Here is a 57671-nt window from a genome sequence, read left to right on the forward strand (position 1 = left end):
ATGAATGAACACTTATTTTAAATATTATAAAATTATCCTTTGTGACATTGCAATCCAATTTACTGCTAATTTGATTAAATTAAAGAAATTAAGTAAACCAGGGGATAGGATTAATGGGAAATGGTGGCACCAATCGTGCGGTAGTATTATTCAGTTTGATCGTGCTGATTGGCATATTCCTGCTACCTTCCCCGGATGGTCTATCCACGGAAGCAAAAAATGCACTGGGTATCTTTCTTCTTGCCATAATTCTCTGGACTACCAATGCTCTCCCTCTGTCTGTCACCGGTCTTTTTGTAATCGTCCTCCTGCCCCTTCTGAATGTGATGAGCAGTAAGGCCGCTTTTGCTCTATTCGGTAACAAGGCAGTATTCTTTATTCTGGGTGCCTTTATTCTGGCAGCAGCTATGATGAAGACCGGTCTGAGTAAAAGGGTGGCCCTTTTGATGCTCGGCAGGTTTGACCGAACTCCACGTAGGCTGCTCTGCAGCATTATGTGTACCTCCGCCCTTCTTTCCTTCATTATGCCAGAACATGCGGTAGCTGCGATCATGTTCCCTGTGGTAGGGTCCATTGCAGACAGTTTGGAACTGGAACCCTTAAACAGTAAATACGGAACCCTGCTTTTCCTGTCAATGGCATGGGGCACAATTATCGGCGGTGTGGGTACCCTGCTGGGAGGGGCACGTAATCCTCTTGCCATCGGTCTGCTGGAAGAGAGTGCTGGGATGAGCATCTCCTTTTTTGAATGGTGTGTGGCAGCAATTCCCATAGTTTTTGTGATGCTGGCTGCAGGTTTTGTGGTTTTGAACCTTTTTTTCCGTATAGATGTGAAGGACGTGAAGGCTGCAAAGGATGTGCTTGCCAGGGAACTTGATAATATAGGCCAGATGAGTATCATAGAGAAGAAGACTGCAATAATTATAACCATTACAATCCTTGCATGGATCTTTTTCGGTACAGATATGGGGCTGGCTGTAATAGCCATACTGGCCGCAGTTGCTCTTTTCATGCTGGACATCCTGTCCTGGGATGACGTGGAATCCAATGTGAACTGGGGAATCATCCTGATGTATGGCGGGGCCATTGCAATGGGTTCGGCCCTGGCAAAAACAGGGGCTGCGCTCTGGATTTCCAATCTGGTGCTGGACAATGGTTACCTGACCCCCCTGCTTTTGTTGATTATCGTCAGTCTGGTATCGATCTTCCTGACAGAAGGGATCAGTAATTCGGCTGCAGTTGCAATTCTGCTGCCCATTGGTTTCAGTATCGGGGATGTACTGGGCATCAATCCCATCGCCATGGTATACATGATAGCAATCCCCGCGGGCCTGGCTTTCATCCTGCCCATGGGCACGCCTCCCAATGCCATAGCTTATTCTTCGGGGTATTATGAGATAAAGGAAGTTATCCTGCCCGGCCTTATCCTCAATTTAATTGCCTGGATAGTTTTCATTATAATGGCGCTTGTCTACTGGCCATTGGTAGGAATTAATATAACATGATTTCTTTATAGGATGAATGATATGGCAGAGATCAATACAGTGCTCGTGGCCTTTTCGGCAACCTCGATCCACCGCAATCTGGCAAAGGCAGCCCTTGATATGGCAGAAGAGAAGGATGCCAGGCTTATCATACTGAATGTGCGCGACAAGAATATGGCTGAAAAGGTGGCCAGGGTTACGAAGGACCAGGGTTTCATGGGCAGGGGTGTTGTGGAGAAACTGGCGGCTGATATCAAGAGAGATCGGGATGAGTTGATCGCCCAGAGACTCGGGATGGTGGAAGAAGAGGCTGGAAAGCGTGGGATTGAGTTTGAGACGGTGAAGGTCAAGGGAGATTTTGTGAAGCAGGTAATTGAGACTGCGGGGATGTATGGTGCTGATGTGGTGATGGTTGCTTCCAGTTCCGTTGTAAATGATATTGAAAAGAAAATAGACGCAGAAGTTTATTCATTTGAGTGACATTTTGCAGAACTATTTTATTTTTTCATAACTTGAAACCACAAAGTTTTTACTTTAATATTTCAATTCCCTTAAAATCCTGAGTATCCAGTATTCTGTCTAAGTGTTATTCTAATTAATTTGGTCCAACAATGAAAGAATACAAACTTTTTGCCCAAAGGGTGGGATTGGTAGGGTTGACAAAATTCGTAAACCGATTCCAGGGAGTTATACTGCTGCCAATCCTTACAAAGAATATGTCTGTTGGAGATTACGGTATATGGGCACAGATCATGGTTACCATCGGACTTATCCCCAGTTTGATGAGTCTGGGGCTTTCACAATCAATGGTTCGCTTTATGCCTTCTGTAAAGAATAAGGTAAACTTTCAGGATATGTTCTATTCATTTCTTTCCGTCATAACCCTGACAGGTATATTTGCCTCTCTTGGAATATATTTAATGTCAGAACAAATTGCAGATTTACTTTTTGATGGTGATAGATTAATAGTTGAAGTTCTGGCATTGGTGGTTTTTTTTGAAGGGATTTTGAAATTACTTTTAAATTATTTCAGGGCTACACAACAGATAAAGAGGCATTCTATGCTAACTGTAGCAAAGAATGTACTCACGGTTGTTATTGTGGCATTTTTCGTTTTGCAGGGAGAAGGAATCTTTGGAGCTGTAAAAGGGTTACTTATTACAATAGTGATAATGTTATTGATTGCCCTACTCTTCATAATCAGGGATCTGGGACTGAAAGTTCCAAAATTTAATGATCTTAGGCAACATCTGGCTTTTGGCATACCTACAGAATCCAGCACCATGTCAAAATGGATTTTAAACTCCAGTGATCGCTATGTCATAAGTGGCTTTCTGGGAACATCTGCTGTGGGTTATTACTCCCCTGGCTATACTTTAGGGACCGTTTTACAAATGTTTGTGGCACCTCTCAATTTCATGCTGCCAATGATCCTGTCAAAACATTACGATGGGAATAATCTGGAGGAGGTCAAAAGGTATCTGAGTTATTCACTGAAATATTTCCTGGCCATTGCCATTCCTGCAGCATTTGGATTATCCCTGCTTTCAAGACAATTGCTGGAGATCCTCTCAACACCGGAAATAGCAGAGCAGGGTTATTTCATCACGCCTTTTGTGGCAATTGGGGCGATTTTTTTCGGTATATTTTCTGTCTTTGAAAAGGTTGCGATGCTTGTGAAGAAGACAAAGGTTATTGGTACGATCTGGGTAATTGCAGCAGCCCTGAACTTGGGGCTGAATATGCTACTAATTCCTCATATCGGAATCATAGCTGCGGCAGCAACTACACTCCTGTCTTTCACGGCTGCCCTTGGACTTATGGCTCGCTATTCGTTGAGATATTTGCAATTTGACATGGATTTTGCATTTATATTAAAAAGTGTGTTTGCCTCTGTTTTGATGTCAGGGATAATTTTGTTATGGAATCCTTCAGGATTGTTTGCTGTTTTAGGGGTTATTGGGGCATGTGTAGTGTTCTATTTTGTGATACTGATTTTGTTGAAAGGATTTAATAAAGAAGAATTTAAATTCTTTAAGGAATGTATAAGTAGCAGTTAATCTTTATTTATTGGAAATTGGGATACTATAAAAACAGTCACATATTTATTTTATCTACACTCAAAAAATTCATATTTGAATACATCAAAAAGGATTGGGATATCATTTACAATAAATAATTTATGTAATTATAACTATGTGGCAATAACGATTTTTATAGGAGGCACATTCTTTTGGGAACAAAAACAAAATTTGAAATTCAAGATAATCAATATACATTTCCTTACCATCACATACCCCATCTGGATAAAAGAGGCTACCCTTTAAGGCATCGTTTTTTGAATTTTGAGTATATCTGCAATATATATCACATCAAGGAAATTGTAGAGAATTTAAATCCTGATTCTGTGCTAGATGTTGGATGTGGAGATGGAAGATTTCTATGTGAATTGTCTGATAGAATCAAAAGAACTGGTTGTGATATCTCATACCGAGGTATTCAGTTAGCAAAGGGCGTTGAACCAAAAATAGAATTTTATAATAAAGATGTAAAAGACATTAATAGGACTTATGATGTAGTTACCTGTATAGAGACATTGGAACATATACCAGATGATGAAGTTAATGGGTTTATAAGTAAATTGGCTACAAAAACAAAAAAATCGGGGCACATAGTAATATCCGTACCATCTAAAGTGAAAACATTACAAAGTAAACATTATCGTCATTATGATATAGATACATTTATTAATGAACTTGAAAATTCAAAGGCCCCACTAAAGATAAAGAACTGGGAATATATTCTTAAAACCAGTAGACTGCAAAAATTATACAAGTTGACAAATAACCGACTTTTTTTTATCGAATTCCACCCATTTAGAAGATTTATCTGGAAGCATATTTGGAACAAAAATAGACGTGCAGAAGAGCATAATGGATTACACCTTATAGTGCTAATGGAGAAAATTTGATTTTGACATTTATAACAAAATGTAATAGAGGTAAAGAGATGAACGATCCAGATTTTATTATATGTGGGGCCCAAAAAGCAGGGACGACTTCTCTTTTGAGATATTTAAGATCACACCCAGAAATTTTTATGCCAAATAAAGAAGTACATTTTTTTGATAGAAATTATCTCAAAGGCCTTGAATGGTATAAATCACAATTTGCTGATAATTCTGTAAGCATCAAAGTATATGGTGAGAAGTGTCCTGAATATATGTATTTGGAAAATGTTCCTGAACGTATATACCAAAACTTTCCAAACATTAAACTAATTTTTATACTTAGAAACCCCCTTGAGAGGGCATATTCAGGTTATTGGCATGAGGTGAAAAATGGTAGAGAAAATCTTCCATTTGAAAAGGCGATTAAAAAAGAAGAAGAACGGTTAAAATCTGAAGAGGCCTATTGTAAGATACATTGTTCCTATATAGATAGGGGAAAATATATTGAGCAGTTAAAACGATTTGAATATTATTTTTCAAAAGATTAGATGTTGGTATTAATCTATGACGAACTTAAAAAAGACCCTACGACGGTACTATCAAAGATATATGATTTTCTAGGTGTTACCAATGTTCAAATCAATTTGGATAAAGTTCACAATACAGGAACTTCACCACGTAGCATAAAGCTACAACAATTAAACACTAAAATCCCTGTTAATTTCATCAATAAATGTATCAGCAAGATAAATCTCAAGAGTGGATACTCTCCGATGGCATCAAAAACAAAGAAAGAGTTAAAGAATTATTTCGAACCTTATAATCAGGAATTACAACTGTATCTAAATAAAAGATTGGGGTGGTAACATTAAACCATTGAAAAATATCTTAAAAACTTCTTCTATAAATACTGGGTACATCAAGATTATGAAAGTATTTGACTCTCTACGTATACTAATAAGTAGGGGGATTTTTCATAGAGGTAAATAACAAGTTAAAGGTAATCTACATTATGGGGCTGGTCATAGCGGTTCTACTTTATTGGATACTGTACTAGGGAACCATCCAGATATCCAAAGTTGTGGTGAGTTAAAAAATACATTCTTTGATAATTTACAAAATAATAGGACTTGCTCGTGTGGAGTAGAAGGTCGAAATTGCTCCTTTTGGTATCAGGTCATAAATGATTTTACGAATAAAAAGCAACTTGATATGACCAATTATAGATATTTACAAAATATATTTGAGAATAATAATAAAAAAAATCAGAGAGCAATAAATTATAAAGCTTATATGAATTACACTTTGGGTTTTTTTAAAAGTATTAGTAATGTAAGTAACAAAACCATAATTGTTGATTCATCAAAAAATCCTCAACGTGCGTTAAACCTCTCATTAAATCCCAATATTGAATTGGTTCTTATACATCTTGTTAGAGATAGTAGGGGTGTAGTTTGGTCTAATATGAAAAAGGAAAGAAAAAGTTTGGGAAGTATCAAAGCCTATATACTAACAAATTTAAGGTCAGAAATCGTTTATAAAAAAACAATATCTAAAAAGATTAGGATAAGATATGAAGATTTCGTGTCTGATAGTACAAAAATCTTTGAAAAAATTGGAGAGGCATCTGGTATCGAATTACAATCTTTATCAGAAAAAGCTATCAATGACGACTTAAAAGTAAATGGACATATTTTAGCTGGTAATCGCATGGCTTATAATTCTGATATCAAAATAAAACAGGATCAAAATTGGAAACATCGAATGCCATACAATGATAGATTTTTAACAACTATACTAACTTATCCTTTTTTGAAAAAATATGGATATATTTAAAATTTAATAATATTAGTTTATTGCATTTTTCTTCCATTGGTAAGAAACTAAAAAATCAATCTGTTGGTGTATGAATGGACATACAGAGGAAAATAATATCATATCTATATTTTGGATATTTACCTATTGCAGATCAAACTATAGATATTGGAATCGATAAATTAGATATTAATAAGAAAGATACGTATAAGCTATTTAATGAAAAAGAACTGGTGCAAAAAGGTGTTGAGTCATTAAAAAATGGATTCGCTGATTGTCTGAATAATATCGATGACTACCAAAACAGGAAACATATTGTACCTATAAGCGGTGGTTTAGACTCAAGAGCTATTTTAGCGGGATTGATTGATTTAGGGTTAAAAGACAATATAGTTACAGTCACGTATGGAACACCCGGCACATTAGATTACGAATTGGGAAACCTTGTAGCTAAACATGCAGGAACAAAGCATATCTCACTTGATTTAAGTAATATCAATATCACCCAGCAATCTTTAGGATGGACCTATAAATCAGGTGCTGAGTGGACCCAGTTGTTTACCTCTTACTATAACCACCGTATAACCCATAAATTTGGATATGAAGCGGTATATTGGAGTGGTTTTATGGGTGATCCTTTAGCAGGATCGCATCTTCAAGCTCAGGAGAGTAGTACATGGGATTTGGCTGTTTTTGAATTTGCAAAAAGGAATCAATTTTCTAAAAACTTTAATTTGCTTCCTCCTCAATTCAATCCCTGTGATGTGTTACCACAAGAGCCAATATATGATACAAATCTCTTAAATTTTGATGAGCAATTGGATTTTGCGATTCGCCAGCACAGCTTTATTAAACCAACAGTTATGGCTAAAGGTTACAATTATATTGCACCATTCACTAACCAGAATTGGATTAATTTCATTTTAAATGTCCCATATGAGTATAGGTATAATGAATACATCTATAAAAAAATCTTACAGGAAGCATACCCGGATTTTTTTAAATTACCCGTTAAAAATAGAATGGGATTAACCTTGGATGATTCTGGATGGAAGTTGTATTATATATATATATATATAATAAATTGAAGTTGTTGTTAACAGGTTCGTCTAAGCCGAACTTAAACTATATAGATTTCAATAATGCAATCAGAGATAGACAGGATATCAGGAATATTGTGTACAATAATATCATAGACCTCAAAAATCGAAATGTAGTGGATTGGCTTGATATAGATGGAATTTGGGATGCTCACCAAAATAAAAAGAAAGATTTATCCAATGCACTGTTACTATTATCTTCATTAGAAATAAATTTAAAGTTTGAGGAAAACGGATGAAAATTGCATATCTGGCAAATTCTATAATACCTTCAAGAACTGCAAACAGCATACATGTAATGAAAATGTGTCAGGCTTTTGCAAAAAACGGACATGATGTTGTTTTATTGGTGCCCAATAGATATAGTGAAGAGGAAAGTGTAGATAATGTTTATTCATTTTACGGGGTAGACGATTGTTTTGAAATCAAAAAAATGCCCTTTAAAAAAATAAAATATGCAGGCATGGTTTATAAATCTCTACACATTTTGAATGTATTGGGTAGTATAAAGCCAGATTTTGTTTACTCAAGAGATTTGCCATCTTGCACTTTTGTGGCGATGAAAAATTATGATACTTTTTTAGAATTACATCAACCTCTAATATCCAAAGTCAATTCCATGTTTTTTAAGCTCCTCATCAAACAAAAAAACTTCAAAAAACTTATAGTTATATCGAATCCTTTAAAAGATATATTTAGTAACAATTATTCACTAGCTGATAACTATATACGAATCTTACCCGATGGTGCCGATGAAGTCTATGATTTTAGTCCAATTATTGATTGGCCTGGCAAAAATGACAATTTACAGGTAGGGTATGTTGGGCATTTATATAAAGGAAAGGGAATAGAAGTTATAGAAAATATTTGTCATATGAGTTCAGATGTTGATTTTCACATAATAGGTGGTTTGGATGAGGACATTAAATACTGGAAAAACAGGATTAATTCAAATAATGTAACATTTCACGGTTTTGTGCCACAAAGCAAACTCAGCTACTATATAAATTCACTGGATGTTTGCCTTCTTCCAAATCAAAAAACGATTCTCCCTCATGGGGCAAAAAGTAATAAAAGTAATATATCCGATTTCACATCTCCTCTGAAGATGTTTGATTACATGGCTCATAAAAAAGCAATTGTAGCATCAGATTTACCGGTCTTAAAAGAAGTTTTAAATCACAATAATGCAGTTTTGGTGGACCCTGAAAAGCCTGATGAATGGATTGATGCCATTGAGAAATTAAAAGATAAACATTTGAGAGAGAGAATTGGCAAATATGCATATGATGATTTAAGAAAAAATTATACTTGGTCCATGCGAGCACAACAAATTTTAAAAATTTATAATGGACATTATAGTCAATAATTTTTATTTTATGGGGTATGTTAATGAAACTACTAGTAACAGGCACAGCAGGATTCATCGGTTTTCATCTTGTCAAGAGTTTGGTTAATTCAGGACATGAGATCATTGGAATGGATAGTATCAACGATTATTATGATGTCGACCTGAAATTTGGGCGGTTGCAAGAAACAGGAATTGAATCAGATGAAATTGAATACAATAAACTCATTGTAAGCAATAAATTTCCAAACTACAGATTTATAAAACTGGATTTGGAAGACCATGACAATATTAATTCGCTTTTTGAAAGTGAAAATTTTGACGTAGTATGTCACCTTGCAGCCCAGGCCGGCGTTCGATACAGCATAACCAATCCGCACTCATATATCCAGAGCAATATTGTGGGATTTCTGAATATCCTTGAAGGCTGCAGATATAATGATATCAAACATCTGATTTATGCCAGCAGTTCAAGTGTTTATGGCCTCAACAAGAAAATGCCATTTTCGACACAGGATAATGTGGATCATCCTGTAAGTCTGTATGCTGCAAGTAAAAAGTCCAATGAACTGATGGCACATACATACAGCCACTTATATGGAATACCCACTACAGGACTTCGTTTTTTCACGGTATATGGTCCATGGGGACGTCCGGATATGGCTTATTTCAAGTTTACAAAGGCTATTATTGAAGACAAACCAATTGATGTCTACAATTATGGCAATATGGAAAGGGATTTTACCTATGTGGATGATGTTGTGGATGGCATCATGAAAATTGTAGACAGTGAACCCCCAGAAGGAAATAATGAATGGTCCTGCGATGGCCCGAATCCATCCAGTTCAAAGGCTCCCTATAGAATTTACAACATCGGGAACAACAGTCCTGTAAATTTGCTTAAATTCATTGAAATCCTCGAATCAAAATTAGACAAAAGAGCAAATAAAATATATTTGCCCATGCAGCTGGGTGACTTAAAGACAACATATGCAGATGTTGAAGACTTAATTAGGGATTTTGGTTATAAGCCTACAACGTCACTTGAGCAAGGGATTGGTGAATTTGTAGCTTGGTACCAGAGGGTTTATAATGTTTAAAGAATTTTACTATTTACTATAAGTATTATCTTTTGATTACTATGGCAAAGAAAAATGTAGCAATTTTAATACATTCGCTTAGCAACGGCGGGGCTGAAAGAGCTGTATCGAATCTATTGCAAAACATCCAAGACATAGATAAAAAATATCTTTTTGTATATACAAATAAAGTTGAATATGATATAAAAGCTGAGATAATAGATTTAGATATAAAGCAATTAAACTCTTCAAAAGTAAGTATAATGAATATATTTAAAAAGATATTGATTTTATTTAGGGCCGTATATAAGCTAAAAAAATATAAAAGAAAATACAATATCGGAACAACAATAAGCTTTCTACAGGACCCTAATATATTAAATGTCTTATCTCGAAAAAACGATAAAATTATTTTATCGGCTCGTGTTTATAGATCAAAGGCTAAACGAACTACAAAAGATAAAATATATGATACTCTTATCAGGCTTTTTTATAATAAAGCAGATTTAATTATAGCCGTATCAGAAGGTATAAAAATTGAATTAATGGATAATTATGGAATAAAAGAAGAAAAAATTAAAGTAATATATAACTTGGTAGAAAAAAACAAAATTAATAATTTACTTGATGATGAAATAGAGGACGAATTTAAACATATATTTGCAAATCCAGTTATAATCAATGTAGGCAGATTAAATCATCAAAAGGGGCAATGGCACTTAATACGCTCGTTTAGTATGGTAAAAAAAGAAGTAAGAAATGCAAAATTGGTTATTCTGGGCAGAGGTCCATATGAACACAACCTCAAAGAATTATCAAAAAAGCTGAGCCTTGAGGATGATATATTTTTCTTAGGATTTCAGCCAAATCCATTTAAATTTATTAACAAATCAAAAATATTTGCTTTTTCTTCATTGTATGAAGGATTTAGCAATGCATTATTGGAATCTATGGCTTGTGGGGTGCCTGTTATATCAACTGACTGTAAAACTGGACCAAGGGAACTTATAGTAGATGGTTCGACGAACGAATACCAATATTCAAGAATAGAACATGGTTCATATGGTCTTTTAACCCCTACTTTTGATGGAAAATTTTATAGTGCAAATATCCCATTAACAAATGAAGAAAAAATTTTTGCTGATGGGCTTATATCATTGCTGACCAATGATTCTTTGCGTGAATATTATAGCAAAAAGGCTGGAGAGAGGTCCGATGATTTTAGTGTAGATAATATAATTTCACAGTGGGAAAAAGCGATATACTAATTGAGAAACGAAGCGAATAAAAATCAATTCGGATTTTCTCATATTAATATGTATTCTGTAAAATTTCTCACAGCCCCTTCTCCCCCGGATTTATCTAGTATAATTATATTTTCCAAATATTTCACTTCGTTCTGGGAATTCATGGGACAAGCAGCTTTGCCAACATTGCTAAGCAATTCAATATCGTTTATATCATCACCAATATATGCGACTTCATCCAGTGTTATTCCTTCCTGCTGACAAATTTCTTTGGCTATTTTCAACTTATCCTTTACTCCCTGGTATAAATAGTCAACTTTAAGTTTTTTAGCTCTGCACGTCACGATCTCGGTATTTTCACTTGTTATGATACCTGTTTTCATTCCAGCCTTCCTGAGTAGTTCAATTCCTTTGCCATCATGGGTATTGAACTTTTTTAGCTCATCACCACTTTCGCTGTAGTACATTCCGGCATCAGTTAAGACTCCATCTACATCCATCAAGAAAAGTTTTATTTGATTGTTCTGCGATGGTTTAAGGATATACTTTCTCATCAAATTTTCTGCAATATTCCAATCATCGGGCTCATCCAGTTCTATACTGGTGTATTCAGGCATTTCATAAATCGCAATATTTCCAGATAAACGGTTTTGGTTTTCCAATATGTTTTTTATCTGGTTTATGTAAAAAGCTCCGTTTTCCACTAGTGTACCCTTGAAATCTTGCCTCCTTGGACGGTGCAGGTAATCATAATTCAGTGGATCACCCTCTTCATCCCAGATAAACCGTCTCAAACGTGCACATGTGAGCAGAGAATCCCTTTTGTTGTTCCATAATAGGCTAAAAGCATCATCGAAATCTTCGGGTTTTGTCATTGGAGAAGTTGCCTGGACAAGTACAAAAAAATCTTTTTCATTATAGTCGCTATTATTCAGGTATTCAAGCATAACGGATTCTGTGGAAGCTTCATCCCTTGCATTCGCAGGATTGCGCCAATAAATTTCTACTTTAGAAAAATTAAATGAATTCACTGTATCGGCTACTTCATGGCAGTCTGTTGCAACAACCGCTTTATCGATTGATTTTGAATCTTCAAGGGCTTTAAGTGACCAATAAATTAATGGTTGGCCACAAAAAGGCTTTATATTTTTTAATGGAATTGATTTACTGCCACAACGAGCAGGGATAAAAGCTATATTCATAGTCATCTCCTGTGGAATAATCAAAATTGATGTTTCAATTTTTCTCTTTGTACTTTTTCGATATCTAATATATCTTCACATTTGTAACGCAATGCCTTGTAGGTATTATTTAGATCTGTTACTAGGGTACTAAGATCACGTGGTTCAAGAGATGCACTGTGGTCAGTACCTTTCCAGGTTCTATCTTTGGTAAAGTGGCGTTCTATCCATCTTGCACCCAATGTATAACAGGCTATATCTACAGCAGTACCCAGATGGTGGCCAGAAAATCCAATCTCTTTGACTCTATCCTCATACTCTTCATAAAGTCTGTTAATTTCCAGAATACACAAATCTTCATATGGAACGGGGTATCCTGAAGTACAGGCATATATTACCAGTCTGCTCTTTGCAGATCCATTTTCTTCAAAGAAAGCGATTAAATTTTCTTCTTCTTGCTTTTCGGTCATTCCAAATGAAACATGGACTTCTCCTCTGTATTCGTCTCTCAACACCTTAAGCATTTCAAAATTATTGTTGCTGGCAGAAGGCACCTTTATTATCTTTGGGTTAAGTGAAACAATCTCTTTAGCAGAAGTTATGTCCCATACAGAAGTAGAATATTCAATTCCTTTTTTTTCGCAATACTTTTTCAGCTGCGCATGTTGTTCTTTGGTGAATTCCAAATATTCTCTATGTTCTCCGTATGTATCACCATATGAATTTATTGGGTTGGGGTGCGGGGCATTATATTGTTCAGGGGTTAGGAGTTCTGATGGATTTCTTTTTTGGAATTTGGCCACGTCTGCTCCACATTCTTTAGCTAAATCAATAAGTTCCAGAGCAATATCGAAATTACCCTTGTGGTTACAACCGATTTCTGCTATTACTTTTGGTTTTTGGTAGTTAAATCCATTCATATTTATCATCCAGAGAATTAATGTATATTTTATTTTTCAGACTGAGAATTATGTATCAACCAAGTTATACTCTGCCATATATGTCTTTATATCGTATTATGTCATCTTCCCCAAAATATTCTCCAAGTTGCACCTCTGATACCATCAATGTCTCATCTGGTGACTCATTTGATATTTTATGTTTGCACCCCTTTGGGATGAATACATAGTCTCCAGCATATACTTTTTTTATAGACTCTCCAATAGTTGCTTCTCCTGAGCCTTTAATTATAACCCAGTGTTCTTCTCTCTTTTTGTGTTCCTGTAGGCTTAATTCTCCTTTTGGGAGGATTTTTATAATTTTTGCTCTTGTCTTATTATTTAAAAAAGTTGTTTTGTAATATCCCCAGGGCCGATTATATATTTCATGGTCCAATTTCTTTTCATTCAGAGAAAAGAAATTATATTTGACATTATACTCAATATCTTCCAAAAGCAACACATGGAATTGTTTTTTTGTTATTATATTTATTAATCTATGTTTGTCATCTAATATTGGTAAGAAATTTATCTTTTGAGATTTGAATTTTTCAGTAACTTCTTCAAATGATGCACTGGTATATATGTATTCAAAGGTAGCATTTGTTACTGACCCAACTTTGTCATTGGTTTTCTTTCCTTTTAGAATCCCTCTTCTAATATCACCATCACTGAGTGTACCAAAGGTTTTATTCGTGTTATCCACTACAATCAAAAATCCATAATGGTTCCTATCTATCTTCTCCATGGATTTTTTTATAGTTTGTTCTGGTTTTATGATATATGGATTCAGATTCATTTTGTTCACATTTTGTTTAATTGGTAGCAAGATTTAAATTAACAAAAGTTATGAATATAATTTTCGTTTATATTAAGGAATGGCGGCACTTTTCATGTCTCATGTTTATATGAAAATGCCCTTATTTCTCTGGAGCATAAATTCTCTATCCTAGAAAGGTCTTTATCATCCAATAATTCAGTATAGTGCCTTCTATCTTTTCGATATTTATTCTTTGTTTTTGGTAACTTTATGTCCTCTGGTAGCCCTAATTTTTGTTTAATATATCTCAAATCATCTTCCATATTTTCATATTTTCCTACAAAATCGACTGCAATTTCATTATTTATTGAATATATATACCAACTGGAAAGTGGTCTGTTGAAAGGTCTGTCTTTTAGATTCTCTATATAATCTGAAATATGTGGAGGATTTTCCAGGTCTTTAGTATTCCAATAGTAACTGCTAATTGCCTTATCATAGGGGTTACGCTCAAAACTAAATTTGAAATACTCATTCCATAACTTTTGTCCAAGGTGCTTTTTTACAAAGAATGCTGGTATATGTTCATAATACATGCAAAATGGTTTAATGGACATATATAAAGGGTATAATTTGTTATGAGACTTAAAAAAATCTCCTATTTTTTTTAAATGATTATTTATAATATAATTTTGTGGACCTGTATGTCCCAATTCCTCACGTACCATTTCGTCTTCATTACCAATTGTTGTAATAACATCTTGAGATCCACAAAATTTGGATAAAGCAATTTCTAAACTTGTTCCTGCTGTTTTTTTTGTTTTCAAAAATATAAACTTGTATTTATGGTTTATTATCATTGTCTACTCTCTCTTCATCAGTAAAATATATCATCGATTTGATAATAATGTGCAGCCATTATTTAGAATTATATACAATTGTCTTTTATAAATCAATTATATATAGCATTTTGTGAAAAGTGGTTATATTTGTATTTGCTCTTCATTATCTAATATAAAATTTGTGGAATTTTTCATGAAAGAATATTTATTGATCGGATCATTTAATACATTGGAGGAATTTATTGAACTCCACCTTTACAATCAAAGATATATGTGAAAAAATCTGGCAACTTGAAGATAGATACAATCTTCTGGATTATGAAATAGAAAGGGTAAAGATCTGGCAGTATCTTCGATACAAGATTTACGTAGAAATATCAAAAGAACTTGAAATATTCAATCAGCCGCATACAGAAAAATATAGTCTCTTGGATTTGGCTCGTGCATTCCCCAAATATCTCTATTATTCTATAACTAAAAATCCATTATTAGGAAGCTACAAAAAAGACATACTTATATTTGATCACAATCGGAAAATAATCCTGAACAATGAATATGTGGATATCTATACTAAATATTTAATTGATGAACTTAATGATAACGAATATGAGGTAATTGAAAATCCTTATCTGCATAGTCATTTTATGAAAAATGATCCTCTGCGTAAGTATTTGGACTATGCATATTTGTCTTATTATCCAAAATCGCTCTTTTCTTTTAAATTTACACCGGAACAAAAATATCTCATAAATAAAATAACATATGAATTCAATACGCACTTCGGTATAAATCTGGATCTGGCAGATTTATTTAACAAATATTTGAAAATATTCCTTCATTTTTATGGTTTCTATGATCGATTAATTAAGAAAAGAGGATATAAAAAAGTATATGTAGTTGTCTCTTATGGGCCAGTTATAGTTCCACTGATTGCTGCGGCTAAAAATAACAATGTTCAGGTTATAGAATTACAACATGGAGTAATCGGCCCATATCATCTGGGTTACAATTTTCCAAACTATAGTGGTAAATTAGACTATTTCCCGGATATACTCTACAGTTTTGGGGATTATTGGAATGAAACGGTTAATTTGCCTATCTCTAAAGAAAACATCGTTACTTATGGTTATCCTTACATGCGAGAGATGATTGAAAAATACAAGCATCTTCCAAAAAAGACAAATCAGATATTGTTTATTTCTCAGGGTGCAATTGGACTGGAATTATCTAAATTTGCGTATCATTTAGCTGAAAAATTGGATAATTACAAAATAATATACAAACTCCATCCTGGAGAATATGACCGCTGGAAGGCTGAATATGCCGAACTCGTCTCTGCAAGCAATTTGGATAATGTGGAAGTGATTGATAATAATGATAAAAATCTATATGAATACTTAGCTGAATCGCCTTTGTTGGTTGGGGTATTTTCCACAGCAGTTTATGAGGGTTTAAGTTTCAAATGTAAAACTTTTTTAGTTGATTTGCCGGGTATTGAGCATATGGAATATCTATTCAGTAAAGGTATAGTTAAAAAGGTAACTAACCCTGATGAATTATTGGATTCACTGGAAACATTTGAACCATCACCTTATGACGAAGAATATTTTTTCAGGTCGGTTTGATTATATCTTAAAAAAATGTCGCCAGATTACATGAATACATATATTTATTATCTATCTCTGTTCGTCATCTCTTTCAATCTTCTCAAAACTTTTAAATTGGATTGAACAATACAATTGCAGCAATTATTTTAGTAACAATTTCAAGAAGTGTGGGCCATGAAAACAAATTATCCGGATAAATTGAAATATTCGATTTTGCCATTCACAGGTATACTCCTGTGTTTTATTATAGCATTCTACATAAGAACAATCCCTGCAGAAAGCGTATTCATCTCTGAAAACTTCGTGCGTTTTGGAGGCAACGATCCCTGGTATCACCTGAGAAACGTGGAATCCATCCTGCATAATTTCCCTTCAATGCTCTGGTTTGATGCTCATACCAATTACCCTCACGGTACAAGTCAGGTCTTTGCCCCCCTGTTTGATCTGGTGCTTGCCAGTATTATATGGATAATCGGAATGGGCAATCCCTCCACTGAACTTACTCATACAATCTGTGCTTATTACCCGGCCTTTCTGGGTGCTGTGATAGTGATCCCTGCATATTTTGTAGCCAAATGGGTTTTTGATGACAGGCGTATTGGACTACTTGCAGCTTTTCTCATCGCTATTGCACCCGGTCAATTCCTCTCCCGATCCCTAATCGGCTTCAATGACCACCATGTTGCAGAAGCCCTGCTCAGCACGGTTGTTGCTATGTTTCTGATCTTTGCCCTGAAACGCAGCGAAGAACATGATTTGAGTCTGTCTTCCCTGAAGGAAAAAAGACTGGCACAGATGAAACCTATCCTTCCCTATTTCCTCCTTGCCGGTTTCTTTTTAGGCGCCTACACCCTTGCATGGAAAGGAGCCCTCTTTTTCAGTTTCATAATCGGTGTCTACATTACGGCCCAGCATATAATTGACCACATGCATGGCCGCTCCACGGAGTATCTGGCTATCGGTGGGATGGCAATCTTTGCCGTGGCACTTGTAATGGTACTGTTGGCTCCTGAAATAGGAAACACCAAATCCCGACAAATATTTGGACTGACAGCGGGTCTTGTGGCATTTCCTCTTCTCTCTGTGATATCGTACTACATGAGGGAAAAACAACTCAACCGCTATTACTATCCACTCTCTGTAGCAGCTCTTTTTGGTGGAGGTATCCTGCTGGCCCGTGTGGTCTCCGAATCGGCCTATGCTCTGGTTACCAGTGTCTTCAGTTATTTCATGCGCACAGGCGGCGGTCTCACTATCGCTGAAGCCTCCCCTCTCCTGATGCGTGGAGGACAGTTCACCCTACAACCCCTCTGGTACAATTTCGCTCTTGCAGGTATCCTCTCCTTCTTCGCCCTGGCAATCCTGGCCTATATTGCCATCTATCGCCATAACAACCGGGAGCAGACCTTCCTGATAGTCTGGTCTGTGATGATCATCTGGGCCATGCTGCAGCAAAACCGTTTTGCCTACTACTACTCGGTCAATGCAGCCATCCTTTCAGCATACTTAGGAATCAAAGTGCTGGACCTGGCAGGCTGGAAAGATATCAAGAGTCCTTTTGCCGAAGCGACATCCAGTATAAGCGACTGGCTCAAACAGATCAAACCGGTCCATGCAGTTGCTCTTGTACTGGTGGTGCTGGTACTGGCTTATCCGTCCTATGACCTTTCCATGCAGCAGAATCAGGGTACAGGCGGACCCAATGGTTACTGGATTGAAGCGACCCAGTGGATGAAATACAATACACCCGATCCCGGTCTGGATTACTATGAAAGTTATGAACAACCTCCCGAAGGTGAACTCTATCCCTATCCCGATGAAGCCTACGGAGTAATGTCCTGGTGGGACTACGGTCACTGGCTTCAAGTCATCGGCCACAGGATACCCAACGCCAATCCTTTCCAGCAAGGAATCGGTGGCCGACGCAACAGTATGGAGGAAGAGAACAAACCCGGTGCATCCACCTTTTTCACCGCCCCCTCTGAAGCAGAGGCTACAGCAGTACTGGAAGCCGTACATCCCGACCCCGACAAAGCAGGGGCACGTTACGTGGTCTCCGATGTGGAAATGGCCACCGGGAAATTCTATGCCATGGCTGCCTGGACTCTGGATACCGATAATTACTATGTGCAGGCCCAGACTGCCCAGGGTACCCAGACAGTACCCGGAGAGCGGTATTTCAACACAATGGAAGCCCGGCTGCACATCTTTGATGGTGATGGTCTCAAACAATATCGTATGGTGCATGAGACACCTGCTCGTAATACTGCAGAGAGTGGCTACAAGCAGGTCTACAATGTCCTTTTTGGCGGTAATGTTGAAGTGGTAAATACCGGTTATGTGAAGATCTTCGAGTATGTGGATGGTGCTACTATCACAGGACAGGCACCTGAAGGTGAAAAAGTAACCATTACAAATACCATCCGTACCACTACCGGCAGGACTTTTGAGTATTCCCAGTCCACCACGGCCACAGATGGTACCTATGAATTCGTGGTGCCTTATTCAACAGAAGGGCCAATGTCAGGCCAGACACAATTTGATACCGCACCCACAGGTTCCTACAAGGTTTCCTTCGGGGATACCACTGAATCCGTACGGGTAAGTGAATCGGCTGTTTTGAATGGTGGGGAAATAGAGGTCTAAGATCTCTATTCTCCCTTTTTCTGATTTTCTTGAATTCCTTTTTTTTGTTGTCGATATCGATTAATATAATTAAAACAAAACAACCAGATACCTATGGTTTCACACAATAATGCAATTGATACTTACAAAAAGCAACTCCATAAAATGCTGCCAAAATTAAAAGAGGAGTATAAGGTCGCTTCTCTTGCTGTATTTGGTTCTTATGTCAGGGGAGAACAAACGAATAGTAGTGACCTTGATATACTGGTCGAATTCAGTGAAACTCCGGGATTGCTTGAGTTCATTGAACTTGAAAACTATCTTTCTGATACTTTAGGAATAAAAGTTGATCTTGTGCACAAAAAGGCTCTAAAGCCAAATATCGGGAAAAATATACTGAATGAGGCCACACCGGTATGAAGAATGAACGTCAAGTCTGCCAGATTCTCCACAACATACAATAATATCGCAATCTTCTGAATCAAATATCCTATTGTAACTAATTTTCCCACTGATAAACAACCTTATATGCCTACAGGATCACCTTCAGACCATGAATGCAGGCACTAACAGAAAGAACATCAAGCCAGGGTTAAACGTAGGAATAGTTCTAAAGCAGGACCAGAAGAGCGGCAAAATAACCAGAGGTATTGTCAAAAGAATTCTCACCAAATCTTCATCTCATCCCCATGGAATTAAAGTACAACTGGAAGATGGTAGTGTCGGAAGGGTGAAGTAAATCTATTGATGCTGGGTCATTTGGTCCGAATTCTCATCACGTTTAATTTATATAGTATACTCAAGTATACTCAAGTATATGGCAACAACTACAATTAAAGTGGATTCTGAAGTAAAAAACAATCTTGATAACCTGAAGCTGTTTCCCAGGGAGTCATATAATGAGGTTCTTTCCAGGTTGGTTGGGATGGCTTATGATGAGGAGCCTTTGAGTGAAGATACTCTCAAAAGAGTTGAAGAAGCCCTTCACGATCTCAAGGAAGGAAATTATTACACACAGGAAGAAATAGAAGCTGAACTGGAGCTTCGCTAATGTATACTATCCTGTATTCACCGGGTGCAAGAAAAGATTTACAGAAGCTACCCGTTGATATGGCAAAAAGGGTAGTTGCTGGCATTAAGGAAATAAAGTCAAATCCCAAAGTTCATGTGAAAAAACTCAAAGGTTCCCCGAAATCTCCTCTATACTCACTAAGAATAGGGGAATACAGGGTGATTTTGAGCATTGATGGTGACAAGCTGATTGTTTTTGTAATAGAAATAGGCCATAGACGCAACATCTACAATAAATATTAAGACTCATAGAGTTCTCTTTTTTGATTTAGTACCTGATCATGCATAATTCGCTATCTACAAATAATAGATAAGAGGTATCCCTAAGCAGGTGAGAGGATTGGACAAAGTGATTAAAGGTAAAGCATGGATCTTCGGTGACGATGTGGACACCGATGTAATCATCCCGGGTAAATACCTGCGCACCACCGATATGCAGGTTTTTGCCGATCATGCCATGGAAGGCATCGACCCTGATTTTTCAAGCAAAGTATCCCCCGGTGACATCATTGTCGGTGGCAACAATTTTGGCTGTGGCTCCTCCAGGGAACAGGCTCCCCTGGCGCTTAAACATGCAGGTGTGGGCTGTGTGGTCGCTAAATCCTTCGGACGCATTTTTTTCCGTAATTCCATAAATGTAGGCCTGCCGCTGATCGAAGCGGATGTGGAATGTGAGGAAGGTGATGAGGTCGAAGTAAATCTCTCCGAAGGCACTGTGAAAGTGGCAGACAGGACTTACAGTGGCCAGCAGATCCCCGATTTCCTCCTGGAAATACTGAGTGACGGCGGGCTTGTGGAACACCGCAGAAAACAGCAGCAGGGCTAAATCCATGATATTCCCTCAAGAATACAAGCATGTGGGTGTAACTCATATTCATCCAGACGAGGATTCAAAAGAACCCATCTATTTTCTGACCCACTACATGCTTGTGGAGAAATGTAATGGAAACAAATGGCTCTATCAGGTGGAACACAGTGGTGAAGACCTGCTGCGCAAAGCCGAATCCGTGGACCTGATCGCAAAACCTGCAAACATTGTAAGTTTCCCTGAAAAACTCAATATAAAGAACCGCTCCCTCCTGATTCAAAAGGCCGCAGAATTGTGTAAAAACGGCATAACCACGGTCATCTTTACTGGAATCGATAATCATGTGACCTTTGTCCATGAACCCGACCCCTCAACAATTCTGGAACTTGAAATCCTGGATATCGCTCCCCCCTATCCTTCCTGGCTGACCGATGTCGTGCGCCGGCTGGAAACTTCGGGTATATTCGGCGATCTCACTATCACGTTCAAAGAAAACACGATCGATCTGACCCGCTTCAGTGGTCCTGATACGGTCTTCCCCTGTTCTTCCTCGGGTCTTGAAGGCAAATGTCTGGATAATGACGTGATCGAAAAACCTGGCTCTTTACTTGTGGGCTGTGAAATTTCCCGCTCTCTTTTCGAATCCCGTTTTCCTGGTCTGGAATATGAGTTTATCAGTCTCTGCCCCTTCACCAGTGATATCGTCAGACCCACAGGTCCCTTCATCGCCCGCTGTTGTAGGGCTGAGAATGCAGGTCAGGTTACAATCAATGGTTTTCCCGGCGCAACCGTGCACTGGGGTGCCTCTGAATTTGATGTGGCAAACATGATCAGGGAACTTGTGGACAGGATCAGGAAGGATTATGCATGAAACTGGCTGTAATTGAAGGGGATGGTGTGGGCAAAGAAGTAATTCCTGCGGCACTGCAGGTACTGGATTGCTTCGACCTCCCCCTGGAAAAAATCCCTCTGGAACTGGGTTATGGTAAATGGGAAAAGACCGGTCAGGCGATCACGGATGCAGACCTCGAAATCCTGAAAAACTGTGACTGTATCCTGTTCGGGGCGGTAACCACGCCGGCAGATCCCAATTACAAAAGTGTGCTGCTGACCATCCGCCGGGAACTGGACCTCTATGCCAATATAAGGCCCTTAAAACCCATAAAGGGAATAAAAGGTGTCACAGGCAACACGGATTTTGATATTCTGGTGGTGCGGGAAAATACTGAAGGATTGTATTCTTCCATCGAGGAAGTGGGTACGGATACGGCCTGGAGCAAGCGCATAATCACCCGCAGGGCTTGCGAGCGTATTGCACAGGTAGCCTGTGAATATGCCGCCAAACGAGCCAATCATCTGACCATTGTCCACAAATCCAATGTGATCAAGGCGGATTCCCTGTTCCTCAATACCTGCAGGGATGTTGCCCAATCCCACAACGTAATTCACAACGCCATGCTGGTAGATGCCATGGCCTATGATATGGTGCGCTCTCCCGAAAAATATGACGTGGTTGTGGCTCCCAATCTGTACGGGGATATCCTCAGTGATCTCGGCGGGGCGCTTGTGGGTAGTCTGGGTCTGCTGCCAAGTGCCAACATTGGAGAAAAAAAGGCTTTTTTTGAACCGGTACACGGTAGTGCTCCCGATATCGCAGGGAAAGGTATAGCCAATCCGATTGCAGCCATACTTTCAGTGGCCATGCTGCTGGACTGGCTGGATAAACCTGAACAGGCCCTCATTGTTAGGGAAGCGGTGGAAGCTTCTATTAATGAAAATATAATGACTGCAGATCTGGGTGGCAACTCTACAACAGTGCAGGTAACAGAGTTTCTGGTGCACTACGTACAATCCCATTGCTGATTTTCAGGTCACACCCAGCAGTGAAGCAATTCCCTTTTCTGTTACCACGGCGCTTCCTCCGCCAATCCACATCATTATCACAAAATCAATCGCACCGGCCAGAGGATGGCCTCCATCCACAACCCGTATCATAAGAGCAGATATAATGGCATGGACTGCTATGATCAGAAGGACCAGAAGGGAAAGGGTCTCCAGGCTTCCCACGTCTGTATGCAGGATCATACCTATTCCTGAATCAACACCATCAGGTGATTGCATGGATGAAGTGAACATGTCCTGCATAAGGTCAACCACACCCAGAGAAATATTCAGGGTAAACGCTATTCCCGCAGTAAGGCCGTACAGGACACCGACAAGACTTGATGCTGACTGGCTCCTTTTTTTCCTGAGAGTAACAATCCTCAGGAAATTGTTTGCGATCATGTCCCCTATGACATCGGGTTTGCCACCCAGGTTCGTGGCTTCGATGAACATCTTGCTGAAACGATCGATAAGATTACTGCCGGTATTTGCTGCAAAGAGCTCCCATGCCCGGAATTTATTGATACGGGTGGTAAGCCTTTTGTACAGTTCATTCACATCCCCTGTCAGAGGCCCGAAATCATGACTTTTCAGGGCTTTCAGGGCATCATCGATCATCCCTCCTCTTGCCCCTGCGGAGCTTCCCAGTGACCTGATAAAAGAAGGAAAATTTTCGTCCTTGCGGCGAATATCCTTTTCCATTTTTTTGGCTATCCTGCCTGTATAGACCAGGGGTGTCACGACAATTGCAATATCTATGGGGGTGGGGAATTTGTCAACAAGCATTAGAGCAACTGCCACAAGCAAACATGCCAGAAGAGAAATTGGAATGGAGCGGTACAGATGTGTCTTTTCCTTTGTCACAATATTTGATTGAATCCATATAGGATCCTTTGGAACCTTGCTTTTTGTGAAAAATAGCATGGCCACATCGACCATGGCAAAGATGGCAATGACCATTCCCATCAGCATCACGGCATCCATGCCGGTGATCACAGGCATTATGAGCGCAAACGAGGCCATGAATATGAGCGCCATTACCAGGGATACGAAAAGTTCCTTGATCACTTCGATCATATACATGGCGCTGTTGTACATCGCTTCATATTGTTTCATGACAACATTCTGTTCAGCTGCCAGAAATGAGCGGATATCTTCCCCGGATTCCAGGCCGTGGGCGAACCGGTCCAGAAAATCCTGATAAATTATTGAGGGGGTAAGTTTGGATACAAAACGGCATGCTGCAGACATACTCAGATTCCAGACGGTTACAAGATTGTATATTTTCCGGCTCTCCTCTGCCAAGGTCTTATAAGCCTTATTCTGTGAAATGATACGGATTATATCAATCCGGGGCGTGTCTGCGGTTGATATGACGCCCATCTGGGTGATGTAGTAATGCATATTATTGTTGATAGTTGCTGCATGTCCTCCTAATACGGACATGGGATAGTATACGGCAAAAATAATACAGAGTACAGGCACAAGTGCCGGGATTATACGGGCATTTCCCACAAACAGGGTGGGCAGCATGATGTAAAAGATAGCCGAGAATACAAATCCGAACACGATTACAGGGAGGGCGAACTTCTTGACATAATCAAGAGGTTCCATATTCATGAGTTTGAACGCTTTCCTGTAACTCATCCGATCATCTCATATACTGAAAGGCAGGCCATGCACACCGTATTTGTAGAAATTTACTATGATCTTCAAAACGTCATGGTAGTCAGTGATATCCCTTTTGATCATCTCATCCAGTATCTTTGCCCTCAAAAACAGGTCATTGTAGATCTGCCTCTTATCCTCATATCCCAGTTTCGTAGCAATCTTGTCCTCCAGGATGAAACTGTTGTTCAACCCCCGGAAACTATGCGTATCGGTTTCCGGTTCCCACTGGAATACCGCTCTTGTGACAACCCCTCCTGCATCCTCGAAATACCCTTCGATCTCTTCTATGGATATGCAGCGGCGCAGGAATTTGCCCTGCCTGTAAACCGCCTGCAGGATCATTGCCACATTCAGGTTATCAATGAAGGTCACGGGTACATTTATGGGATTACCGGTAAGTCTCTGGATCATTTTTGTAACGGCTGATGCATGGAAAGTAGCCAGTACGGGGTGGCCGGTCTGCATACCCTGGAATGCCACAGCACCCTCTTCTCCTCGAATTTCTCCTACAATGATGTAGTTTGGACGGGAACGCAATGCAGCTTTTAGCAGGGTGAACATTTCAACCCTGGATTCCGGTGGTCCGTCCTCACGGGTAATGAGCTGCTGCCAGACTGCCTGGGGAGGCTGCACTTCAGCGGTATCCTCGGCCGTATAGATCTTGGACTTGGGATTTACGAATGCCAAACAGGCATTGAGCATGGTGGTCTTCCCACTTGCGGTTTCTCCACTGAAGAATACACTCATCCCGTTCTCTAGGCACATCCACATATAAGCTGCCATGTTGATATCGATAGCCCCCCAGTTTATGAGCTGGATTATGCTTACGGGCACATCACTGAACTTACGCATCGTGAAACTGCTACCTCTTTTACTGACATCGAGACTGTAAATGATATTGATACGTGATCCGTCGGGTAAAGCACCATCAGCAACGGGTTTTGCATCACTGACCGGCCGGCCGATCCGCTCACTCATACTGCGCAGCCAACCGTCAAGCCCCGCTTCTGTACCGAAAGTCAGATCGGTTTTCATCATGCCGAGTATCTTGTGTATGATAAATACGCCCGAGACGCCAATGCTGTGAATATCTTCCAGATAGGGGTCCCTGATGATGGGTTCAATGGGTCCGGATCCCACGATATTACGCTCGATGTGGTAATGGATATGGGTATACTCAGCCTGGGTGAGGGGAATGGCTTGTTTTTTGGGAATGAGTTTTTGCAGCAGACTTCCGCCTTCAGTATCCCCTGGTAGTTCTCCTCCGTTTCCGACTTCCACGATTTTGTTAAGCAACTTATTGATTGTATCCTTCAACTCTTTTTCAGATTCAGGGACTATTTCTCCTGCAGAATCTTCGAGGATGCGATCAATTATAGCCTCATATTTGCGCTGCTCGTTTTCTGTGAGCTGGGGTTCAACGGCGTAATAATGTGCCTCTCCCATTTTTTGTGTGCCATAGAGATGAATAAATACGGGATCTCCCACCGGGATGATTATATTGACATTTTCAGGATCCAGATCTTTGGGCAGGCTGACCAGAAATTCGGGCCGATCTCCTCCGCGTTTCATAAACCGGCTTACATACGTTTTGAGATGCGGATTTGCCTGCATTGCCTTCTGAAAATTTGCTTGCATTTTTTCATCTCTCTGTTATCATGCCACGGAAGCAATTTCCACTACCAGGCCTACTTTTGGCTCTATCCTGAACCCTATAAGCTGTCCCACTTTACCTTTGGCTCCCGTGAACTTATTCACGATCAGTGTTCTTTTCACTTCCGAGCCCATTGTTTTTGATTTTAATGTCATGTAAATATCCGAGGATGAACGAAACATCGCATTAAGTTCTTCTTCAAGCTGGCCGCTTTCAACTGTCAGGATAATTACTTTCCCCATTCCGTTTAGTTTTTTGAAAAAGGAGATGAGTTCCAGGCTTTTTTCGCTGTTTGCACTGTATTTGATAAGAGCTGAGATCGTATCGATAATAATGATGTCATTATTAAACAATTCCTCTGCCGACATAAGTCTTTCAATAAAATCAAGACGGGATTTTGCAGCCTTTACCAGTGGAATCACAGGGATATACAGCAACCTGTTTTTGAGCAAATGCTGGGCTATTGGGTAATCCAGGGAATACATCTGGTTGATAAAACCCTTGGTGGTCATCTGTGTGGAGATCAGGGTCACATTTGTATCATTTTCAATAAGCCCGTAGGCAATTCTCTGGCTGATGGTACTTTTTCCCTGGCCGCTTCCTCCTTCCAGGACAATGAGAGAACCCGTGGGAAACCCTTTCCCGAGTTTATCGTTGAATTCATCTCTTTCTATTGAGAAAGGATATACGTTGTTTTGCACTTCATCAGCCTCATTCAGTTTCAAAGTTTATTGCATCGGTCTTCCCATTCTCCACGGCAACAAGGATCCTGTGGTCTCCAGGGCTAAGGGATGTTGAAATCTCTAAAATAAGCAGATCCGCCGGACTCCATACCCCATCCTCTTCCTGAAGCCGCGAATTCAGGTCATCGGGGGATACCAGCAGGCCGTCGATGAACACGTCTACATAATCAATAGGTATGCTTGTTTTACCGGTATTTTTCACATAGAAACTGTATGTGTTACTGTTGTTGGGTACAATCTCGGGGTCATTGACTATGGTGATATCCGTGCGGAGTTGATCTGCCATAATATTACTGTTGGTATAGGCAGACGATGTCAATGACTGGACATTGGTATTCAGTACAGCAACTACTGAGACTGCAATTATTACAGCGGCAATGAAGAAGATCATATGGGTAATGGCGGTATCAGCCTCTTCATTTTCTCTTATGTTCCCAGTAACTCGCTTCATCCTTAACATTCCCTTTTTTTAGTCCCGGATATGCTACATTTCAATTAATATGATAGGTAGCATAATCTCCGATGCCGTTTTCAGTAACAAATTTTATGCGATGCCAGTCGCTTCCGTTGAGGTTATCCATTGTGAAAGTAACGGATTCTTCAGGACTCCATGTATGGGTATCGGCTGAAGTATTATAATCCGTAAGCTCTCCATCGACAAGTACATCTATTTGTTCCCAATCCAGTACCCTGCTGCCTGTGTTTGTCACATCTACGGTTATTGTATAACTGGTATTGGATCCGGTATAATTTATTTCCCCGATACTGATGGATGTATGTGTTTTTTCCAGCATCAGTGCATTATTATCTTCTTTGGCCGTCTGCAGGTTATCCTGGGATGCAGCCCAGCCATTATAATATGTGCCACCCAAAAACAGGAATGCTATAAGGAAAATCGCCACCACAACCGAAGTCTCAAATCCCATAGAGTTCCTCCAGGCCGTGTTTTACTTTTGCCATTTCCCGATCGATGGTACTCAACATGTTCCTGTCGATCTTGCGTCCTCGTAATTTTTCAATGAACAGCAGGGATTTGGTATGGTCTTCAGGCAGCAATCTCCAGGTAGGTTTTTCCACATAATAATCAATTCCCCGGGCATAAGCCATTATTTCAGAGCGGACGCCTTCACTGATCCAGCCTATATCGACATAATAGTCAAGGACATCCATGAGATTGTTCCTGCCTACTCTTTCCATGAGGAACTCTATCCAGTTTAAAAGCACAATTATATTGGTAGGTTTCTTCTTGACAATGTCAAGATCCAGCAGAGGCAGTTTTCCGGCAAACTCTTCTTCATAATCGTTTTCTACTGTATCTCTATCGGGTTTTGCCTTTTTGGTACTGTGCTGATCCGGCTGGCTAGCAATACCATTTTCGAGTGAATTCATACGTTCGGCTGTTTCCCCGTTTGTTATTGTCAGGTCTTCAATCCTGCCTTCAAGAACGTCTGCGCGCTGGGTAAAACTGTCCATAGCCTGAGAAATCCCTTGCATGCGTTCATTGGTATCAACAAGGGCATCTGCAAACGTTTCAAGTTTGCCATTTATGGCCTCGATATGTTCTCCGGTTTCGGGAGAGACACCTGATGCAGCAGTTTTTTGCTCGACATTTGCAATCTCATTTCTCAGCATCTTCATGCTTTTTGAGAGTTCGTGGATGTGTTCTTCGTTCTTGTCAAACCTTTCAAGAATTTCTTTATTTTCCTCTTCTTCGCCCACAAAAGGATTGACCTGGTTTGAAACAACTTCATACAAAGATAAAAGGTCCAGAACACTTTGATCTATCTTCTCGATGGTTTCTTTTACTTCTTTGTTTTCGTTTTGCACCATCGAAACGGTAACATCGATCTTGGAGATCTTATCCTCAAGCTCTGCTATTCTCCGGGTGTTTTCTTCAGCTATATCCGAATCTGGCGAGTTGTCATAATCCTCGCTAGACTGCCCGTCTGAATAGTCCTCATCAAAAGGCGGCTCACTGGCAAAATCGTTGTCCTCATCAGGCAGGGAAGATTTGTCTTGATTCCCTTTTTTCTTAAAGAATTTTGATTTGAGGCCCTGGATTGTTTGCCCGATTCCCGCCATGCTATCACGGATTATGCTTTAGTAGTATATAATTGTATATATATTCTGATATACTATTATTTATAAATAATCCAGTTTATTGGCAAATCAGCTCTTGATCCGTGTACCCACACGTTCTCCTTCGACAGGTTCACTCTTTATTTTTTCCTGCATTACGACTTTGTAAATATCCCCTTCACTGGAACCATCCATAACGATTGTTTCAATATTGCATCTCTCGATTATTTTTGCAGCCAGGGGATCGACAGGGGATTTTGAACCAGCTTTCATTTCAGTGGACATTACCACATCAAGCAGTTCTTTGGGAGTCATCACATCAAATTTTATAGCATCAGGGGATGCTGTCGGGTCTTTTGAATATACGCCGTCCACGGAAGTTGCAATCACCATTAACTCAGCTCCCAGATACTCGGCAAGTACAGCGGACACCGTATCTGTGGTCTGTCCCGGGATTACTCCTCCCATTACAATGATTTTGCCGGAGGACAGGGCAAGTTCTGCATCCCTGTAACTCTGAGGTGGTTCTGGATATGCATTTTTGCCCAGGGCAGCTATGAGGAGCTGGGCATTGAGACGGGTAACATCGATGCCTATAAAATCACAGGTGACCTCATTTGCTCCGACCTGCCTGGCAGCTTCTATGTACTGGCGGGCGGCAACCCCTCCGCCGGTCACGACTACCACGGAATGTTCTTTCGAAAGCTCTTCCAGCATGTCGGCGTATTTTGCGAACCTCTCCGGATCCAGGTCCCTGGCAAGAATGGATCCGCCTATTGATATTACTACTAGCATGAATGGTCCTCCGGATATTGTTCAGAAGTATTATGTAAATATATGATATGCAAAATGGGAATAGGGGAAGAATACAGCCTTTTTGTAAAAAAGATATGATGAGGCTGCATTTTCCTACCTTCATAAATGGTATGCCTGATACAATCGCTCTATGCCCAAACCCGGGGCATCTGAAGAACAGTTAGTGATTATGTAATAGATTCCCTCTTCAGACATAGGATTGACCCGGCAAACTTGTTCAAAAAAGTAAAGAGAAAATGGAATAATTATTCCATTGTTATTGCTTCGGTTGGACAGACGTCCACACATGCACCACAGTCCACACACTCTTCAGCGTCTACGACTGCAATGTTTTCATCGTTCATTGAGATTGCTTCAGATGGACATTCGTCCACGCATGCTCCGCAACCTACACATTCGTCAACATTGATTATTGCTACCATATCTATCGACTCTCCTGTTGATTTTTGACGTCTTAATAGACTTCATCCTATCATTAAATAACTAAAATAAAAAGTTATCGATTAGGATTTATAACATCTTGGTATCCCCTTACTTCGAATGAGTAAAGGGCGATTACAGAATCTTTTTAATTTATAAGACATATTTATTTTGGAGTAATATAATGATATTGTAAACACACTCTCAATTTGGGTATATGATACAATGAAAGATGAAAAAGCAGTTTCTCCCGTTGTCGGCATCATGTTGATGATTGCCATAACCATTGTTCTTGGAGTCACTCTGATCTTCTTTGCCACGGCCTTTGAAATAGAGGAGCCTGCACCTTTTGTGGCACATTCAAGTGGGGAACTGATTTCTCATCATGTAGATGGTCTTGCGAAGGATCAGTTTGTCTATATCTATCATAATGGTGGTGATCCAATCAATGTATCTGATATTGAAATTATGGTGAATGCTACTGAAGTCTCTGGAAATCAAGCTGTTATTTTTGATTTGCCTGTAGAAAATTCTCTTGGGAAAGAGAATATTGAGGGTGAATCAGAAATGATAGACAAGAGCCCTGATGGGATTGCCGGAGCAATCAAAGAACCCGAGTTTTCTACAGGTGAATTGATTATGTTTCGTATTAATAGTGGCTCCTGTTCCTTAGAAAAAGGTGACCAGATAACTGTAAAAATCATACATACGCCTACCAACACAATAGTCATCGAAGAAACTCTGACCGCTTCCTGAGGCGCATAAACTTCCAATCCAATATCTTTTTAATAGGAGGAGCTTTAGGGAAAGCCATGAGCACCCCTGACAATTATATCCAGTACTTCCCCCTGGAGCAATGTTATCCCAATCAGAAGGACGCAATGGAGAAGATTCACCGCTCCCTGCTGGAAGAAAATCTGGTGCTTTTTGAAGGAGCCTGTGGGACCGGGAAGACCCTGAGTGCGCTGGTTCCTTCGTTGCATGTGGGAAAACAATTGGGCAAAACCGTGTTCATTGCCACGAATGTCCATCAACAGATGTTACAGTTCATAGATGAGGCCCGCCAGATTAAACGTACCCATGACATCAAGGTCCTGGTCTTCAAGGGTAAGATGAGCATGTGTCCCCTGAAACAGGGGTATGATGAATGCGAGGCCAAACGGGATAACACCTATGATCTAATGGAGATCGAAAAGGAAATCATTCTCAAAAAACAGGAATCAAAGGCTGCCTGGGATGAGTATAAGTCCTCGGGGGAAGCAGCTCATGCTTCTTTGAGGGATGCTGTCGATGAGGAGCGGGAAAAACTCGAGGAAAAAGCAAGTTCCCTGAGGAAACGTTCATGCGATCCCCTGTATGAGGTTTTAAAGGCAGAGGATGAAAAATTCCAGAAATGGCTTTTCCAGGATGTACGCGATCCTGAAGAGGTCAATGATTATGCTGCTGAAAACGGGATGTGTGGTTATGAACTTCTCAAGCGGGAATTGAAAAATGCCGACCTTGTCATAGCCAATTTTCATCATATCCTCAATGATATGATATTTTCCACAATGCTGCGCTGGATGGACAAAGAACCCGAAGATATCATAGCGATATTTGACGAAGCCCATAATATAGAAAACGCTGCCAGGTCCCATTCATCCATTACTTTGACCGAACATACCATTGAAAGTGCCCTGGCTGAACTTAATGCCAATGAAAAAAGTGATCTTTTTACCTCCATGCCGGTTGAGGATGTGGAAGCCGTGCTCTCCATCCTCCTGGAAGTGGTCAGGGATACCTATGATAACCGTTTCAAGTTCGGGGAACGCCAGCGGGTGGGGCGCAACTGGTATGATATACGCATAAGTGACCCCTATGAAAGAAATGATGTGGTTCACGCCCGTTTTATGAGACGGATGAAAGAGACCGGTTATGGGGAGGAAAAACAGGTACAGGAATTGCTCGGGATCGCTGCCGAAGTGGGGGGTTTACTGGATAATGCCTATCATGAACAATACAAACAGGGCCAGACCCCTATCCTGAAAAGATCCCACCTAAAACCCACTGCAGAATTCTTCTCCCAGTATCTTAAACTCTCCAATAACGAAAATTATTATCCGGTACTCAATGTTCGCCGGGATCAGGGTGGGGAGATCTACGGCAGGCTGGAATTGTTCACCTGTATCCCGAAAAACGTTACAGGCCCGCTGCTGGATTCGATCTACTCGGCAATCCTGATGTCTGCAACCCTGCGTCCCTTCGATATGATCAAAAGCACGCTGGGTATCACGCGGCAGACATGCGATCTGGCCTATGGTCTGACCTTTCCCGAAGAACGCAGATTGACAATTGCAGTATCGGTCCCTCCCCAGTATTCGAGGATACGGGACGATCCCCAGAACCTCCAGATATTAGAACAGGTGTTACAGGACACTATTGAAAATGCCGGAGGCAATGTGATCATCTTCTTCCCGAACGCTTTTGAGGCAAAACGGTATTTCCGTAAATTCGATGGTTTGCTTGATGCCGAACTGTTCCTTGATGAAACCGGGATATCTGCCCAGGATATACGCAAGCAATTCTTCCAGACCGGAGAGCAGGGAGGCAAAGCTGCCCTTTTCACCTATCTCTGGGGTACCCTCAGTGAAGGAGTGGATTACAGGAATGGTCGGGGTCGGGTTGTTGTGGTGGTCGGTGTAGGCTATTCGGCCCTGAATGACAGGATGCATGCGGTGGAATCTGCCTATGATCATGAATTCGGTTATGGTTCCGGCTGGGAATATGCTGTACAGGTCCCCACGATACGTAAGATCAGACAGGCCATGGGCAGAGTGGTACGTTCACCGGCCGATTACGGTGTCAGGATACTGCTGGATGGCAGGTTCATGACGGATTCGGTTAAAAGACTGGGAAAATATTCGGTATACCCCTCATTTCCCGAAGATGAGAGGAAGGAATTCCTTGATGTGGAACCCGGGAAAGTGAAATATTCCCTGCTCAATTTCTTTTCGGACATGGAAGAGCTGTCCTGACACATATATATATGATTGTGAATTAGTTCCAAGGTACTATGATCGAGATCACATCCCCTTCAAGGCTGCACCTCTCCCTGATCGATCTCAATGCTTCCCTGGGCCGGGTTGATGGAGGAGTGGGTGTGAGTCTGCAATATCCCCATATTCATCTTACTGCTGAAAAAAGTGATCAGGTGGAGATTAACGGCAGCTCTTTACTGTACGACAAAGTGCGAGCTGCGATTTCTGCCCTGCTGCCTGAAGGAGAAGGGATCAGTATCTATCTTGATGAGGATATGCCTGCCCATGTAGGTCTGGGTTCGGGCACACAGGTGGCTTTGTGTACTGCGGCTGCGATCAACGAGCTTTTCGAACTGGACCTTTCGGTCAGACAGCTGGCCCAAAAAGTGGGCCGGGGTGGTACTTCCGGTATTGGTGTGGCAGCTTTTGAGGAAGGGGGTTTCCTTGTGGATTGTGGACATAGTTTTTCTGATAAAGGTGCTTTTTCTCCCTCCTCTGCCAGTCCGGCCCCTCCCGCTCCGATAGTTTTCAGACATGATTTCCCGGACTGGCCCATAGTGCTGGCTCTTCCTGACAGACAGGGAGCCCATGATGCACAGGAAGTGGATATTTTCAGGCAGGTCTGTCCTGTACCCCTGGAGGATGTACAGGCGATCTCTCACATCGTTCTGATGCAGATGATTCCGGCAGTTATTGAAAATGATATTGAGAACTTCGGCAGCGCACTTGATAGCCTGCAGACACTGGGGTTCAAAAAACAAGAGGTCTCCCTGCAGAGCCAGCAGGTGCAAGAAGTAATTGAACAGATGAGACTGGCCGACACCCATGGTGTCGGGATGAGTTCCTTTGGGCCTGCAATATGTGGTTTTGTTGAGAATGAGACTCAGGGGAAACGTATTGTCCGGGATATGCAAAACTTCCTGGATGAGAATATAGGGGGCAAGGTTTTGCTTACAACTCCCAATAACACCGGTGCGGATGTCAGGATGGATTAAACTTGAATGTGAAAACCTGGTTTGCAGATATTGAAATCAATGAAGATGGAAGTGTGGCTGAATGCAGTCCCTGTACGCAGGATGTGCAGCAGCTGGCAGAAAGATTGCTTGTCTTTCAGAAAGATCCCAAACAAATCCCGCCGGCATGTTTTGATCCCGTTCAAAATGCCATTGAATGTGGTTTTGCAGCAGGGGAAACTGAATATTATTCCCTGTTGCAGCAAACCTGTATTGCAGCCACCCGGCTTAAGATAAAGAACTCTTATTCTCCGGATCTGCGAATTATCCATGCAGTGGAAGCACTGGATGATATTGATGAGGCGGCCAACCTGCTGGCTGAGAGATTGGGCATATGGTACGGCGAACATTTCCCCGAAGCAGGCATGCTAACCGAAAACCTGGCCAAATTCGTAGCCGAAAACGGGCTCAGGCAGGATTTACAGCAGGATTCGCAGTTTCATGAGACTGCCCGCTCATCGGTGGGTATGGAAATGGATGCAGAGGACGGAGCTATCATAAAGGCTTTTGCAGCGGACCTCACTTCCCTGTATGAGAGGCGTCATGTGATAGAAGCCTATATTCACAAAAACATGGAGCAACTCGCTCCCAATCTGGATGAGGTCGCAGGAGCCAATCTGGGTGCTCGATTGATCAGTATGGCCGGTGGATTGCAGTCTCTCTCCCGGATGCCGTCAAGTACCATACAGGTAATGGGTGCAAACCAGGCCTTATTCAAACATCTCAGAGGCAAAGCAACCTCTCCCAAACACGGTATTATTTTCAATCATCCCCTGATCAAGAATTCCCATCCCAAAATCCGGGGCAAAATGGCCCGCGCGCTTGCTTCAGGCCTGAGTATCGCAAGCAGGGTGGATGCTTTTTCCGGCCAGTTGAATCCGGCAATTAAAGAAAAACTGGATCGTAAGGTCCGGTCCATCAAGGAGGGGAATTAATGAAGGCCAAAACCTTCCATGAAAACATTTTCACGCTACAGCAGGGCAAGAAAAGGTTCCTTGCCACCAGAAATCTTTCTCCCGGATTTGAAGTTTACGGGGAACGCCTGGTGCAGGTTGAACAGGCAGAGTACCGTATCTGGGAGCCCAAAAGAAGTAAACTTGCGGCAATGTTGCTCAAAAAACTTACCTCGCCCTTCACAACCACATCAAAGGTGCTTTATCTGGGCTCGGCCACAGGTACCACTGTCAGTCATGTTTCGGATATTGTGCATAAAGGAGTGGTCTATGCAGTGGAATTTTCTCCCCGTACAATGCGGGACATGTTGCCCATCTGCGAAGAAAGGCCAAATATAATCCCTATGCTTGCCGATGCTTCCAAACCGCAATCCTATGCAAATGTTGTGGAGCCTGTTGATGTTATCTTTCAGGATGTGGCCCAGCCGGACCAGGCATCCATTGCCCTGTCCAATGTGCAGCACTTCCTCAAACCCGGCGGTTACCTGTTGATGAGCATCAAGGCCCGGAGTGTGGATTCGACTGCAAAACCAGATACTGTTTTTAAACAGCAGCTCAAAACATTACTGGAGCAAGAGAATTCAAAATTGGAACTTGTCAAGAAACAGAAACTTGCACCGTTCCATATAGATCATCTCGGGGTAGTTGTAAAAAAGACTGAATGAGGTTTGCAGGTGGCAGATCAGGATGAATTGAGACAGGGGCTGGGCAAATATTTCGGTGTCTGCCCATCGTATCATCATTCCAAGGCCTGCTTATGCAAGAATTGTTCGTCCTATCCGGGTGAAGGTTATATGTTCTGTGCACGGGGTCCTGCATCCGATGAGGCCAGGCAGGGATGTATGTGTACAAAATGTTATGTCTATCACCAGTTTGCTCTTGAAGGGGATTATTTTTGCAGGCGGGAATGAATTGTGAGCAAAAATACAATTATTGTGTTAATTTTTGTACTGTGGACTCTTACTATGGCCGGATGTGTACAGCAGGAGGGCGACAACATCACAGCACAAACTGAAAAATGTGAGTATTCCGATGTTTCTGCAGCAGAGGCATTCAATCTGATTGAGAACGAGGATATTTTCATCTTGGATGTGCGTACCCAGTCCGAATATGATAACGGCCATCTGGAGAATTCCTACCTGATCCCTGTTTCTGAACTGGAATACCGGTTGGATGAGGTACCTTCGGATACTGCGATTCTTGTCTACTGTCGCAGTGGCAGACGGAGTGTGACCGCCTCGAATATTCTTCTGGATGCGGGTTACTGTGATGTTTATAACATGGAAGCCGGTTTTAATGAATGGCGTTCAGAGGGCTATCCCTATGTGGAATAATATTTTTTGAAATTGATGCAAATTCTCTGTTGGAAATCTATTCTTTGCATTCTATTGATTATCTGGATAGCAGCTAATTTCTAGTTTTTCAGAGGTTCACACTTACCAGTAGTTAGGACCTAATGTTCTGAAATCTTATATCTACATGACTTACTATAATATATTATGAGAGAAAATGTCGATATACACAGGTTCTGGATATTACTGGCCAGTGCAGTAGTATTGGTATTGCTTTCGTCCGTATCCATGGCTGCTGAGATAAGAGTGGATGACGACGATGGGACTAAAGATTATGACACAATTCAGGGAGCTGTAGATGCAGCAGGTGATTATGACACAATTCTTGTCTATCCAGGTACATACAATGAGAATGTGAATGTGGATATACCGTTGAATATCACTTCCACAGACGGTGCTTCTGTCACACATGTCACTGCAGATGTCTTAGAGTATCCTGTTTTTGATATAGAATCTAATAATGTAACTATTAATGGATTTAATATTAGTGGAACTACTCATACATATCGAGGTTCTATTACTTTAGATGAAGTTGAATACTGCAATATAACTAATAATAATATATCAAATAGTGATAATGGAATATTCATTCGTCTTACTTCAAAAAACAACAATTTGGTTGATAATCACGTTTCAGGTAATACTAAGGGCATATATCTATGGTATACTTATTATAACAATTTGACCAACAATGTTGTAACAAGAAATAATAATGGAATTTATCTTGAATCTTCTGAAGAAAATGAATTAATCGATAACACCATTCTAGATAACGTTGACAATGGAATCTACCTAAAAGATTCTTATGATAATAATTTACATAACAACAATGTTTCTGGCAACAATAAAGGAATTTGTATGTATTCGCCTAAAGATTTTCCTAGTGACAATAATTTTTCCAGTAACACTGTGTTTAACAATGTCAATGAAGGTATCTTTTTACAATATCCTCTGGATAGCACTTTGACTGATAATTCTGTATATAACAATTCCGAAGGTATCGTTTTACAATATCCTCAGGATAGCACTTTGACTGATAATACAGTGTTTAATAATACTGGAAGTGGTATCACTCTGGATGATGATGGTGATCATGAAGTCCGTAATGAAAATAATACCCTTATAGATAACACAGTTTTGAATAACAATAAGGGTATAGATATTCTATATGTTGATAACACTACCCTTATTGGTAACACAGTTTTAGATAACAATAATGGCATATGGATTGATAAATGCTATTACAACAATTTGACCGGAAACAATGTGTCAAATAATACTGACAAAGGTATCTATCTGTTTTCTTCTCACCATAACAATCTGGTTGGTAACAATGTATTGGAAAATTGTGTTTTTGGTATATATCAGAACATTGGTGGACTACATTTAACGTCTTCAAATTACAATTTTATAGAGTATAATAATATTTCTTATAATGGGGACAATGGAATATATATGGATGGCTATAATACAGGCTGTGGAAATAATAATTTGAGTGGAAATATCCTATCTAATAACGGTTGGTATGGAATTAGCTTAAAAGGAACAGCCCATTACATCTATAACAATACCATCTCTAATAATGGAAATGGTGGCATTTATTTGACCGGTGAAGGAAATTATATCTATAATAATTATTTCAACAATGATATTCGGAATGCTTATATTTCTGGAGCTCCGGGCACTCAATTGAACACCACAAATAACACTGGTCCCAATATAATAGGTGGTCCCTATATAGGAGGTAACTTCTGGGCAACCCCGGATGGAACCGGTTTCAGTCAGGTGAACACAGATTCCGATGGGGATGGATTCTGTGACTCTCCTAACAGCAGTTACGAACTCAGTAATGGTAACATAGATTACCTACCTCTTGCCGGAGACAGTACAGAACCTTCAGTTGTCCCGATTGCTCCTCTGGGAAAGGAAGTTGTAACCGGCGAATTGCTTGAACTGAATGTCTCGGTCAAAGATGATTCTGATATTTTTTCAGTTGTGGTCAACGTTTCCAGTGTAAATGACACAGTGGACACAGCCTTCCTCACCAATGTAAATGGCTACTGGGTGAACAACTCTATAACTCTGGACGTAAACCCTCATGGAGAGTATAATCTAAGCATCAATGCAACCGATGAGTTCGGCAATTCCAACACATCCATGAACCTGTCTGTGATAGGGGAATCAACTTCCGCAGGAGACGGCAATGAGGACGATGGTGGCAGCCCTGTCTATCATCCACAGCCATTGTTTGATGTTCCCACTGCAAATCCCTTATTGTTGGTGGGTGTACTGGGAATTGTAGTTATGTTTTTCGTGAGAAGGAGAGAGTAACCGGAAAGGATTTTTTACTCCTTCTCTCCTTTTCACATACATGTTGTATGACGAGATTGATTGGGGCAGCGTCTGGATCGAGCAGATGAAATTGCATAACGAGGCGGATGAACAGGTTCAACAGCCGGATCGCTGGGGGACCTATGCAAATGCGAAACGGTTCTGGCAATCCTCCCGCAAAAGTGGTAAACGGCTGGAAAAAGCCCTTAAGGACATCAAGCACGACAGCGATTCCCGGATACTGGATATAGGTGCCGGTCCGGGTTCAATGGCAATTCTCCTGGCACAAAGGGTGTCCCACGTAACTGCAGTGGAGCCTGCTGACGGGATGACAGAAGTCCTGAGGGAAAATATTGCTGATAACAATCTCAGCAATGTCACATGTATCCAGAAGAACTGGGAGGATGTGTCCCTGGAGGAACTGGATTCTCCTTATGATGTGGTTGTAGCGTCTTATTCCCTACATGTGCCCGATATCAGGGAGGCAATTGAAAAGATCCAGCAGGTAAGCAGTGGCAAAGTTTACATCTACTGGTTTGCAGGTGCGACTTCTTGGGATAAGAATTATTCACGTATCTGGCCGCAGTTGCATGGCAGACAATATTATCCCTCTCCCAAATGTGATGTGCTCTATAATGTGCTCTATAGCATGGGGATATATCCGGACATGGAAAATTTTGAGTTGACACATGACACCCGTTTTTCTTCCCTGGATGAAGCGGTGGAGCACTACAAACCCCATTACAAGATTGCCACTAATGAGCAGGAACAGATACTGCGCTCCCATCTGGAACAAATACTGGAAAAAGAAGCCGACGAGCTGGTTCAGGTGGGTCGCTCGTCAAGGGTAAAAATATCGTGGGATAATTCCCACTGATTTTTTCAATGCAAAAAGTGCCTCATTCCGGTAAATACGAGGGAAACACCCAGCCGGTTGGCGGTGTCTATAACTTCGTTGTCCCGGATTGAGCCACCGGGGGAAACGATATATTTGATATTGTTCTCGGCGGCATGGATGATGCTGTCATCGAAGGGGAAGAAAGCATCGGAGGCCAGGACAGATTCTGCAAAGATATTTTTACAGTACTCCTCAAAGTCCATTTCAGGCTGTTCCCTGTAATAGATCTCCTGCAGGTTTTCCCTTGCCTTGGTTGCACATAATTTGCGGATGGAATCCACGCGGTTGGGCTGGCCGGCACCCATTGCCAGCATCATGTAGCATCCATCCTCATATTCCCAGGACAGATTTACTGCATTGGATTTGGTGGATTTGCAGGCTGCAATACAGAATTCAGACAGGCCCTTTTTCTCCTCGGGATACTCGGTGTCGGTGACACATTCCCATTTATCGTACAACCCGATATTGCGGGACTGTTTGAGCATACCGCCTGCAATATACTTGTAGGTAAATTCCGCGTCAAAGGATTCATTGAGTTGTGGCAATTCCAGCAGACGCAGGTTTTTGCTCTTGTTCTTCAAAAAGTCCAGTGCATCATGCTCAAATTCCGGAGCAATTATGATCTCCACGAACTTGCCCTTGAGGAATTTGGAGGATTCGAGATCCATCGGGACATTGGTGCATATGATACTTCCAAAGGCCGAGATCGGATCGCCGTCCCAGGCAGCTTTCAGGGCCTGCAGGAGTGTGTTGCCGGTTGCCAAACCACAGGGGTTATTGTGTTTGACAATACATACTGCAGGTTTTTCTTGCCCTAATTCCTTGACAGTCTGGAGGGCGTTGTCCCCATCCACATAATTATTGTAAGATAGTTCCTTGCCGTGCAGTTGGCGACAGTTTGCAAGGGCAGGGCCCTCAATTTCTGGCTGGGAGAAAAATAATGCTTCCTGATGCCAGTTCTCTCCATAACGCAGTTCTCTGCCGCCTGTGAAATTAAGCCGAAGGGTATCTTCTCCCAGTAAGGTGCGGCTTAAGTATGTATCAATTGTACTGTCATAGTTTGCAGTATGGCGGAATGCCTTGACTGCCATTTTTTCCCGGGTTTCCTGTGAGACTACTCCGCTTGAACGCAGTTCTTTGAGGATATGTCCGTAATCTTGCGGGTCACTCAATACTGTAACAGATTTGTAGTTCTTGGCAGCCGACCTGAGCATGGAGGGTCCGCCGATATCAATATTCTCGATGGCCTCTTCCAGATTAACTCCTTCCCTGGATATGGTTATTTCGAAGGGATAGAGGTTTACGACCACCATGTCGATAAGTTCGATAGAAAGGTCTTCAGCGTCGCTGACGTGTTCCGGATTTTCCCGCAGGCAAAGCAGGCCACCATGTATTTTTGGGTGGAGTGTCTTTACCCTGCCTCCCATCATCTCGGGAAATCCAGTGATCTCTGATACGTCAATTGTTTCTATTCCTGCATCCCGGAGCATACGTGCCGTGCCTCCGGTTGAAATGATCTCTACATCAAGTTGTTTGAGCCCGCGTGCAAAATCCACGATTCCCGTTTTGTCGGAAACGCTCAGCAATGCCCTTTTTACCAAAAAATCACCAAGTCAGGTTGTAAGATATTACTAATAAAGGTTCTGGTCTCTCCTGGTTGCAGTAAATATTGTAACCATTGCATCCAGATATGCATATCAGAATTGGCCGGTTCTCAACAATTATTTTCTCTGCAGTTATCAGTCTGACCCTCTTTGACTTACGTTCCGACTTTTTTAGAATTTACAACTTTTGCCAGGCACAGTCACATGTTAACCTACCTTTTCAGGTCTATTTCCAGGTTTTGCTGTATTTTGGGATGCTAATTTACCCAATGATACAAAACTAGTGATTAATCCTACTAACTATTGCTCTCCAAAAACTTATAACCTCTGGGCTGGTAATTCTACGTATAAAAGAAATTCAGTTTGGTACTTAGTGGGGGATTATGATGCTTGGATTAACAATGTCTGAACTTCGTGTATTTTCAATGATTTTGCAAATAATAGCTTTATTGCTTATCGTTATAGGCTCTATAGTTTTGAAAAAAAGCACATCCATGAAGGAAGGAATATCAAAACATGGGAAGATAATCAATGTTGGCTATTTTCTGGCGATAATATCTGTATTGTATATGGTCTATTCTGCTTATCTTTTTACAATTAGCACAGGTTCAATCTCGCCATTAGTTGTAGCTCATGGTTCACTGGGTATCATAGCACTGGTTCTAGGAGCTATATTTGTTACAAATAGGTGGAGCTGGAAAACTAAAAAATATATGAGAATTGAAATGGTTCTCTGGCTGGCTGTATTTTTGGGTGGAACGTATCTGTATCTTGTAATAAATGGTGCCATCTGAACCTTCATCCATAAAATAAGGGTGTTATTCAGAAAATTTCACCACAGGACAGACTTCGATATATTTGCCTCAATGAGTGCAATTATCATCGAAATGGGCATTTTTTTTGATCCTGATTGCATTGTGAAGAAATTTGCCGATACACACCCCGCAAACCGTACAGCCCAGTGCCCAGCTTATTGATTTTTCCTGTTCTTTTTTCAGATTAACCAGTTTGGTTATGCGTGATTCTGTCAGAAATCTCTATGGAATTTGTAGTTACCTGGCTGAATTAAGAAAACTTTATGTATCGTTATGTTCATCCGAACATATCGCCACATGTTATGGAAATAAAACACTTTCATCATAGGGGAACTCTCATGCATAAAAAATTCAGGTATATTCTATTGATATTTGTGATCTTGTTTGCATTATGCACAAGCGCATGTGTTGATCAAGAGGAGGTTTCTGCACAGAGCACAAGATCGATAACTGATATGGCAGGAAGGACAGTTACAATCCCGGCTGACGTTGACAAGGCAGTTGCCACTTCTCCTCCTGCAACAATGCTAATCTACATGCTGGCTCCGCAAAAATTAGCAGGCTGGAATTTTATGCCTCAGGGGTCGCAAACATATCTGAAACCTGAGTATCAGACCCTTCCTGTGATTGGCGGTTGGTTTGGTAAGCAGGATGGAAATTATGAAACCATAATATCAATGGGTCCCGATATCATCTTTGAAGGCTACAACAGTGGAGGGGATGTTAATTCTACCATCAATGAAAGACAGAAAAAATTCGGTACAATTCCTGTTGTGGGTATTGAATCGACAATTGATGCTATGGAATATGAAAAGTCAATCAAATTCATGGGGGATGTTCTCAGAGAAGAAGAGAGAGCAGGTCAATTGATCTCTTTTTACAAAGGAACACTTAACAATGTCACCGTAAAGGTCTCACAAATACCTGAAGATGAAAGGAAACGGGTCTATTATGCAGAAGGTACCAATGGTCTGCTTACGGATCCGAAAGGTTCTCCTCACAGTCAGTTGATAGAGATATGTGGTGGTGTCAATGTAGCAGAATGTCCCATTGAACAGGGTTATGGAAAATCAGCGGTGTCCATCGAACAGGTATTGCAATGGGATCCAGAGGTTATCATTACAGGCGACCGAAAATTTTACGAAAATGTGTATGAAGATCCTCTCTGGCAGGACATCACTGCTATAAAAAACGATGAGGTATATCTTTTCCCGGATGCTCCTTTTTGCTGGTTTGATAGGCCCCCGGGTGTTAACAGAATAATCGGTATTCCCTGGACAGCTAAAGTGCTCTACCCCCAAGAGTTCAGCGATCTTGATCTCAGGAGTCATGTAAAGGAATTCTATTCAGAGTTCTATCATTATGAACTGTCGGAAGATGAGATTGATGGGTTATTGAATCCCACTCCTACACCGAAATAAAATTTTATCACTAGTTTCAGACGAAGGTGTAATTAAATGACAGATGAAGTAACTGGTAAAGCTGGGTTTCATGATGATTATGCCGAAAATTTCGAAGATGTTGCTGACAATATCTTTGCTCCTATATATCCTGTTATTTCACAGCAGATTACAAACAGATGCCAGATCATGAGCGGGACTTTCATAGATGTGGGTAGCGGACCCGCATCACTTGCAATATCTCTCAGTAAACTTGTCGATGGCAAGGTTTATGCAATGGATTTTTCTGAAAAAATGCTCGCTATAGCAAAGAAAAAGATCGAATCAAGTGATTTGAATGCAAATGTGATTCCTATTTTCGGTGACATTCATGATATGCCTTTTGACGATTGTTTTGCTGACCTGGTCGTAAGCCGCGGTTCTCTATTCTTCTGGCAGGATGTTCACCAGGCTTTCAGGGAAATATACCGTGTGCTAAAACCCGGTGGTATGGCCTATATTGGAGGCGGTTTTGGCACAGCGGAACTTAAGTCAAAGATCACACAGGCCATGGAAAAAAGGGACCCTACATGGTCACAGTGTGTCGAAAAACGATTGAACAAGGCCAATCTGGATTCTTTTAAAAAAGCATTGCATGTTGCAGAAATTGACCATTACAGGATAATAGATGATGAATCTGGTTTCTGGATATGTTTCAATAAGGTGGACTGACCTATGAAGTGCAACATATGTGAAATCGGCTGCGATCTTGCAGAGGGAAAGAGTGGCCAATGTCGTATGTATACCAACAAAAATGGTCAGATCATCGAGAGATTTCCAAACAACTACTTCACAATGTTTCCGGTTTCCATTGAGACTGTTCCCCTCCTTCATTTCTATCCGCGGGGTAAGTTTCTGCAGGTTTGTACCATTGGCTGCAATTTCAAATGTGAAGGCTGCATCTCAGAGATCCTGGCATCCCGTCTTCTTTCCACTAATAAAAAAAGTGGAATTAGCAATGAGAACGTTATCAGTAAAGCCCTTGATGAAGACTGCATAGGGATTGTTTTTTGTCTCAATGATCCGGCTGTCTCCTATTTTACATTCTGCGACCTTGCTAAAAAGGCCAGGCAGAACAATCTTTTGATCGGATGCTCCACTAACGGATATTTTACAGAAAACGTATTGAAAGAACTAATCCCTTTGATAGATTTCGTAAACATCGGTATAAAGGGTTATTCAGATGAAAGGTATATTTCGTGCGGTGCTAGAGGTTCGGGACCAGTTTTCAGGAATCTGAAATTACTGAAAGAAAGTGATGTTCATGTTGAGGTTTCTACCATTTACATCAAGGGTTCAGAGGATGAAGTCATAAAAACTGCAAAATTTGTTTCCTCCCTTTCAAGGGATATACCGTTTCAGGTCATGAGGTTTGTACCTTTTGGAGACGCAGCCCCTCAGATAGAACCAACGATAAGGGAAAGTGAAGTTCTGTGTGACAAATTAAGCCAGCACTTAAATTATGTGTATCTTTTCAATTCGCCGGGTACCGATCATTTGAACACGGTATGTCCAGAATGCAGTAAAATCATTTTCCAGAGGGAGTTTTTTGGTCCCATGGGTTCACGTACTTTATCCTACCTGCCACAAGAGGGGTGTGAATGTTCTACTGAAGCCTTTTTTAGAGGAGAAGTAAGTGAAGTTTTTCATCATGAACCGGGATTTATGGGAGGATACAGGATTACTCGGGCTCTGGAGATGATACATGCTATTCTTGTCTGCCTTGGGGTAAAAGATGATTATAAACTTGCAGAAATATGGGCCAATGTCATGGAAACAGGATACTTGGAGCAGCTTCATACAAGTTCTCAGGATCTTGACTCTTACTTTGATGTAATTGAGCATTTTGCCGCCCTTGCAGACAGGAAAAAGGAAGGAATGGAACTTGTGGCTTATATGAGGGAGAAACTGGATTTCATACGGTCTGTGACAAATGACATTGAAAGGCCACGGGTCTATTATTGTATGGGATATCCCCTTTTTGCACTCAATGGGGAGCGAATTGAGAATAATCTTGTTGAAGCTGCAGGCGGGGAAAGTGTAAACAAGCTGATCGACAGGGAGGGAAAACCCGGGGTTGGTATTTCTCATAATGAATTTGCAGAGATGAACCCTGAGTTCATATTCATATCAGGCTTCCTTTCAACCCCGGTTTCCGATTCATACACCTATTGTAAAAAACATGGTCTATCTGCAGATGCCTTAAAAAACAGGAGGATATACGGTCTTCGTCCATTATGGGATTTCGGAAGTCCCAGATGGATATTGGGGCTGATGTACATAGCAAATAAGTTACATCCTGATATTTTTAAATTTGATATTGATAAAGAGGCAAATGAGTTCTATGAAAGGTTCTATGGTGTGTCCTTTGATTCTTCAAGGCACAACAGGTCTTTTTACAGCGTTTCATCCAGACAATGACCCCACTTTATCGAACCGATTTTAGGAAATGAGATATAAATGTCATATGATATTGGAAGAATCACAGGTTTGAAATTGGGGATTCATAAGAGGTTTTCTGAGGGTAATACACAGATATTCCTCGCATTTTTCCTTATGATATTTCTCTTTGTACTTTCCCTTTTTATGGGAAGGTATTCAATTCCTCCACAAACTATAATGACTAGTATTATTTTCTGGCTTCTGTCATTAGGAAATGTGGACCCGTCAAATGTGGGTACTGTCATATTTCAGATACGTCTTCCAAGGATAATTGCAGCTATGCTTGTAGGGGCTGGATTATCTATATCCGGAGCTTCTTTTCAAGGTCTTTTTCGCAATCCGCTGGTTTCTCCCTATATTTTAGGAGTGGCATCCGGGGCTGGATTTGGTGCCTGCCTGGGTATCCTGATAAGTGAGAATATATTTGTTATCCAGTTAATGGCATTTTCTTTTGGAATACTTGCAGCTTTTCTGGCTTACAGTCTCAGTAAGTCCTGCAAGGCAACGGCCACACTGGTCCTTGTGCTTTCAGGTATTATTGTAGGTGCAGTTTTCACTGCTCTGACCTCACTGGTAAAATATGTAGCAGATCCATATGATAAACTTCCTGAAATGGTATTCTGGCTTATGGGAAGTCTCTCATCTGTCAGGGTAGAGGATCTAATCTATGCGTCACCTGCAATACTTGTCGGTATGCTTGTCCTTATTCTTATAGGATGGCGCATCAATGTCATCTCTTTGGGAGAGGAAGAAGCCAGGTCACTGGGTATAGATACTAAGAAAATGACAATACTGGTAGTTATTTGTGCCACTCTGGTCACGACTTCTGCAATTAGTATCAGCGGTATTATTGGATGGGTAGGCCTTGTAGTACCTCATATCTCGCGGATGCTGGTTGGTCCAAGTTACAAAAAACTGCTGCCAATGTCAGTTTTCCTCGGTGCATCTTTTCTTTTGGTCGTAGATGATCTTGCAAGGACATTAATGACTATAGAAATTCCTCTGGGAGTTCTTACGGCACTGATAGGAGCACCATTTTTTGCTTATCTTTTACAAAAAAAGAAGGTTGGTTGGTCATGATATTAAGGGTAGACAATGCTTCATATTCGTATGGTGGCAAGGAGAATGTATTTGAGGATATTTCCTTTTTTTTAAAAAAGGGTGAGACTTTATGCATACTTGGCCCCAATGGGATTGGCAAATCCACACTGCTAAAATGCCTCGGCAATGTATTGAAATTAAGTGAAGGCAGTATCTTTATTGAGGGAAAAGACATCTCTTCGATGAGCAGAACAGAGATTGCTCAAAAGATAGGTTACGTTCCACAGTCAGATCAATCGGTATTTCCCTTTTCTATACTGAATTTTGTAATGCTTGGAAGAGCACCTCATCTTCCCTTTTTCTCCTCTCCTGGAGAAAAGGATCACAAGATAGCTGAGAATGCCATCAATAAAGTGGGGATATCTCATTTGAGGGATAGGCCTGTTACAGAAGTAAGTGGTGGCGAAAGACAGCTTGCTCTGATTGCAAGGGCTCTGGCACAGGAGCCGGAAATTTTGCTTCTGGATGAACCTACCTCCCATTTGGATTTCGGGAATCAGGTACGTGTTCTGAACCTTATTGAAAGACTAACCTCTCAGGGCACTTCTGTGATTATGAGCACGCACTTTCCGGACCATGGTTTTATAGGCTCTAAGAATGTAGCGATAATGCTTGAGAACGATTTCATAGACCAGGGGACTGCTGAAGAAGTAATTACAAAAGAGAACATGGCCCTTGCATATGGTGTCGATGTAACCATCGATCATGTCAGTTCCATACAGAGAAATGTATGTCTTCCTCTTTAATTTTATTAGCATTACAAGAATATATGAAGTTTTATCTGGGGAGTAATTTTATGGGATATAAAAAAGAAAATTTTGGGGTATAGGTGGTTTGATGTGGCATTCCAAACGAATTTTTGCAATCCTGATTGTATTCATTTGTACTAGTATATTTTTCATAACTACGGCATATTCTGAATCCACTGGAGAAGACGACGTAGTTGGTCCGGGTTTGCCTCCATCTGAAATGATGCCGAAATGGTATCTCCATGACTCAATGGATGATGATAATGCCAATCATCTTTCCATGTTTCCCGATATTTCCCAATATTCAGATTGTGGAAACTATACTCGTCATACAATTATGTGTGTGTGGTATTTTGATAACAAGAACTCGTTTATCAAATCGGAAACGAATTTGTCCCGTTATCTGGTTGAATCAGGTGAAGTTGGGGTTGTGAAACTTAATATCAGCGATGAGATTAGTGAAATTATTGAATCACGTGAAGATAAGAATCAATGGAGACCAACCCTTGGGCCCAAGCAGTTCAATGCTACCAGATATGTAAGTAAAACAACATCCGGCTATTTTCTGGTTTATGCCCGTCCTTTTCTTGAAGAAAGAGAAGATTATTTCATTGTTTATTATGGAACAAAAGACGGTGCAGACATTGGAGATCAAAAACAGGAGTTGAAGAAATTGATAGCAAAGTCCTACTATTTTGGGAATTCGGAAGGTGGGGTTGAAGATCTACATATGCATTCTGATACTTCCAAATCCCCAAACATGGTTCCTGGATTTGAATTGTTGATCTTAATAGGGTCATTTTGTTGTGCATTTATATTTAGATGTCATCTACTCAGATTCAAATAAATTTCACCACAGGGCAGACCTCGATACATTTGCCGCAGTGGTTGCACTTATCCCCTATATAGGCAATTTTGTTATCAATCCGGATTGCATTGTGGTTACATTTGCCGATACACACTCCGCAACCCGTACAACCCAGAGCCCGGCGTATGGAGTTTTCCGTATCCTTGAGGAGTTTCCCGGCATCGGCTTTGGAAGATGCCCTGACACGTACTGAACCTGTGGCAAAGACCTGCGCTGTATCTTTTTTCCGGGTGACCATTGCCATCTCGTCTGTATACTTCACCTCGCCAATAGCAAGCAACATGCCGCTTTTCCTTATTTTTTCCATATCAAGAGATGTGGAGAAACTTCCCTCAGCTGTCATTTCCCCGGTGGTGCAGGGGCGATGGCCCACACTAGAGGTGAATGTCAATTTGGTAGGGTCGTATTTTGTGGGAGCGGTATTTATTCCAAGTTCCCCGGCTATTTTTTTTATGTTGGGGGGGAGGGATTTCCATCTCCAGAATCCATAATCAGCCCACTGCTTATCGATGCCGGTTTTCTCGGCATAGGCATACAAATGGTTCATCAGTTTTTCTTCGTAATGGGGATGGGTCTTTTTCAGGCGTTTCAGATCCCCTAATGAAGATGAGGGGCACAGCCAGCATCCCATCCGGTCAAACCCTTTCTCATAGAGGGGGTTATAGGGCAGTTCATTCATGAATATATAGAGCCAGATATGCAGGGCGGTCCAGTCCTGTATCGGTGAGGCTGCTGTCTGGTTGCCCACCCAGGGATTTTTCCAGACACGGTTGCTGCGGGCCCGGGTGGTGGATTCATATTTGCGCTGACCCACAAAGGTCAGGCAGCCCTTCTCATAATTCTCCTCTATCAACCGGCTGATGGGGCCGAGTTTGCATATTTTGCAGCACCACCTCATTTCCACTGCAGGTGGCCCAAATGCATCGATGGAGTCCCAGAAGGCATCCCCCACACTTATGGATTTGACCTCTTTTGAATATAATTCTCCCACATGCCGGATGTTGTCCAGTGTTTCAGGGAATTCAAGCCCGGTATCGGCAAACATAATTTCATAATCTCTGACGCAATCATCCACAAGCTGCATCACTGCAAGACTGTCCTTGCCTCCGGAATAAGATACGGAGATAGGCAGATCCTCTTTTTCAACAGTTTTCTGGATAAAGGTGTGGGCTTCTGCAATTGACTCATCCATTATCGATCGGTTTGCTCGGATAACATCGCCCCAGCATGAAGGTTTTCTGTCATTGACTTTTGAAATCGTATCCGCTTTCCATCGGGGTTTGACCGCAGTGCCTTTTTTGGCTTCCATCATTTCCCGGCCATCCATTCGTGCACGGCCTGTAGCAACGACTTCTCCGGCAGGGGTTATTATTAAGACCTCGTCATTTTTCTGTATTCCCGGGTCAGCATCCAGCACTCCCGGAGCAAGCAGGTTTGCACCTTTGTGCAGGAATTTTTTCACATCTTCCTCGATGGTCACGTAACCTGTAAGGGTTTCTTTGCCTGTCAAAATCCTGCGACCGGCTTCCAGGCGGGGAAGAAGTACCCATTCAAGTTTGCCGATCTCATAACGTATGCTTGCAATTACTTCGCCATCAACAATAATCTCATCCATGCGGTCTTCGTAGGGTGCCTTGTTGAGCAGCACTACCCTGTCCGTGTCAAGAAGCGGCTTGTTGAATTGTTGTTTTGATATCCGGTTTATGTGTTCGATATCGTGCAAAAAAGCCGGTCTTATATCTCCCGGGGGTGTAACATTTACTTTTACACATTCATCCCCGCAGGCACACTTTTTACCAAGAACCGGTACATTGCAGCTGTGGCACCATTGCAGCAGCAAATCTCCATGGAATACAGGTTGTGACATCTATGCTGGAAATCCTGTACTGGTTAAATAATATTGTGGTCGTTCTCAGAAGAACTTTGAAGCCAGGGAATTGCCCTGCGATTGGCACATCTGTTCGTATGGACAGTATTCACAGAGTTTTCCCTGCTTTGCCTGTGGCATTTTTCCGCCCTTTATCTTTTCGATCCGTTTGAGGATATTGAGCACCTCCCTGCGCTCGGTTGGCCGTATTCTCACAGGTCTTGCCTGTCCTTGAGAGGCATAAAAAAGCACTGCGGAATTTACCGGTTGGGTGTATCTTTCTTCTGCAAGTATGGAGTAAGCTGCCAGAGGTATCCGGTCATTTTTCCAAACGCCCTGCTCCGGGGCATTACCGGTCTTTATGAGCAGAGGCATCTTCTGGTCATCGTGAAAGACGATTGCCGATGGTGCACCGCTTAAATTTAATTTTTCCGAATGCATCAGGGGTTCGATTTCAACGGGTGTTATGAGTTCAATCTTTTCTTCATCAGATTGGTTCTTTAAATTGGCTGCTATTGCAGGTAACGCTTCGTTTACATCTTCCACAGCATCTTTGAATTGGTTTTCATCAATATGCTCCAATTCGTCAGAATAGATGGTTATTATTTCCTGTACTATTTCTTCTACCCGCGTTTGCAGCAGGGGGAGTATTTCCTGTTTTGATCTGGCAATCTCTGCACAGGAAAGAGCCAGTTCTTTTAGCATTAAATGACGGATGTAAGGTTTTTTAATGTCATCTGCTATTGTTTCATTCCTGCTGGCAAAGTATACCTTTCGGGGGCATTTCGTGTAGAGGACTACTTCCGAAACATTGGAATTTGTTTCGCAGAACATTGCACACATATTTAGAAGTTAACAAATTGCATAATATTTAAGTTAAATGAACATCCGGATGTCGGCAATAGACGAATCGACATTCGTTAAATATATATGCATGCTGGTATTGAGGTAATTGTAGCACATGACCGAGGATGCATCAAAGGAAAACTTACGTCACCGCCTGGCTGAAAAAATGGCTGGTGAGATAACTCTTTCGGATAAGCCCGGTGAGGCTCTGAAAAAATGGAGACTCAATTTCGAGATTGCCCAGACTGATATATCGTCATATCTGGGTGTTTCGCCATCTGTGATAAGTGACTATGAAAGTGGAAGGCGAAAGTCTCCGGGAACCCTTATCGTCAGCAAGATTGTGGATGCTCTGATAAATATTGATTCAGAAAGCGGAGGCCACAAGATACACGCTTATGAAGGCATGCTGTACAGTGACCAGGCATCAAAAGCGGTCTATGCAACTTACGAATACACATATCCAATGCAACTTGCAAAACTGGCCACTCTTATCGAGGCGGATGTGGCCAACCGGGGTGTGGAAAAACCCCTGTATGGTTTTACAGTGGTAGACAGTAAAAAGGCAATTCTGGAACTGTCTTCCCACGAATTCCAGAAACTTTATGGATGGAGCACAGAACGTGCCATGATATTCACAAAAGTGTCTACAGGCAAATCTCCCATGGTAGCAATCAGGGTCACAAACCTGAAACCCGCGGCAGTGGTTTTGCATGGGCTCACTATCAGGGAGGTGGATCCAATGGCCAAAAAAATGGCAGAAGTTGACAGGATCCCTTTGCTGGCAACGACTATGGACCTTGATGAATTGATCGAGGCATTAAAACACTACAGTCAATATCAGGTAATGGAATGATATTTATTTTTGATCAAAAGGTGATTTAAGCAATGAGCGTAGGGATTGTTTCATACGGTACATATATCCCCAAATTCAGGATAAAAGTGGAGGATATAGCAAAGGTATGGGGTGATAATGCAGATATACTCAGTGCAGGCCTCATGGTGAATGAAAAATCCGTCCCTGATCTGGACGAGGATACTGTAACAATTGCAGTAGAGGCTGCAAGGGCTGCAATTTGTCGCAGCAGCCTTGATCCTTCCAGAATCGAGGCAATATATACAGGATCTGAAAGTCATCCCTATGCGGTCAAACCCACCAGTACAATAGTGGCTGAAGCGGTGGAAGCGACCCCTGAGATGACTGCAGCGGATCTTGAATTTGCCTGTAAAGCAGGAAGTGCCGGTATGCAGGCATGCATGGGACTGGTACAATCCGGTATGGCAGATCTGGGGCTTGCAATAGGTTCGGACGTATCACAGGGTGCACCCGGGGACGCGCTGGAATATACCGCTGCTGCTGGCGGTGCGGCTTTTGTTATAGGCAACAAAGAAGAAGAAATGGTAGCAATTATCGAAGATACCTATTCTTTCACGACCGATACACCTGATTTCTGGAGACGTGAGGGTATGCCTTATCCAGAGCACGGCGGACGTTTCACCGGAGAACCCGGTTATTTCAAACACGTACTGGGTGCCGCAAAAGGTCTGATGAACAAACTTGGCACTTCAGCTGAGGATTACGATTATGCAGTTTTCCATCAACCCAATGGTAAATTCCCCTCCAGGGTGGCAAAAATGCTGGGATTCAGTAAGGAAAAAATTGCTCCCGGCCTTGTGGTCACAAGATTGGGTAATACTTATTCCGGTTCATGCCTGATGGGTATCGCAGCTACTCTTGATCAGGCAAAGCCCGGGGATAGGATATTTGCCACAGCCTTTGGTTCAGGTGCAGGGGCAGATGCCTTCAGTTTCAGTGTAACGGACAAGATCGATAAGATAAGGGATAAAGCTCCCCGGGTAGAGGAATTGCTTGCAAATCCTGTCTACATGGATTATGCAATGTATGCAAAGCATAAAGGCAAGATAAGACGTGCATGAGGGGATAAAAATGAGAGACGTTGCAATTATCGGAAGTTATACTACCAAATTCGGTGAGATGTGGGAGCGCTCTTTCCGTGACATAGTTGTTGAGGCTGGAGTCGGAGCTCTTGAGGATGCCGGAGTTGGTGGAGAAAGTATCGACAGTATGTTTGTCGGTAATATGAGCGGCGGACAGTTTGTTGAACAGGAACACATCGGTGCCCTGATCGCTGATTATTCCGGTCTGGCAGCCGGTTTGCATGTACCTTCCACCCGTGTGGAGGCTGCCTGTGCTTCAGGGGGACTGGCCTTCAGGCAGGGAATACAGTCCGTTGCATCTGGTTACAATGATATTGTGGTAGCTGCAGGAGTTGAAAAAATGACAGACGTTTCCTCCGTTGGCGCTTCTTCAGCCCTTGCGGCAGCAGCTGACCGGGAGTGGGAGGGCATGATGGGTGCCACCTTCCCCGGTTTGTATGCCATGATAGCCCGTATGCATATGCAGCAATATGGAACAACCAGTGAACAGCTTGCACAGGTTGCTGTGAAAAATCATCAGAATGGTACCAATAATCCAATCGCCCAGTACAGGAATAATATCACAGTGGATAAAGTGCTTAATTCCATAATGGTCGCCGACCCCTTACACATTTTTGACTGCTCTCCGATTACTGACGGAGCAGCCGCTCTTGTGCTGGCTCCTGCCGAAGAAGCCCACAAATACACCGATACTCCGATATACATAAAAGGGTCTGGACAGGCAAGTGATACTATAGCCCTGCATGACCGCCGCGACATTACTACTCTTGATGCCAGTGTCTATGCTGCAAAACGAGCCTATGATATGGCAGGAATCGGGCCGGATGATATCGATGTGGCAGAAGTGCATGATTGTTTCACCATCGCAGAAATATGTGCCATCGAAGACCTTGGATTCGTAGAGAAAGGACAGGGTGGCAGATTCGTTGAAGAAGGCAATACAGCGATTGGCGGCAAAATCCCTGTAAACACTTCAGGTGGCTTGAAAGCATGTGGTCATCCGGTGGGTGCTACAGGCATCAAACAGGCTGCAGAAATTGTCAACCAGCTGCGTGGAGAGGCAGGGAAAAGACAGGTAGAGGGTGCAAAGATCGGACTGGCCCATAATGTAGGAGGGTCCGGTGCGACTGCACTTGTACATATATTAGGCAGGGAGAGGTGATTCTAGATGTCTGTTGCAAGATTCTGGAGACAGCAGGTACAGAGATATAATCTCGTAGGTAACCATTGTAGAAACTGTGATGAATACTATTATCCCCCGAGGACTACCTGTCCTTTTTGCAGAAGGAACGGGGAGATGGAGGAATACAAGTTCAGCGGCAAAGGTGAACTTGTAACATATACGATAATCCATTCAGCAGCTGAAGGGTTTGAACACCAGACGCCCTATGCGCTGGGTATCGTGAAACTGGAAGAAGGCCCACGTCTTACATCCCAGATTATAGCACAACCAGAGGATGTGAAAGTCGGTATGAAGGTAAGGCCTGTGTTCCGCAAACTCGGTGAAAGCGGGGATAAAGGTATGCTCCATTACGGTACTAAATTTACACCGGCGTGATGAGATGCTTGAGGTAGAAGTAAAATCCCGTATCGACCTGTCTCATGCCCGTGGAGTTCTTGAGGGGCTTGATGCAAAATTCCTGGAGACAGAGGAGCATTTTGATATTTACTACAATGCTCCGCACTGCGATTTTGCAGAAACGGACGAAGCTTTGCGTATACGTTCTGTTAATGACAGGCAGGTTTTGACCTACAAGGGTAAAAAACTGGATGAAGTTACAAAAAGCCGTGAGGAAATCCAGACTCATGTGGAAGCTGAAGCCATGATACAGATCCTGGAAAGACTTGGTTTCAAAGAAACTGCCAGGGTCCAGAAGGTGAGGGATGTTTTCAAAATAGGTGACATCACCCTGTGTCTGGACGAGGTGGATTCTCTGGGTCAGTTCATCGAGTTTGAGATAATCTCGGATGCTGATATGGAGGAAAGTAAAAAACGCATTTTTGCTATGATGGAGAAATTCGGCCTGAAACCTGAAGATTCCATCCGTAAATCCTATCTGGAACTCGTTATGGAGTAAGTAATCTTTCTTTATTTTTTGTATGAAGCTGCGGGGGGATATGGTCCAATGTCAGCCAGCACAGTAGGCCTTAGTTTAATTGTAATTGGACTGATCTTACTTATTGGGAAATGGATCCGGGTAGTATCTCCTCCCTTTCAGAAACTCTTCATTCCCAGCTCACTTATAGGAGGTTTTCTGGGTTTATTTCTGGGCGGTGAGGTGCTGGGAAATGTGGTCTCCTGGGCTGGTATCACCGGTACTTTTCTTTCAGGCGGTTTATTTCCAGAGTATATGCTTGATGTATGGATAGCCTTGCCCGGGCTTTTCATAAATATCATATTCGCTACACTTTTTCTTGGCAAGAAAATACCTACGCTGCGTCAGATGTGGATACTGGCAGGCCCTCAGATTACTCACGGGCAGACCATAGCCTGGGGGCAGTACGTATTCGGGATTTTGGTAACTATTCTGATTTTAACTCCGTTTTTTGGAATAGATCCTATGGCTGGTGCCCTTATTGAGATATCCTTTGAAGGAGGGCATGGTACTGCTGCGGGAATGGCCGCCACTTTTGAAGAACTGGGATTTGAGGAAGCAGGCGATCTTTCCCTTGGTCTTGCAACCATAGGTATCCTTTTTGGTGTCATATTTGGTATTGTGATGCTAAATTATGGTGTCCGATCCGGTAAAACAATGGTACTGCAAAATCCTGAAGAAATATCTCTTGATGCAAGTCGCCAGACCGGTATAATTGATTTCGATGCCAGGGAATCTGCCGGCAAGATCACAACAAGACCTGAATCTATTGAACCTCTTTCACTCCATTTTGCCTATGTGGGAGTTGCGATTGGAATTGGATATGTGATCCTTCAGGCACTTATCCAGATCGAGAAAATGACCTGGGGCCAGGCAACCGATATCTACCTTATGACCTATATCCCCCTTTTTCCCCTGGCAATGATCGGGGGTATTACCCTTCAGATGTTCCTTGACAGATATGATGTTCACCAAACGCTGGACCGGGGGCTAATGATGAGGATACAGGGTTTGTCCCTGGACATATTGATAACCAGTGCCATAGCGACCCTTTCCTTGACAGTCATTGGAAACAACCTGATGCCGTTCATTATCCTGGCAACAGTTGGAATTGTATGGAACCTGGTCGCATTCATGTACCTGGGCCCGCGGATGATGCCAACTTACTGGTTTGAAAGGAGCATAGGCAATTTTGGTCAATCTATGGGTATGACAGCAAGCGGTCTTCTGCTGATGAGAATAGCGGATCCGGATAACAGGTCCCCGGCAATGGAAGGATTTGGTTATAAACAGTTATTATTCGAACCAATCGTAGGTGGTGGTGTTTTTACAGCCGCTTCCGTACCTCTTATATTCTATTTCGGGCCGGTGCCTGTACTAGTACTGGCTTTTGTTGTTATGTTATTCTGGATGGGATTGGGAATATTCTATTTTGGAAAAAAGTAAAAAAGTAAAAAATGGATGCCAGTTTCCTGTCATCCAATCTGGGTACCATTCTTTGCTTCTTTTTCAGGGGAAAGCAGAATTGCACCGCCGTCTTCGTCCACCCCGGCAAGCACCATACCGAAAGATTTGACGCCGCAGAGTTTGGCGGGTTTGAGATTGGCCAGTACGATTACCTGTCTGCCCTTTACTTCTTCGGGGCTATGGGTCAGGGCAATTCCGGCAACTATCTGGCGTGGCGTTTCTTCTCCGATATCAACTTCCAGCCTGAGTAATTTGTCGGCCTTTTCGACCTTTTCAGCTTCGACAATGGTTCCTACACGCATATCGAGTTTACCGAAATCTTCGAAGGTGATTTCTTCGTTATCTGTCATTATTTGTTCTCCTTTCTTGCGGTTTTGCTTTTCATTGGCTTCTTTGACCCGCTGTGATGCAATGGCTTCCATCTTTTCGATGGTTTCATCTTCTATTTTCTTGAAGAGGATGGAGGGTTTGTTAAGGGGTGTACCCGATTCAACAGGCACGGTACCCTGGCTGTAGAGTGCTGTGTGTACATTGCTCTGCATACCGAGCTGTTTCCAGGCATTTCCAGCCTTTTCAGGTATCAGGGGTTCATAAAGCAGAGAAAGGGCTTTGCCGATCTGCATGCAGTTTTTAAGTACGCGGCCACATTCTTTTTTGTCTTCTTTTACCAGGTTCCAGGGTTCTCTGGACTGGAAATAGATATTTCCATAGGAAGCAAGGGTCATCACGCTG

At 41.7% G+C, this 57671-nt stretch carries 55 protein-coding genes and 2 pseudogenes (1 of these 57 cut by a window edge); 41 read left to right on the forward strand and 16 right to left on the reverse strand.

Annotated elements, in window-relative coordinates:
* The first annotated feature begins 113 nt into the window (after window positions 1-113).
* The 10 genes and pseudogenes from BKM01_RS05405 to BKM01_RS05460 all read left to right on the forward strand — a co-directional run bounded on the left by BKM01_RS05405 (window position 114) and on the right by BKM01_RS05460 (window position 11044).
* Window positions 114-1505 carry an SLC13 family permease gene (locus BKM01_RS05405; RefSeq protein WP_072358463.1) on the forward strand — a complete coding sequence of 464 codons (1392 nt, stop codon included), beginning with the start codon at window positions 114-116 and terminating at the stop codon, window positions 1503-1505.
* Between the two features lie 12 nt (window positions 1506-1517).
* Window positions 1518-1964, forward strand: coding sequence for a universal stress protein (locus tag BKM01_RS05410; protein WP_123130055.1), 447 nt, complete (start codon window positions 1518-1520; stop codon window positions 1962-1964).
* A gap of 131 nt (window positions 1965-2095) precedes the next feature.
* Window positions 2096-3544 (forward strand): flippase, encoded by a 1449-nt coding sequence (locus BKM01_RS05415; protein WP_072358467.1) that lies wholly within the window; start codon window positions 2096-2098, stop codon window positions 3542-3544.
* Window positions 3545-3717: 173 nt separating this feature from the next.
* On the forward strand, window positions 3718-4455 hold the full coding sequence (locus tag BKM01_RS05420) for a class I SAM-dependent methyltransferase (RefSeq protein ID WP_072358469.1): 738 nt from the start codon (window positions 3718-3720) through the stop codon (window positions 4453-4455).
* 38 nt (window positions 4456-4493) lie between these two features.
* Window positions 4494-5300: pseudogene (locus BKM01_RS11070) on the forward strand (sulfotransferase domain-containing protein).
* Between the two features lie 160 nt (window positions 5301-5460).
* Window positions 5461-6270, forward strand: a pseudogene (locus BKM01_RS05435) (sulfotransferase); the annotation flags it as partial.
* 74 nt (window positions 6271-6344) lie between these two features.
* A complete protein-coding gene (locus BKM01_RS05440) occupies window positions 6345-7337 on the forward strand; it encodes an asparagine synthase (glutamine-hydrolyzing) (protein WP_072358477.1) in 993 nt (330 codons plus the stop codon).
* A gap of 247 nt (window positions 7338-7584) precedes the next feature.
* Entirely contained in the window at window positions 7585-8718 is a 1134-nt protein-coding gene (locus BKM01_RS05450; RefSeq protein ID WP_072358482.1) for a glycosyltransferase family 4 protein, read from the forward strand.
* Window positions 8719-8741: 23 nt separating this feature from the next.
* A complete protein-coding gene (locus BKM01_RS05455; protein WP_072358484.1) occupies window positions 8742-9797 on the forward strand; it encodes an NAD-dependent epimerase in 1056 nt (351 codons plus the stop codon).
* 41 nt (window positions 9798-9838) lie between these two features.
* The gene (locus tag BKM01_RS05460) at window positions 9839-11044 is read left to right on the forward strand and encodes a glycosyltransferase (protein WP_072358486.1); all 1206 of its coding nucleotides are present in this window, start codon (window positions 9839-9841) and stop codon (window positions 11042-11044) included.
* Between the two features lie 38 nt (window positions 11045-11082).
* Here BKM01_RS05460 and BKM01_RS05465 read toward each other — a convergent pair whose 3' ends face one another.
* From BKM01_RS05465 to BKM01_RS05480, 4 genes are all read right to left on the reverse strand, one after another.
* On the reverse strand, window positions 11083-12225 hold the full coding sequence (locus tag BKM01_RS05465; protein ID WP_072358488.1) for an acylneuraminate cytidylyltransferase: 1143 nt from the start codon (window positions 12223-12225) through the stop codon (window positions 11083-11085).
* 20 nt (window positions 12226-12245) lie between these two features.
* Window positions 12246-13124: an N-acetylneuraminate synthase family protein gene (locus tag BKM01_RS05470; protein ID WP_072358490.1), complete on the reverse strand. Its 879-nt coding sequence runs from the start codon at window positions 13122-13124 to the stop codon at window positions 12246-12248.
* 64 nt (window positions 13125-13188) lie between these two features.
* A complete protein-coding gene (locus BKM01_RS05475) occupies window positions 13189-13941 on the reverse strand; it encodes a CBS domain-containing protein (protein WP_072358492.1) in 753 nt (250 codons plus the stop codon).
* 92 nt (window positions 13942-14033) lie between these two features.
* Window positions 14034-14762: a sulfotransferase family 2 domain-containing protein gene (locus tag BKM01_RS05480; RefSeq protein ID WP_072358494.1), complete on the reverse strand. Its 729-nt coding sequence runs from the start codon at window positions 14760-14762 to the stop codon at window positions 14034-14036.
* A gap of 224 nt (window positions 14763-14986) precedes the next feature.
* On the opposite strand from BKM01_RS05480, the gene BKM01_RS05485 reads away from it, so the two are divergent.
* From BKM01_RS05485 to BKM01_RS05525, 9 genes are all read left to right on the forward strand, one after another.
* Window positions 14987-16369 carry a hypothetical protein gene (locus tag BKM01_RS05485; RefSeq protein WP_072358496.1) on the forward strand — a complete coding sequence of 461 codons (1383 nt, stop codon included), beginning with the start codon at window positions 14987-14989 and terminating at the stop codon, window positions 16367-16369.
* Window positions 16370-16525: 156 nt separating this feature from the next.
* The gene (locus tag BKM01_RS05490) at window positions 16526-18997 is read left to right on the forward strand and encodes an oligosaccharyl transferase, archaeosortase A system-associated (RefSeq protein ID WP_072358498.1); all 2472 of its coding nucleotides are present in this window, start codon (window positions 16526-16528) and stop codon (window positions 18995-18997) included.
* A 93-nt stretch (window positions 18998-19090) separates the two neighbouring features.
* A complete protein-coding gene (locus tag BKM01_RS05495; protein ID WP_072358500.1) occupies window positions 19091-19396 on the forward strand; it encodes a nucleotidyltransferase family protein in 306 nt (101 codons plus the stop codon).
* Window positions 19397-19529: 133 nt separating this feature from the next.
* Entirely contained in the window at window positions 19530-19715 is a 186-nt protein-coding gene (locus BKM01_RS05500; protein WP_072358502.1) for a YwbE family protein, read from the forward strand.
* A gap of 78 nt (window positions 19716-19793) precedes the next feature.
* Window positions 19794-20027: a DUF7557 family protein gene (locus BKM01_RS05505; protein WP_072358504.1), complete on the forward strand. Its 234-nt coding sequence runs from the start codon at window positions 19794-19796 to the stop codon at window positions 20025-20027.
* Entirely contained in the window at window positions 20027-20290 is a 264-nt protein-coding gene (locus BKM01_RS05510) for a type II toxin-antitoxin system RelE family toxin (protein WP_072358506.1), read from the forward strand. The genes BKM01_RS05505 and BKM01_RS05510 overlap by 1 nt, the downstream gene beginning before the upstream one ends.
* Before the next feature lie 106 nt (window positions 20291-20396).
* The gene (locus BKM01_RS05515; protein ID WP_084006282.1) at window positions 20397-20873 is read left to right on the forward strand and encodes a 3-isopropylmalate dehydratase small subunit; all 477 of its coding nucleotides are present in this window, start codon (window positions 20397-20399) and stop codon (window positions 20871-20873) included.
* 4 nt (window positions 20874-20877) lie between these two features.
* Window positions 20878-21726 carry a DUF7714 family protein gene (locus BKM01_RS05520; protein WP_072358510.1) on the forward strand — a complete coding sequence of 283 codons (849 nt, stop codon included), beginning with the start codon at window positions 20878-20880 and terminating at the stop codon, window positions 21724-21726.
* Window positions 21723-22718, forward strand: coding sequence for an isocitrate/isopropylmalate dehydrogenase family protein (locus BKM01_RS05525; RefSeq protein ID WP_072358512.1), 996 nt, complete (start codon window positions 21723-21725; stop codon window positions 22716-22718). The genes BKM01_RS05520 and BKM01_RS05525 overlap by 4 nt, the downstream gene beginning before the upstream one ends.
* 3 nt (window positions 22719-22721) lie before the next feature.
* On the opposite strand, the gene flaJ is transcribed toward BKM01_RS05525, so the two are convergent.
* The 8 genes from flaJ to BKM01_RS05565 all read right to left on the reverse strand — a co-directional run bounded on the left by flaJ (window position 22722) and on the right by BKM01_RS05565 (window position 30124).
* On the reverse strand, window positions 22722-24386 hold the full coding sequence (gene flaJ / locus BKM01_RS05530; RefSeq protein ID WP_072358514.1) for an archaellar assembly protein FlaJ: 1665 nt from the start codon (window positions 24384-24386) through the stop codon (window positions 22722-22724).
* A 9-nt stretch (window positions 24387-24395) separates the two neighbouring features.
* Window positions 24396-26048: a type II/IV secretion system ATPase subunit gene (locus BKM01_RS05535; protein WP_072358516.1), complete on the reverse strand. Its 1653-nt coding sequence runs from the start codon at window positions 26046-26048 to the stop codon at window positions 24396-24398.
* 18 nt (window positions 26049-26066) lie between these two features.
* Entirely contained in the window at window positions 26067-26789 is a 723-nt protein-coding gene (locus BKM01_RS05540) for an ATPase domain-containing protein (protein WP_233125569.1), read from the reverse strand.
* Window positions 26776-27258 carry a flagellar protein G gene (locus tag BKM01_RS05545; protein WP_233125570.1) on the reverse strand — a complete coding sequence of 161 codons (483 nt, stop codon included), beginning with the start codon at window positions 27256-27258 and terminating at the stop codon, window positions 26776-26778. The genes BKM01_RS05540 and BKM01_RS05545 overlap by 14 nt, the downstream gene beginning before the upstream one ends.
* 40 nt (window positions 27259-27298) lie before the next feature.
* Window positions 27299-27733 (reverse strand): hypothetical protein, encoded by a 435-nt coding sequence (locus tag BKM01_RS05550; protein WP_072358520.1) that lies wholly within the window; start codon window positions 27731-27733, stop codon window positions 27299-27301.
* On the reverse strand, window positions 27723-28889 hold the full coding sequence (locus BKM01_RS05555) for a FlaD/FlaE family flagellar protein (RefSeq protein WP_072358522.1): 1167 nt from the start codon (window positions 28887-28889) through the stop codon (window positions 27723-27725). Before BKM01_RS05555 ends, BKM01_RS05550 begins: the two co-directional genes overlap by 11 nt.
* 87 nt (window positions 28890-28976) lie before the next feature.
* Window positions 28977-29681, reverse strand: a complete 705-nt coding sequence (pyrH, locus tag BKM01_RS05560; protein WP_072358524.1) for a UMP kinase — start codon at window positions 29679-29681, stop codon at window positions 28977-28979.
* Between the two features lie 266 nt (window positions 29682-29947).
* Window positions 29948-30124: a 4Fe-4S binding protein gene (locus tag BKM01_RS05565; RefSeq protein ID WP_072358526.1), complete on the reverse strand. Its 177-nt coding sequence runs from the start codon at window positions 30122-30124 to the stop codon at window positions 29948-29950.
* Window positions 30125-30347: 223 nt separating this feature from the next.
* On the opposite strand from BKM01_RS05565, the gene BKM01_RS05570 reads away from it, so the two are divergent.
* The 9 genes from BKM01_RS05570 to BKM01_RS05610 all read left to right on the forward strand — a co-directional run bounded on the left by BKM01_RS05570 (window position 30348) and on the right by BKM01_RS05610 (window position 39665).
* A complete protein-coding gene (locus tag BKM01_RS05570) occupies window positions 30348-30878 on the forward strand; it encodes a type IV pilin (RefSeq protein ID WP_072358528.1) in 531 nt (176 codons plus the stop codon).
* A gap of 56 nt (window positions 30879-30934) precedes the next feature.
* Entirely contained in the window at window positions 30935-33136 is a 2202-nt protein-coding gene (locus tag BKM01_RS05575; RefSeq protein WP_072358530.1) for an ATP-dependent DNA helicase, read from the forward strand.
* Window positions 33137-33174: 38 nt separating this feature from the next.
* Window positions 33175-34134: a beta-ribofuranosylaminobenzene 5'-phosphate synthase gene (locus BKM01_RS05580; protein ID WP_072358532.1), complete on the forward strand. Its 960-nt coding sequence runs from the start codon at window positions 33175-33177 to the stop codon at window positions 34132-34134.
* 8 nt (window positions 34135-34142) lie between these two features.
* Window positions 34143-35087 carry an NOP5/NOP56 family protein gene (locus BKM01_RS05585; protein ID WP_233125618.1) on the forward strand — a complete coding sequence of 315 codons (945 nt, stop codon included), beginning with the start codon at window positions 34143-34145 and terminating at the stop codon, window positions 35085-35087.
* Window positions 35087-35770 carry a fibrillarin-like rRNA/tRNA 2'-O-methyltransferase gene (locus BKM01_RS05590; protein WP_072358536.1) on the forward strand — a complete coding sequence of 228 codons (684 nt, stop codon included), beginning with the start codon at window positions 35087-35089 and terminating at the stop codon, window positions 35768-35770. The genes BKM01_RS05585 and BKM01_RS05590 overlap by 1 nt, the downstream gene beginning before the upstream one ends.
* A gap of 9 nt (window positions 35771-35779) precedes the next feature.
* A complete protein-coding gene (locus BKM01_RS05595; RefSeq protein WP_072358538.1) occupies window positions 35780-36016 on the forward strand; it encodes a DUF2769 domain-containing protein in 237 nt (78 codons plus the stop codon).
* A 3-nt stretch (window positions 36017-36019) separates the two neighbouring features.
* Window positions 36020-36439 carry a rhodanese-like domain-containing protein gene (locus BKM01_RS05600; protein ID WP_085503677.1) on the forward strand — a complete coding sequence of 140 codons (420 nt, stop codon included), beginning with the start codon at window positions 36020-36022 and terminating at the stop codon, window positions 36437-36439.
* A 165-nt stretch (window positions 36440-36604) separates the two neighbouring features.
* Entirely contained in the window at window positions 36605-38788 is a 2184-nt protein-coding gene (locus BKM01_RS05605) for a NosD domain-containing protein (RefSeq protein WP_072358542.1), read from the forward strand.
* A gap of 40 nt (window positions 38789-38828) precedes the next feature.
* Window positions 38829-39665: a class I SAM-dependent methyltransferase gene (locus BKM01_RS05610; RefSeq protein ID WP_072358543.1), complete on the forward strand. Its 837-nt coding sequence runs from the start codon at window positions 38829-38831 to the stop codon at window positions 39663-39665.
* 5 nt (window positions 39666-39670) lie between these two features.
* Here BKM01_RS05610 and purH read toward each other — a convergent pair whose 3' ends face one another.
* Window positions 39671-41287, reverse strand: coding sequence for a bifunctional phosphoribosylaminoimidazolecarboxamide formyltransferase/IMP cyclohydrolase (purH, locus tag BKM01_RS05615; protein WP_072358545.1), 1617 nt, complete (start codon window positions 41285-41287; stop codon window positions 39671-39673).
* A 386-nt stretch (window positions 41288-41673) separates the two neighbouring features.
* Here purH and BKM01_RS11075 point away from each other — a divergent pair, with 386 nt between their 5' ends.
* From BKM01_RS11075 to BKM01_RS05650, 7 genes are all read left to right on the forward strand, one after another.
* Window positions 41674-42084, forward strand: a complete 411-nt coding sequence (locus BKM01_RS11075; RefSeq protein ID WP_233125571.1) for a hypothetical protein — start codon at window positions 41674-41676, stop codon at window positions 42082-42084.
* A gap of 476 nt (window positions 42085-42560) precedes the next feature.
* Complete coding sequence (locus tag BKM01_RS05625; RefSeq protein ID WP_234993660.1) at window positions 42561-43526, forward strand: ABC transporter substrate-binding protein; 966 nt, start codon at window positions 42561-42563, stop codon at window positions 43524-43526.
* Window positions 43527-43562: 36 nt separating this feature from the next.
* A complete protein-coding gene (locus BKM01_RS05630) occupies window positions 43563-44216 on the forward strand; it encodes a class I SAM-dependent methyltransferase (protein ID WP_072358549.1) in 654 nt (217 codons plus the stop codon).
* 3 nt (window positions 44217-44219) lie between these two features.
* Complete coding sequence (locus BKM01_RS05635; RefSeq protein ID WP_072358551.1) at window positions 44220-45965, forward strand: radical SAM protein; 1746 nt, start codon at window positions 44220-44222, stop codon at window positions 45963-45965.
* A 135-nt stretch (window positions 45966-46100) separates the two neighbouring features.
* On the forward strand, window positions 46101-47066 hold the full coding sequence (locus BKM01_RS05640) for a FecCD family ABC transporter permease (RefSeq protein ID WP_233125620.1): 966 nt from the start codon (window positions 46101-46103) through the stop codon (window positions 47064-47066).
* The gene (locus tag BKM01_RS05645) at window positions 47063-47833 is read left to right on the forward strand and encodes an ABC transporter ATP-binding protein (RefSeq protein WP_072358555.1); all 771 of its coding nucleotides are present in this window, start codon (window positions 47063-47065) and stop codon (window positions 47831-47833) included. Before BKM01_RS05640 ends, BKM01_RS05645 begins: the two co-directional genes overlap by 4 nt.
* Before the next feature lie 91 nt (window positions 47834-47924).
* The gene (locus BKM01_RS05650) at window positions 47925-48683 is read left to right on the forward strand and encodes a hypothetical protein (RefSeq protein ID WP_072358557.1); all 759 of its coding nucleotides are present in this window, start codon (window positions 47925-47927) and stop codon (window positions 48681-48683) included.
* Here BKM01_RS05650 and BKM01_RS05655 read toward each other — a convergent pair.
* Both BKM01_RS05655 and cas4 read right to left on the reverse strand, forming a co-directional pair.
* Window positions 48676-50571, reverse strand: a complete 1896-nt coding sequence (locus BKM01_RS05655) for a phosphoadenosine phosphosulfate reductase domain-containing protein (RefSeq protein ID WP_072358559.1) — start codon at window positions 50569-50571, stop codon at window positions 48676-48678. The genes BKM01_RS05650 and BKM01_RS05655 overlap by 8 nt on opposite strands.
* Window positions 50572-50616: 45 nt before the next feature.
* Window positions 50617-51405, reverse strand: a complete 789-nt coding sequence (gene cas4 / locus BKM01_RS05660; protein ID WP_072358561.1) for a CRISPR-associated protein Cas4 — start codon at window positions 51403-51405, stop codon at window positions 50617-50619.
* A gap of 127 nt (window positions 51406-51532) precedes the next feature.
* Here cas4 and BKM01_RS05665 point away from each other — a divergent pair, with 127 nt between their 5' ends.
* Genes BKM01_RS05665 through BKM01_RS05690 form a run of 6 tightly spaced genes read left to right on the forward strand, consistent with a single transcriptional unit; the run spans window position 51533 to window position 56918 of the window.
* Window positions 51533-52273 carry a helix-turn-helix domain-containing protein gene (locus BKM01_RS05665; RefSeq protein ID WP_072358563.1) on the forward strand — a complete coding sequence of 247 codons (741 nt, stop codon included), beginning with the start codon at window positions 51533-51535 and terminating at the stop codon, window positions 52271-52273.
* Window positions 52274-52305: 32 nt separating this feature from the next.
* Window positions 52306-53355 (forward strand): hydroxymethylglutaryl-CoA synthase, encoded by a 1050-nt coding sequence (locus BKM01_RS05670; RefSeq protein ID WP_072358565.1) that lies wholly within the window; start codon window positions 52306-52308, stop codon window positions 53353-53355.
* A gap of 10 nt (window positions 53356-53365) precedes the next feature.
* Window positions 53366-54538 carry a thiolase domain-containing protein gene (locus BKM01_RS05675; RefSeq protein WP_072358567.1) on the forward strand — a complete coding sequence of 391 codons (1173 nt, stop codon included), beginning with the start codon at window positions 53366-53368 and terminating at the stop codon, window positions 54536-54538.
* Window positions 54539-54544: 6 nt separating this feature from the next.
* Window positions 54545-54934 carry a Zn-ribbon domain-containing OB-fold protein gene (locus tag BKM01_RS05680; RefSeq protein WP_072358568.1) on the forward strand — a complete coding sequence of 130 codons (390 nt, stop codon included), beginning with the start codon at window positions 54545-54547 and terminating at the stop codon, window positions 54932-54934.
* Window positions 54935-54938: 4 nt separating this feature from the next.
* On the forward strand, window positions 54939-55454 hold the full coding sequence (gene cyaB / locus BKM01_RS05685) for a class IV adenylate cyclase (protein WP_072358570.1): 516 nt from the start codon (window positions 54939-54941) through the stop codon (window positions 55452-55454).
* A 48-nt stretch (window positions 55455-55502) separates the two neighbouring features.
* Window positions 55503-56918 carry a sodium/glutamate symporter gene (locus tag BKM01_RS05690; RefSeq protein WP_072358572.1) on the forward strand — a complete coding sequence of 472 codons (1416 nt, stop codon included), beginning with the start codon at window positions 55503-55505 and terminating at the stop codon, window positions 56916-56918.
* A 29-nt stretch (window positions 56919-56947) separates the two neighbouring features.
* Here the strand turns inward: BKM01_RS05690 and metG are convergent, their stop codons facing one another.
* Window positions 56948-57671, reverse strand: the 3' portion of a protein-coding gene (gene metG, locus BKM01_RS05695) for a methionine--tRNA ligase (protein WP_072358573.1). It continues 1319 nt past the right edge of the window; the window shows 724 of its 2043 coding nt (coding positions 1320-2043); its start codon lies beyond the right edge, outside the window; the stop codon is at window positions 56948-56950.

The sequence above is a fragment of the Methanohalophilus portucalensis genome, from assembly GCF_002761295.1.
GTDB classification, from domain to species: Archaea; Halobacteriota; Methanosarcinia; order Methanosarcinales; family Methanosarcinaceae; genus Methanohalophilus; species Methanohalophilus portucalensis.

What these genes read in the sequence shown, in the direction of transcription:
- BKM01_RS05405 (WP_072358463.1), top strand. Translation starts at nt 114, where the DNA reads ATGGGAAATGGTGGCACCAATCGTGCGGTAGTATTATTCAGTTTGATC.
- BKM01_RS05410 (WP_123130055.1), top strand. Translation starts at nt 1,518, where the DNA reads ATGAATGATATGGCAGAGATCAATACAGTGCTCGTGGCCTTTTCGGCA.
- BKM01_RS05415 (WP_072358467.1), top strand. Translation starts at nt 2,096, where the DNA reads ATGAAAGAATACAAACTTTTTGCCCAAAGGGTGGGATTGGTAGGGTTG.
- BKM01_RS05440 (WP_072358477.1), top strand. Translation starts at nt 6,345, where the DNA reads ATGGACATACAGAGGAAAATAATATCATATCTATATTTTGGATATTTA.
- BKM01_RS05450 (WP_072358482.1), top strand. Translation starts at nt 7,585, where the DNA reads ATGAAAATTGCATATCTGGCAAATTCTATAATACCTTCAAGAACTGCA.
- BKM01_RS05455 (WP_072358484.1), top strand. Translation starts at nt 8,742, where the DNA reads ATGAAACTACTAGTAACAGGCACAGCAGGATTCATCGGTTTTCATCTT.
- BKM01_RS05460 (WP_072358486.1), top strand. Translation starts at nt 9,839, where the DNA reads ATGGCAAAGAAAAATGTAGCAATTTTAATACATTCGCTTAGCAACGGC.
- BKM01_RS05465 (WP_072358488.1), bottom strand. Translation starts at nt 12,225, where the DNA reads ATGAATATAGCTTTTATCCCTGCTCGTTGTGGCAGTAAATCAATTCCA.
- BKM01_RS05470 (WP_072358490.1), bottom strand. Translation starts at nt 13,124, where the DNA reads ATGAATGGATTTAACTACCAAAAACCAAAAGTAATAGCAGAAATCGGT.
- BKM01_RS05475 (WP_072358492.1), bottom strand. Translation starts at nt 13,941, where the DNA reads ATGAATCTGAATCCATATATCATAAAACCAGAACAAACTATAAAAAAA.
- BKM01_RS05480 (WP_072358494.1), bottom strand. Translation starts at nt 14,762, where the DNA reads ATGATAATAAACCATAAATACAAGTTTATATTTTTGAAAACAAAAAAA.
- BKM01_RS05490 (WP_072358498.1), top strand. Translation starts at nt 16,526, where the DNA reads ATGAAAACAAATTATCCGGATAAATTGAAATATTCGATTTTGCCATTC.
- BKM01_RS05495 (WP_072358500.1), top strand. Translation starts at nt 19,091, where the DNA reads ATGGTTTCACACAATAATGCAATTGATACTTACAAAAAGCAACTCCAT.
- BKM01_RS05500 (WP_072358502.1), top strand. Translation starts at nt 19,530, where the DNA reads ATGAATGCAGGCACTAACAGAAAGAACATCAAGCCAGGGTTAAACGTA.
- BKM01_RS05505 (WP_072358504.1), top strand. Translation starts at nt 19,794, where the DNA reads ATGGCAACAACTACAATTAAAGTGGATTCTGAAGTAAAAAACAATCTT.
- BKM01_RS05510 (WP_072358506.1), top strand. Translation starts at nt 20,027, where the DNA reads ATGTATACTATCCTGTATTCACCGGGTGCAAGAAAAGATTTACAGAAG.
- BKM01_RS05520 (WP_072358510.1), top strand. Translation starts at nt 20,878, where the DNA reads ATGATATTCCCTCAAGAATACAAGCATGTGGGTGTAACTCATATTCAT.
- BKM01_RS05525 (WP_072358512.1), top strand. Translation starts at nt 21,723, where the DNA reads ATGAAACTGGCTGTAATTGAAGGGGATGGTGTGGGCAAAGAAGTAATT.
- flaJ (WP_072358514.1), bottom strand. Translation starts at nt 24,386, where the DNA reads ATGAGTTACAGGAAAGCGTTCAAACTCATGAATATGGAACCTCTTGAT.
- BKM01_RS05535 (WP_072358516.1), bottom strand. Translation starts at nt 26,048, where the DNA reads ATGCAAGCAAATTTTCAGAAGGCAATGCAGGCAAATCCGCATCTCAAA.
- BKM01_RS05545 (WP_233125570.1), bottom strand. Translation starts at nt 27,258, where the DNA reads ATGAAGCGAGTTACTGGGAACATAAGAGAAAATGAAGAGGCTGATACC.
- BKM01_RS05550 (WP_072358520.1), bottom strand. Translation starts at nt 27,733, where the DNA reads ATGGGATTTGAGACTTCGGTTGTGGTGGCGATTTTCCTTATAGCATTC.
- BKM01_RS05555 (WP_072358522.1), bottom strand. Translation starts at nt 28,889, where the DNA reads ATGGCGGGAATCGGGCAAACAATCCAGGGCCTCAAATCAAAATTCTTT.
- pyrH (WP_072358524.1), bottom strand. Translation starts at nt 29,681, where the DNA reads ATGCTAGTAGTAATATCAATAGGCGGATCCATTCTTGCCAGGGACCTG.
- BKM01_RS05565 (WP_072358526.1), bottom strand. Translation starts at nt 30,124, where the DNA reads ATGGTAGCAATAATCAATGTTGACGAATGTGTAGGTTGCGGAGCATGC.
- BKM01_RS05570 (WP_072358528.1), top strand. Translation starts at nt 30,348, where the DNA reads ATGAAAGATGAAAAAGCAGTTTCTCCCGTTGTCGGCATCATGTTGATG.
- BKM01_RS05575 (WP_072358530.1), top strand. Translation starts at nt 30,935, where the DNA reads ATGAGCACCCCTGACAATTATATCCAGTACTTCCCCCTGGAGCAATGT.
- BKM01_RS05580 (WP_072358532.1), top strand. Translation starts at nt 33,175, where the DNA reads ATGATCGAGATCACATCCCCTTCAAGGCTGCACCTCTCCCTGATCGAT.
- BKM01_RS05590 (WP_072358536.1), top strand. Translation starts at nt 35,087, where the DNA reads ATGAAGGCCAAAACCTTCCATGAAAACATTTTCACGCTACAGCAGGGC.
- BKM01_RS05605 (WP_072358542.1), top strand. Translation starts at nt 36,605, where the DNA reads ATGAGAGAAAATGTCGATATACACAGGTTCTGGATATTACTGGCCAGT.
- BKM01_RS05610 (WP_072358543.1), top strand. Translation starts at nt 38,829, where the DNA reads ATGTTGTATGACGAGATTGATTGGGGCAGCGTCTGGATCGAGCAGATG.
- BKM01_RS11075 (WP_233125571.1), top strand. Translation starts at nt 41,674, where the DNA reads ATGATGCTTGGATTAACAATGTCTGAACTTCGTGTATTTTCAATGATT.
- BKM01_RS05625 (WP_234993660.1), top strand. Translation starts at nt 42,561, where the DNA reads ATGGCAGGAAGGACAGTTACAATCCCGGCTGACGTTGACAAGGCAGTT.
- BKM01_RS05630 (WP_072358549.1), top strand. Translation starts at nt 43,563, where the DNA reads ATGACAGATGAAGTAACTGGTAAAGCTGGGTTTCATGATGATTATGCC.
- BKM01_RS05635 (WP_072358551.1), top strand. Translation starts at nt 44,220, where the DNA reads ATGAAGTGCAACATATGTGAAATCGGCTGCGATCTTGCAGAGGGAAAG.
- BKM01_RS05640 (WP_233125620.1), top strand. Translation starts at nt 46,101, where the DNA reads ATGATATTTCTCTTTGTACTTTCCCTTTTTATGGGAAGGTATTCAATT.
- BKM01_RS05645 (WP_072358555.1), top strand. Translation starts at nt 47,063, where the DNA reads ATGATATTAAGGGTAGACAATGCTTCATATTCGTATGGTGGCAAGGAG.
- BKM01_RS05650 (WP_072358557.1), top strand. Translation starts at nt 47,925, where the DNA reads ATGTGGCATTCCAAACGAATTTTTGCAATCCTGATTGTATTCATTTGT.
- BKM01_RS05655 (WP_072358559.1), bottom strand. Translation starts at nt 50,571, where the DNA reads ATGTCACAACCTGTATTCCATGGAGATTTGCTGCTGCAATGGTGCCAC.
- cas4 (WP_072358561.1), bottom strand. Translation starts at nt 51,405, where the DNA reads ATGTTCTGCGAAACAAATTCCAATGTTTCGGAAGTAGTCCTCTACACG.
- BKM01_RS05665 (WP_072358563.1), top strand. Translation starts at nt 51,533, where the DNA reads ATGACCGAGGATGCATCAAAGGAAAACTTACGTCACCGCCTGGCTGAA.
- BKM01_RS05670 (WP_072358565.1), top strand. Translation starts at nt 52,306, where the DNA reads ATGAGCGTAGGGATTGTTTCATACGGTACATATATCCCCAAATTCAGG.
- BKM01_RS05675 (WP_072358567.1), top strand. Translation starts at nt 53,366, where the DNA reads ATGAGAGACGTTGCAATTATCGGAAGTTATACTACCAAATTCGGTGAG.
- BKM01_RS05680 (WP_072358568.1), top strand. Translation starts at nt 54,545, where the DNA reads ATGTCTGTTGCAAGATTCTGGAGACAGCAGGTACAGAGATATAATCTC.
- cyaB (WP_072358570.1), top strand. Translation starts at nt 54,939, where the DNA reads ATGCTTGAGGTAGAAGTAAAATCCCGTATCGACCTGTCTCATGCCCGT.
- BKM01_RS05690 (WP_072358572.1), top strand. Translation starts at nt 55,503, where the DNA reads ATGTCAGCCAGCACAGTAGGCCTTAGTTTAATTGTAATTGGACTGATC.